At 64.2% G+C, this 41,322-nt stretch carries 53 protein-coding genes and 7 pseudogenes; 39 read left to right on the top strand and 21 right to left on the bottom strand.

Features of this window, described 5'->3' with window-relative positions; translation table 11 throughout:
* The coding region (locus tag ACIP1U_RS31480; protein ID WP_400323495.1) for an FAD-dependent oxidoreductase at positions 1–324 on the top strand (324 nt) is incomplete at its 5' end.
* 96 nt (positions 325–420) lie between these two features.
* Positions 421–690 (top strand): annotated as a pseudogene (locus ACIP1U_RS31475) (methyltransferase domain-containing protein); the annotation flags it as partial.
* Here the strand turns inward: ACIP1U_RS31475 and ACIP1U_RS31470 are convergent.
* Positions 686–859: pseudogene (locus tag ACIP1U_RS31470) on the bottom strand (SDR family NAD(P)-dependent oxidoreductase); the annotation flags it as partial. The pseudogenes ACIP1U_RS31475 and ACIP1U_RS31470 overlap by 5 nt on opposite strands.
* 88 nt (positions 860–947) lie before the next feature.
* Positions 948–1,373: pseudogene (locus ACIP1U_RS31465) on the bottom strand (TolC family protein); the annotation flags it as partial.
* Between the two features lie 128 nt (positions 1,374–1,501).
* Between ACIP1U_RS31465 and ACIP1U_RS31460 the strand changes: the two are divergent.
* The 3 pseudogenes from ACIP1U_RS31460 to ACIP1U_RS31450 all read left to right on the top strand — a co-directional run.
* Positions 1,502–1,929 (top strand): annotated as a pseudogene (locus ACIP1U_RS31460) (TolC family protein); the annotation flags it as partial.
* 11 nt (positions 1,930–1,940) lie between these two features.
* Positions 1,941–3,055, top strand: a pseudogene (locus ACIP1U_RS31455) (efflux RND transporter periplasmic adaptor subunit).
* A 118-nt stretch (positions 3,056–3,173) separates the two neighbouring features.
* Positions 3,174–4,236, top strand: a pseudogene (locus tag ACIP1U_RS31450) (efflux RND transporter permease subunit); the annotation flags it as partial.
* Positions 4,237–4,268: 32 nt separating this feature from the next.
* On the opposite strand, the gene ACIP1U_RS31445 reads toward ACIP1U_RS31450, so the two are convergent.
* Entirely contained in the window at positions 4,269–5,147 is an 879-nt protein-coding gene (locus tag ACIP1U_RS31445) for a LysR family transcriptional regulator (protein WP_400323492.1), read from the bottom strand.
* A gap of 244 nt (positions 5,148–5,391) precedes the next feature.
* Between ACIP1U_RS31445 and ACIP1U_RS31440 the strand changes: the two genes are divergently transcribed.
* Positions 5,392–6,387, top strand: coding sequence for a tripartite tricarboxylate transporter substrate binding protein (locus ACIP1U_RS31440; protein WP_400323489.1), 996 nt, complete (start codon positions 5,392–5,394; stop codon positions 6,385–6,387).
* Here the strand turns inward: ACIP1U_RS31440 and ACIP1U_RS31435 are convergent.
* The 10 genes from ACIP1U_RS31435 to ACIP1U_RS31390 form a co-directional block, all read right to left on the bottom strand.
* Positions 6,384–7,640, bottom strand: coding sequence for an adenylate/guanylate cyclase domain-containing protein (locus tag ACIP1U_RS31435; protein WP_400323486.1), 1,257 nt, complete (start codon positions 7,638–7,640; stop codon positions 6,384–6,386). The two genes, ACIP1U_RS31440 and ACIP1U_RS31435, sit on opposite strands and share 4 nt — an antisense overlap.
* Positions 7,641–7,817: 177 nt before the next feature.
* On the bottom strand, positions 7,818–8,738 hold the full coding sequence (locus ACIP1U_RS31430) for a dioxygenase (protein ID WP_400323484.1): 921 nt from the start codon (positions 8,736–8,738) through the stop codon (positions 7,818–7,820).
* Between the two features lie 59 nt (positions 8,739–8,797).
* Positions 8,798–9,751 carry a PDR/VanB family oxidoreductase gene (locus tag ACIP1U_RS31425; protein ID WP_400323481.1) on the bottom strand — a complete coding sequence of 318 codons (954 nt, stop codon included), beginning with the start codon at positions 9,749–9,751 and terminating at the stop codon, positions 8,798–8,800.
* A gap of 48 nt (positions 9,752–9,799) precedes the next feature.
* Positions 9,800–10,540: an SDR family NAD(P)-dependent oxidoreductase gene (locus ACIP1U_RS31420; RefSeq protein WP_400323478.1), complete on the bottom strand. Its 741-nt coding sequence runs from the start codon at positions 10,538–10,540 to the stop codon at positions 9,800–9,802.
* A gap of 8 nt (positions 10,541–10,548) precedes the next feature.
* On the bottom strand, positions 10,549–11,049 hold the full coding sequence (locus ACIP1U_RS31415) for an aromatic-ring-hydroxylating dioxygenase subunit beta (protein WP_400323476.1): 501 nt from the start codon (positions 11,047–11,049) through the stop codon (positions 10,549–10,551).
* Positions 11,042–12,340 (bottom strand): Rieske 2Fe-2S domain-containing protein, encoded by a 1,299-nt coding sequence (locus ACIP1U_RS31410; RefSeq protein ID WP_400323473.1) that lies wholly within the window; start codon positions 12,338–12,340, stop codon positions 11,042–11,044. Before ACIP1U_RS31410 ends, ACIP1U_RS31415 begins: the two co-directional genes overlap by 8 nt.
* Positions 12,341–12,357: 17 nt before the next feature.
* Positions 12,358–13,509: an amidase gene (locus tag ACIP1U_RS31405; RefSeq protein ID WP_400323470.1), complete on the bottom strand. Its 1,152-nt coding sequence runs from the start codon at positions 13,507–13,509 to the stop codon at positions 12,358–12,360.
* Positions 13,506–14,048: a nuclear transport factor 2 family protein gene (locus tag ACIP1U_RS31400; RefSeq protein ID WP_400323467.1), complete on the bottom strand. Its 543-nt coding sequence runs from the start codon at positions 14,046–14,048 to the stop codon at positions 13,506–13,508. The genes ACIP1U_RS31405 and ACIP1U_RS31400 overlap by 4 nt, the downstream gene beginning before the upstream one ends.
* A gap of 3 nt (positions 14,049–14,051) precedes the next feature.
* A complete protein-coding gene (locus ACIP1U_RS31395) occupies positions 14,052–14,420 on the bottom strand; it encodes a hypothetical protein (RefSeq protein ID WP_209762072.1) in 369 nt (122 codons plus the stop codon).
* A gap of 47 nt (positions 14,421–14,467) precedes the next feature.
* Complete coding sequence (locus ACIP1U_RS31390) at positions 14,468–15,658, bottom strand: acyl-CoA dehydrogenase family protein (RefSeq protein ID WP_400323464.1); 1,191 nt, start codon at positions 15,656–15,658, stop codon at positions 14,468–14,470.
* Positions 15,659–15,912: 254 nt separating this feature from the next.
* On the opposite strand from ACIP1U_RS31390, the gene ACIP1U_RS31385 reads away from it, so the two are divergent.
* A complete protein-coding gene (locus ACIP1U_RS31385; RefSeq protein ID WP_400323461.1) occupies positions 15,913–17,433 on the top strand; it encodes an ATP-binding protein in 1,521 nt (506 codons plus the stop codon).
* Here the strand turns inward: ACIP1U_RS31385 and ACIP1U_RS31380 are convergent.
* Entirely contained in the window at positions 17,430–18,065 is a 636-nt protein-coding gene (locus tag ACIP1U_RS31380) for a response regulator transcription factor (protein ID WP_400323458.1), read from the bottom strand. The genes ACIP1U_RS31385 and ACIP1U_RS31380 overlap by 4 nt on opposite strands.
* 243 nt (positions 18,066–18,308) lie before the next feature.
* On the opposite strand from ACIP1U_RS31380, the gene hpaC reads away from it, so the two are divergent.
* The 3 genes from hpaC to ACIP1U_RS31365 all read left to right on the top strand — a co-directional run bounded on the left by hpaC (position 18,309) and on the right by ACIP1U_RS31365 (position 20,401).
* Complete coding sequence (gene hpaC / locus ACIP1U_RS31375) at positions 18,309–18,806, top strand: 4-hydroxyphenylacetate 3-monooxygenase, reductase component (protein WP_400323455.1); 498 nt, start codon at positions 18,309–18,311, stop codon at positions 18,804–18,806.
* A 46-nt stretch (positions 18,807–18,852) separates the two neighbouring features.
* The gene (locus ACIP1U_RS31370) at positions 18,853–19,212 is read left to right on the top strand and encodes a 4-oxalocrotonate tautomerase family protein (RefSeq protein WP_400323452.1); all 360 of its coding nucleotides are present in this window, start codon (positions 18,853–18,855) and stop codon (positions 19,210–19,212) included.
* A 271-nt stretch (positions 19,213–19,483) separates the two neighbouring features.
* Positions 19,484–20,401 carry a Bug family tripartite tricarboxylate transporter substrate binding protein gene (locus ACIP1U_RS31365; RefSeq protein ID WP_400323500.1) on the top strand — a complete coding sequence of 306 codons (918 nt, stop codon included), beginning with the start codon at positions 19,484–19,486 and terminating at the stop codon, positions 20,399–20,401.
* 240 nt (positions 20,402–20,641) lie between these two features.
* On the opposite strand, the gene ACIP1U_RS31360 is transcribed toward ACIP1U_RS31365, so the two are convergent.
* Positions 20,642–21,835: a M20 aminoacylase family protein gene (locus tag ACIP1U_RS31360; protein ID WP_400323449.1), complete on the bottom strand. Its 1,194-nt coding sequence runs from the start codon at positions 21,833–21,835 to the stop codon at positions 20,642–20,644.
* A 48-nt stretch (positions 21,836–21,883) separates the two neighbouring features.
* A complete protein-coding gene (locus ACIP1U_RS31355; RefSeq protein WP_400323446.1) occupies positions 21,884–22,888 on the bottom strand; it encodes a tripartite tricarboxylate transporter substrate binding protein in 1,005 nt (334 codons plus the stop codon).
* 141 nt (positions 22,889–23,029) lie between these two features.
* On the opposite strand from ACIP1U_RS31355, the gene ACIP1U_RS31350 reads away from it, so the two are divergent.
* Entirely contained in the window at positions 23,030–23,929 is a 900-nt protein-coding gene (locus ACIP1U_RS31350; protein WP_400323443.1) for a LysR family transcriptional regulator, read from the top strand.
* A 128-nt stretch (positions 23,930–24,057) separates the two neighbouring features.
* Here the strand turns inward: ACIP1U_RS31350 and ACIP1U_RS31345 are convergent, their stop codons facing one another.
* Positions 24,058–24,333: a hypothetical protein gene (locus tag ACIP1U_RS31345; protein WP_400323440.1), complete on the bottom strand. Its 276-nt coding sequence runs from the start codon at positions 24,331–24,333 to the stop codon at positions 24,058–24,060.
* A 244-nt stretch (positions 24,334–24,577) separates the two neighbouring features.
* Between ACIP1U_RS31345 and ACIP1U_RS31340 the strand changes: the two are divergent.
* A pseudogene (locus ACIP1U_RS31340) lies at positions 24,578–25,636 on the top strand (Tn3 family transposase); the annotation flags it as partial.
* Positions 25,633–25,968, top strand: a complete 336-nt coding sequence (gene tnpC / locus ACIP1U_RS31335; protein WP_400323437.1) for a Tn3 family transposase post-transcriptional regulator TnpC — start codon at positions 25,633–25,635, stop codon at positions 25,966–25,968. The pseudogene ACIP1U_RS31340 and the gene tnpC, both read left to right, overlap by 4 nt.
* A 351-nt stretch (positions 25,969–26,319) precedes the next feature.
* On the opposite strand, the gene ACIP1U_RS31330 is transcribed toward tnpC, so the two are convergent.
* Both ACIP1U_RS31330 and ACIP1U_RS31325 read right to left on the bottom strand, forming a co-directional pair.
* A complete protein-coding gene (locus ACIP1U_RS31330; protein ID WP_400323434.1) occupies positions 26,320–26,538 on the bottom strand; it encodes a hypothetical protein in 219 nt (72 codons plus the stop codon).
* A gap of 211 nt (positions 26,539–26,749) precedes the next feature.
* Entirely contained in the window at positions 26,750–27,532 is a 783-nt protein-coding gene (locus tag ACIP1U_RS31325; protein WP_400323432.1) for a TorF family putative porin, read from the bottom strand.
* Positions 27,533–27,698: 166 nt separating this feature from the next.
* Between ACIP1U_RS31325 and ACIP1U_RS31320 the strand changes: the two genes are divergently transcribed.
* The 4 genes from ACIP1U_RS31320 to ACIP1U_RS31305 are packed head-to-tail and all read left to right on the top strand — an operon-like array spanning position 27,699 to position 29,556.
* Positions 27,699–27,974: a hypothetical protein gene (locus ACIP1U_RS31320; protein WP_400323498.1), complete on the top strand. Its 276-nt coding sequence runs from the start codon at positions 27,699–27,701 to the stop codon at positions 27,972–27,974.
* Positions 27,952–28,860: a hypothetical protein gene (locus ACIP1U_RS31315; protein ID WP_400323429.1), complete on the top strand. Its 909-nt coding sequence runs from the start codon at positions 27,952–27,954 to the stop codon at positions 28,858–28,860. Before ACIP1U_RS31320 ends, ACIP1U_RS31315 begins: the two co-directional genes overlap by 23 nt.
* Complete coding sequence (locus ACIP1U_RS31310) at positions 28,844–29,299, top strand: hypothetical protein (RefSeq protein WP_400323426.1); 456 nt, start codon at positions 28,844–28,846, stop codon at positions 29,297–29,299. Before ACIP1U_RS31315 ends, ACIP1U_RS31310 begins: the two co-directional genes overlap by 17 nt.
* Entirely contained in the window at positions 29,296–29,556 is a 261-nt protein-coding gene (locus tag ACIP1U_RS31305) for a hypothetical protein (RefSeq protein WP_400323423.1), read from the top strand. Before ACIP1U_RS31310 ends, ACIP1U_RS31305 begins: the two co-directional genes overlap by 4 nt.
* Before the next feature lie 521 nt (positions 29,557–30,077).
* Here the strand turns inward: ACIP1U_RS31305 and ACIP1U_RS31300 are convergent.
* Complete coding sequence (locus ACIP1U_RS31300; protein ID WP_400323421.1) at positions 30,078–30,404, bottom strand: DUF3693 domain-containing protein; 327 nt, start codon at positions 30,402–30,404, stop codon at positions 30,078–30,080.
* Between the two features lie 239 nt (positions 30,405–30,643).
* Here ACIP1U_RS31300 and ACIP1U_RS31295 point away from each other — a divergent pair, with 239 nt between their 5' ends.
* From ACIP1U_RS31295 to ACIP1U_RS31190, 22 genes are all read left to right on the top strand, one after another.
* Positions 30,644–30,853, top strand: coding sequence for a hypothetical protein (locus ACIP1U_RS31295; protein ID WP_400323418.1), 210 nt, complete (start codon positions 30,644–30,646; stop codon positions 30,851–30,853).
* A gap of 2 nt (positions 30,854–30,855) precedes the next feature.
* Complete coding sequence (locus tag ACIP1U_RS31290) at positions 30,856–30,978, top strand: hypothetical protein (RefSeq protein WP_400323415.1); 123 nt, start codon at positions 30,856–30,858, stop codon at positions 30,976–30,978.
* Between the two features lie 72 nt (positions 30,979–31,050).
* A complete protein-coding gene (locus tag ACIP1U_RS31285; protein WP_400323412.1) occupies positions 31,051–31,218 on the top strand; it encodes a hypothetical protein in 168 nt (55 codons plus the stop codon).
* Positions 31,219–31,257: 39 nt separating this feature from the next.
* Complete coding sequence (locus ACIP1U_RS31280) at positions 31,258–32,985, top strand: replication endonuclease (protein ID WP_400323409.1); 1,728 nt, start codon at positions 31,258–31,260, stop codon at positions 32,983–32,985.
* A gap of 10 nt (positions 32,986–32,995) precedes the next feature.
* Positions 32,996–33,130 (top strand): hypothetical protein, encoded by a 135-nt coding sequence (locus tag ACIP1U_RS31275; protein WP_400323407.1) that lies wholly within the window; start codon positions 32,996–32,998, stop codon positions 33,128–33,130.
* Positions 33,127–33,396, top strand: a complete 270-nt coding sequence (locus ACIP1U_RS31270; protein WP_400323404.1) for a hypothetical protein — start codon at positions 33,127–33,129, stop codon at positions 33,394–33,396. Before ACIP1U_RS31275 ends, ACIP1U_RS31270 begins: the two co-directional genes overlap by 4 nt.
* Before the next feature lies 1 nt (position 33,397).
* Positions 33,398–33,664, top strand: a complete 267-nt coding sequence (locus tag ACIP1U_RS31265) for a hypothetical protein (RefSeq protein WP_400323402.1) — start codon at positions 33,398–33,400, stop codon at positions 33,662–33,664.
* Positions 33,655–34,149, top strand: a complete 495-nt coding sequence (locus ACIP1U_RS31260; RefSeq protein ID WP_400323398.1) for a hypothetical protein — start codon at positions 33,655–33,657, stop codon at positions 34,147–34,149. The genes ACIP1U_RS31265 and ACIP1U_RS31260 overlap by 10 nt, the downstream gene beginning before the upstream one ends.
* A complete protein-coding gene (locus tag ACIP1U_RS31255; protein ID WP_400323395.1) occupies positions 34,146–34,784 on the top strand; it encodes a hypothetical protein in 639 nt (212 codons plus the stop codon). Before ACIP1U_RS31260 ends, ACIP1U_RS31255 begins: the two co-directional genes overlap by 4 nt.
* Positions 34,785–35,126: 342 nt before the next feature.
* Positions 35,127–35,951: a major capsid protein P2 gene (locus tag ACIP1U_RS31250; RefSeq protein ID WP_400323392.1), complete on the top strand. Its 825-nt coding sequence runs from the start codon at positions 35,127–35,129 to the stop codon at positions 35,949–35,951.
* A gap of 10 nt (positions 35,952–35,961) precedes the next feature.
* Positions 35,962–36,267 (top strand): hypothetical protein, encoded by a 306-nt coding sequence (locus ACIP1U_RS31245; RefSeq protein WP_400323390.1) that lies wholly within the window; start codon positions 35,962–35,964, stop codon positions 36,265–36,267.
* Positions 36,264–36,575, top strand: a complete 312-nt coding sequence (locus ACIP1U_RS31240; RefSeq protein ID WP_400323387.1) for a hypothetical protein — start codon at positions 36,264–36,266, stop codon at positions 36,573–36,575. The genes ACIP1U_RS31245 and ACIP1U_RS31240 overlap by 4 nt, the downstream gene beginning before the upstream one ends.
* A 2-nt stretch (positions 36,576–36,577) precedes the next feature.
* Entirely contained in the window at positions 36,578–37,012 is a 435-nt protein-coding gene (locus tag ACIP1U_RS31235; RefSeq protein ID WP_400323384.1) for a hypothetical protein, read from the top strand.
* Complete coding sequence (locus ACIP1U_RS31230) at positions 36,993–37,493, top strand: hypothetical protein (RefSeq protein ID WP_400323381.1); 501 nt, start codon at positions 36,993–36,995, stop codon at positions 37,491–37,493. Before ACIP1U_RS31235 ends, ACIP1U_RS31230 begins: the two co-directional genes overlap by 20 nt.
* 3 nt (positions 37,494–37,496) lie before the next feature.
* Complete coding sequence (locus tag ACIP1U_RS31225) at positions 37,497–38,261, top strand: hypothetical protein (protein WP_400323378.1); 765 nt, start codon at positions 37,497–37,499, stop codon at positions 38,259–38,261.
* On the top strand, positions 38,261–38,896 hold the full coding sequence (locus ACIP1U_RS31220; protein WP_400323375.1) for a glycoside hydrolase family 104 protein: 636 nt from the start codon (positions 38,261–38,263) through the stop codon (positions 38,894–38,896). The genes ACIP1U_RS31225 and ACIP1U_RS31220 overlap by 1 nt, the downstream gene beginning before the upstream one ends.
* A gap of 55 nt (positions 38,897–38,951) precedes the next feature.
* Positions 38,952–39,386, top strand: coding sequence for a hypothetical protein (locus ACIP1U_RS31215; protein ID WP_400323372.1), 435 nt, complete (start codon positions 38,952–38,954; stop codon positions 39,384–39,386).
* A 1-nt stretch (position 39,387) separates the two neighbouring features.
* Positions 39,388–39,837 (top strand): hypothetical protein, encoded by a 450-nt coding sequence (locus tag ACIP1U_RS31210; RefSeq protein WP_400323369.1) that lies wholly within the window; start codon positions 39,388–39,390, stop codon positions 39,835–39,837.
* Entirely contained in the window at positions 39,834–40,001 is a 168-nt protein-coding gene (locus tag ACIP1U_RS31205; RefSeq protein ID WP_354682656.1) for a hypothetical protein, read from the top strand. Before ACIP1U_RS31210 ends, ACIP1U_RS31205 begins: the two co-directional genes overlap by 4 nt.
* Entirely contained in the window at positions 40,001–40,138 is a 138-nt protein-coding gene (locus tag ACIP1U_RS31200) for a hypothetical protein (protein ID WP_400323366.1), read from the top strand. Before ACIP1U_RS31205 ends, ACIP1U_RS31200 begins: the two co-directional genes overlap by 1 nt.
* The gene (locus ACIP1U_RS31195) at positions 40,135–40,311 is read left to right on the top strand and encodes a hypothetical protein (protein ID WP_400323363.1); all 177 of its coding nucleotides are present in this window, start codon (positions 40,135–40,137) and stop codon (positions 40,309–40,311) included. Before ACIP1U_RS31200 ends, ACIP1U_RS31195 begins: the two co-directional genes overlap by 4 nt.
* A gap of 146 nt (positions 40,312–40,457) precedes the next feature.
* The gene (locus ACIP1U_RS31190; protein WP_400323360.1) at positions 40,458–40,733 is read left to right on the top strand and encodes a hypothetical protein; all 276 of its coding nucleotides are present in this window, start codon (positions 40,458–40,460) and stop codon (positions 40,731–40,733) included.
* Here the strand turns inward: ACIP1U_RS31190 and ACIP1U_RS31185 are convergent.
* On the bottom strand, positions 40,730–41,089 hold the full coding sequence (locus ACIP1U_RS31185) for a hypothetical protein (protein ID WP_400323357.1): 360 nt from the start codon (positions 41,087–41,089) through the stop codon (positions 40,730–40,732). The two genes, ACIP1U_RS31190 and ACIP1U_RS31185, sit on opposite strands and share 4 nt — an antisense overlap.
* Between the last annotated feature and the right edge of the window lie 233 nt (positions 41,090–41,322).

Below are 41,322 nucleotides of genomic sequence, written 5' to 3'. Positions count from 1 at the left end.
GTCGATGGCCGCATCGTCGAGATCGCCCATCACAAGGGCCATATCACCACCGTCAATCTCGATACCCGCCGCAATGTCGCGGTCGACGTCCTGTTCGCCCATCCGCGCAACAAGCCGTCCGCAAGCCTGCATGAATCACTGGGCCTCGCCACGGTCGATACGCCCACTGGCATCGTCCTCAAAGTCGACGAGCGCCGCCAAACCAGCATCCCCGGCATCTACGCCGCTGGCGACCTCGCCACGCCCTTCTTGCCCTCGGTCACCCAGGCATCATCGCAGGGCGCGATGGCGGGTATCTTCGCCCAGCAGTCGATGGTTGTTTGAGAGCACAGATTCCTTTCTCCCGTTGCGTCGTCGCCTTCGAAAAGGTCGGCGTAGATTGGCGCGGTGAAGGACGGATCGTCGAGTCAAGGAGATGACATGGCAGAGCAAAGTGCCGATCAGGTCGGTGACTGGAATGGTCAAAGCGGGGAGCGCTGGGTCGCCAACCAGGCCCGGCTCGACGCTATGGTGGCGGTGTTCGGCCAGGCCGCGATAGAAGCCGCCGCGCCCGCGACGGGTGAGCGCGTGCTGGACATCGGCTGCGGCGCGGGCGCGTCGAGTCTGGCTCTCGCAGCCCGCGTCGGCGCAGGGGGCCAAGTGCTGGGCGTGGACATATCCGAACCGCTGATCGGCCGAGCGCGCGCGCTTCATCGCGAACATCCATCTCGACCAACTCAACACCGGGCAGCGGCCGCACTTTAGCGAGGTTGCGTATCGTGCCGAATACGCGGAAGCCCCGGGACGCAAACTTCGCAGCGGTGGCGCGGCCGATGCCCGAAGACACACCGGTAATCACGACGACTTGGGAATTGGACATGGCAGCTTCTTTCTGAATGGATAAACGGAAAATCGGGTACCTCGACGTGGCGCACCGCACTGAAAGCGCAGCCACATTCGCGGAGAGACTATTTGCCTGCAACGGCGATCGATTCGTCAGGCTGCCAGCCACCGCCCAGCGCCTTGAATGCCGCGACGGCAGCGCGTGCCGATTCCGTTTGCGCCTGGGCGTGCGCGTCTGACGCACGCAGCAGGTTTTCATCGGCCTGCAGGACTTCGATCAGACTGACGACGCCTTTCTGGTAGGCAGAAAATGAAGCGTCGCGCGCGCCGCCGAGGGAATCCACGCCTTGTGTGAGAACGGCCGCCTGCTCCTCGCGTTTGACCAGTGCGGAGAAGGCGTTTTCCACGTCTTCCGCGGCGCGTAGCACGGCGAGCCGGTACGCAGCCAGCATTTCAGCCTCTTCTCCCTTGGCCTGATCGATCTGGGCGTTGATGCGGCCGAAGTCGAACAGGCGCCAGCGAAGGCCGAGCACGCCGGCAAATTGGTTCGCGCGTCGATTCCCCCGCTCGAAGTCGGCCTCGATGCGGCAATGAACGCGCTCGACGTGATGCTCGGCGCGCTGCCGGGCACGTACCGGGCGGAGCGCTTCAGGTCCGGCAGACCGAAGGTTCGCTCGCCCAGGCAGCGCTTGCCGAATACCAGGCGTCCAAGGCCGGTGCGATCGCTACGCGGCTGGCTGTAGCTGCACAGACCGCCGATATCTACATCACCATCCGTGGTCTGCAGGCGCGCCTGAAGGTGGCCCGTCACCAGGTGCAGACGCAAGGAGAATTGCTCTCCACCATCAACCTGCTTTACGGCAAGGGGCTGGCGGCCGAGCGCTTGCGCAAGACCGCGACATCCCGGCCGCTCCGCAGATTGCGACCAGCGGATCGCCAGGTGAATTGCTGAGGCGCCGACCCGACCTCATCGTCGCAGAGCGCCGCCTGGCGGCTTCCAACGCGCGCATCGGTGCCGCCATTGCCGAGTACTACCCGAAGTTCTCGCTCAGCGGCCTGATCGGCAGCGCTACATCGGTGGGCGCCGGAAGCCTGTTCGGCAGTGGTGTGGGGCCTTCATGCTTTCGCGCCGCTTTGTTACCTCTACCGTTATTTGTGCGTTGTCGCTCGCATTGAGCGCTTGCGGCGAAAAGGCCCCTGCCGATCCGCGCACCGAGGCACCCTTGGTCCGCGCCGCGCTCGTGCAGCCGGTCGGCTCCGTATCGCGTGCATTCACCGGGGTCGTCGCTGCCAGGGTCCAGAGCGACATCGGCTTCCGCGTGCCCGGCAAGTGCTGGAACGGCTCGTGGACGCGGGACAAACCGTCAAGCGCGGGCAGCCGCTCATGCGCATCGATCCCGTCGATTTGAAGCTCACCGCGCATGCGCAGCAGGAAGCCGTGACGGCTGCGCGGGCACGCGCGAAACAAGCGGCGGAAGACGAAGCCCGCTACCGCGATCTGCGCGGAACGGGAGCAATTTCCGCCTCCGCTTACGACCAGGCAAAGGCTGCGGCCGACGCGGCACGCGCCCAACTCAGCGCGGCAGAAGCGCAGGCGGACGTTGCACGAAACGCCAGCCGCTACGCCGAGCTGGTTGCCGACGGCGACGGGGTTGTAATGGAAACGCTGGCCGAGCCGGGGCAGGTCGTCAACGCGGGGCAGGCCGTCGTAAGGCTGGCCCATTCTGGCCGCCGCGAAGCAGTTGTCCAACTTCCGGAAACGCTGCGGCCGACGATCGGATCTGTCGCGATGGCCACGCTTTTCGGCGGGGACACCACGGGCGTGCCTGCCAAGCTGCGACAACTGTCGGATGCTGCGGATCGGCTGACCCGCACCTTCGAAGCACGCTATGTGCTAGAGGGCGAACTGGCCAACGCGCCGCTGGGCGCCACCGTGACAATCCAGATCGCAGATCGGCTTGTCACCGCGCAAGGCGATCTGCAGGTGCCGCTGGGCGCAGTGTTCGATGCCGGTAAGGGCACGGGCGTGTGGGTCATCCAGGGGGATCCGGCCAAGGTGTCGTGGCGTTCCGTCACCATCGTGCATCTCGGCGACGAAGCCGCCCGCGTTGCGGGTCAAGTCAAACAAGGGGACCGGATTGTTTCGCTTGGCGCGCAACTTCTGCGTGAAGGACAGCAAGTCCGTGTGGCGGGCCAAGTCGGCAGCACTGATATCGCGGGAGCACGCCTGTGAGCCAAGGTCGCTTCAATCTATCGGCACTCGCTGCACTGGAGCGTGCTGTTACCTTGTTCCTGATCTGCCTGATCTCACTGGCGGGACTCCTTTCCTTCTTTAAGCTGGGCCGCGCGGGCTGGCCAAACAGAAGGAAGCCAGGATCGTAACGGCTTACGTTGGCCAGGGTGCGCCGCGCTTTTATCTGGCGATGGGGCCGGAATTGCCCGATCCGTCGTTCGAAGATCGTGATCCGCACCGATAGCCAGGAAGAGCGTGACGCGTTGAAGCAGCGCCTGCGCAAGGCCATCGCCGACGGCCTTGCCCCCGAGGCGCGCGTGCGGGTCACCCAGCTCGTGTTCGGTCCGTATTCGCCGTTCCCTGTTGCCTACCGCGTGACCGGCCCGGATGCGGAAACGTTGCGCCGCATCGCGGCCGATGTCCAGCAAGTCATGGACGCGAGCCCGATGATGCGCACGGTCAACAGCGACTGGGGGATGCGCGTACCGACGCTGCACTTCACCTTGCAGCAGGACCGCCTGCAGGCCGTGGGACTGACCTCCAGCGCGGTCGCACAACAACTGCAATTCCTGCTCAACGGCATTCCGGTGACAGCCGTGCGCGAGGACATCCGCACCGTGCAGGTGACCGCGCGCTCGGCCGGCGAGGTTCGACTCGACCCCGCCAATATCGCGGACTTCACGCTGGCAGGCACCAACGGACAACGCATTCCGCTCTCACAGGTGGGCAATATCGATGTGCGCATGGAAGAGCCCATCATCCGCCGGCGCGACCGCATGCCGACCATCACGGTGCGCGGCGATATTGCCGATGGGCTGCACCCGCCCGACGTGTCGACAGCCATCAGCAAGCAGCTTCAACCAATCATCGAGAAACTACCCAGCGGATACCGCATCGAGCAAGCAGGGTCCATCGAAGAATCGGGCAAGGCGACGAAAGCTATGCTGCCGTTGTTCCCGATCATGCTAGCGGTGACCCTGCTCATCCTCATGTTTCAGGTGCGATCGATTCCGGCGATGGTGATGGTGTTCCTGACCAGTCCGCTCGGCCTGATTGGTGTGGTTCCAACGCTGATTCTGCTTGGGCAGCCGTTCGGCATCAACGCGCTGGTCGGCCTGATTGCGCTTTCGGGCATCCTGATGCGCAACACGCTGATCCTGATCGGGCAAATTCAACACAACTTCGGCGGGGTGGGGTCATTTTTACATCGGCGCTAACACCCATGCGTTGCGACCCAGTCCAAGGTGCGTGCCAAGAATGGCGATGTGTCGCCCTCGCGGTAGCTCATGATGACTGGTGAGACGAAGCCCGGAGCATCGATGCCAAGATACTGCACATCGTCGCGATGCAGCCGCTGAATTGACGCAGGCACCAACGTTATGCCAACGCCCGCTGCCACCAATCCTAGAGCGGTCTGCAATTCATTGGCTTCCTGTGCCACGCACAACTCCAAGCCTTGTGTGCGGAACAGCGACAGGAGGTGGTCGGCATAGCTGGGCCGGGGGCGGGCCGGATAGATGATGAAAGGATGCGACGCCAGCAGTTTCGGCGTCAGCGCCTCGTGCCCGGACGGCACGCTGGCAGGCATCACGGCCACCAGCGGTTCGACCATCACCACTTGCTGGCGGATGGCCGGATCCTTCAGTGCGATGCGGCCGAAACCTAGGTCGATGCGGCCGGATTTGAGCGCCTCGACCTGCTCGACGGTAATCATTTCGGCCAGCCCAACCTCTACCTGCTGCTCGGACTCGCGCAATTCCCGGATCAGATTTGGCAACACCCCGTAGAGGACCGAGGGCACGAAACCAATACCGAACCATCGCTTTTCCTGGCGCCCAATGCGCCGCGCGCTTTCGATGGTTTCTTCCAGGCGCTGGGTCAATTGCGTTGTCTGCTCAAGTAGAAACCGGCCCGCTTCAGTGAGCCGCAGGCCGCGGCCGACCCGGTCGAACAGCGGAACGCCTACCTCATCCTCGAGCTGCCGGATCTGTCGGGAAAGGGGCGGTTGGGCCATATGCAGCCGCTCGGCCGCGCGCGTGACGTTGAGTTCCTCGGCCACAACGTGGAAATAACGGAGGTGTCTAAGTTCCATGCCATACCTAGGGGGTATCTATTGAGACATCATCGGTCTTGGACACCATGGACGTCAAGATTCATACTCCCTCAACGATCCTCCACTGAAACAAAAGGTATGACAGTGACGATTGATTCGATCGAATCCGGTTCCCGTACATGAAGACTCATGCGACTCCGCTGGCTAAGCATCCGTCGTCGATCCGCTGAACGGGCGACCTGCCACAAATAACCGCAAGATGCGGGAACCCATAGGGGAGACCATGAAGACGTTGTTCCGGCGGCTGGCCTGCACCGGCCGCGCAGGCGCGCTTGCCCTGGCAGCGAGCCTTTTGTTCGCAGCGCCGGTGGCGCAGGCGGCCTATCCCGACCACCCGATCCGCTGGATCGTGCCGTTTCCCGCTGGCGGTGCGATGGACAACATCGCGCGCACGCTGGGCGAAGAGATGTCCCGCACACTGGGCCAGCCGGTGGTGGTCGAGAACCGGCCCGGCGCCGGCGGCAATATCGGCGCCGAACTGGTGGCGCGCGCGCCGGCCGACGGCTACACGCTGATCATCGTCGCCAACGGCATGGCGGTGAACCCGACGCTATACGGAAAGCTCTCGTACGACCCGGTCAAGGATTTCGCCCCGGTGTCGCTGCTGGCCGTGGTGCCCAATGTGCTGGTCGCCAACAAGTCGCGCCGGCAGGAAACTACCGTCAAGGACGTGATCGCCCATGCCAAGGCGTCCCCTGGCAAGTACACTTATGCCTCAGCCGGCAATGGCACCTCGATTCACCTGGCAGCCGAGCTTTTTACCTCAATGGCTGGTGTCGACATGCTGCACATCCCATACAAGGGCAGTGGTCCGGCCATGACCGACCTGCTGGGCGGCCAGGTGGACTATATGTTCGACAGCATCACCTCGGCCAAACCGCAGATCGAGTCGGGCAAGCTGACTCCCATCGCAGTCACCACCGCCAGGCGATCCAGCGCGTTGCCCAATGTGCCAACCGTGGCCGAAGCCGGACTGCCGGGCTATGAGCTGTCGCCATGGTTTGCCGCCTTTGTACCAGCAAAGGCACCACAGTCCGTTATCGACACGCTGAATCGCGCGATGCTGGAGGCATTGCGCAAGCCGGCGGTTCAGCAGCGCCTGGCTCAGATTGGGGCGGAACCGATTGGGAGCACGCCTGCTGTGCTGCGCGACCACTTGGTCAAGGAGACCGAGAAGTGGGGCGCGCTGATCCGCCAGCGCGGTATACGCGCCGACTAAAAGACTTGTGCTATTGGGATGGTGGAACCACTTCGGCCAGTCAGGAACCACGTATGAAGTGTGCCTAAGCCTTTCGCCTCAATGGCTCCCCGCTCTTCCACAAGGAACTGTCTTCCAAGCAAGCGCCGCGTGGCATCCGTCAATTGCACGCGCCCGGCGACACCATGAGATTCCATCCGGCTGGCAGTGTTAACCGCATCACCCCATAAATCGTAGATGAACTTCCGTTTGCCAATAACGCCAGCGACCACTGGGCCGCTATTCAGTCCGATCCGCATCTGCAATTCGAAGCCCCTGCGCTGATTGAATAACTCGAGCGCCTCGATCATATCCAGGGCCATATGCGCAGCTCGAATCGCGTGATCCTCTGCTGGCTTCGGCAGCCCGGCGGCAGCCATATATGCGTCCCCGATTGTCTTGATCTTTTCGAGACCCCGGTCGTCCGCAATCGTATCGAATTCGGCGAAGACTTCGTTGAGGATTGTCACCAACTGCTCAGGACTCATGCCAGCCGAGAACCGGCTAAATGCGACAATGTCCGCAAACAAGACCGTGACTGCAGGAAAGCTGTCCGCGATAATTTCCGGAATGGTGTTGGCGATCAAGTCTGCACGTGTCTTCAGCCGCTCCGCGATGGGATAAGGCAGAAGATTGAGCAGCAACCGTTCGGACAGTTTCTGCTCGGAGACGATTCTGTCGTAAAGCTCCTGGAGTTCGTCGCGCTGACGACGGATCAGCTCCCCGCTTGCACGCAGTTCTTCATTCTTGCTGGCTATCGCTTCCTCGGCGCGCTTCTTTTCAGTGATATTGCGGCCTTCCGGAAGCAGGAATACCACGTTGCCGTCCGAATCCTTGATGGGTAATAGTGAGAAATCAACGATGATGGTTTCCTCGCCCATTGACTGACCGTAGACCTCAAAGTCGCACCGGACGAACTCCCCCTGGCTTGCACGGAGGATCAATTCGCGCAGCATTTTCCGTGTCCCGCCCGATATGTCCCACCATCGAGCTTCCCAGAACGGCTTTCCGCGAATGTCGTCCATGCATATGCCCACTGCCTCCAGAGCTGCCCGGTTTATTTCAAGCATGTTGCCGTGCACATCCAGCAGGCCGACGAACTGGTACATCGCGTCCAGCATGATGCGCGCCAGCTTCTCCTGCTTGGCGCCGAAGTCATCACTCGCAGAAAGCGTTACATCACGCACGCGAAGCCCTTCAGAGTTGGCGGACACTCGACGCTTGGTGATAGTCATGCTTCACCTCTCAACCTGCCAACGCGTGCGCTGCAGAGCACAGGCACCTAAATGCAGTTCAGTACCGTTATAGGCGCCGGACTCGCGAGCTGATAAGGTCTGTCGCTCGCGGTGCGGCACAGCGAGCGACTACGAGAGCAAAGCGGCTACCGCAATAAGCTTCGCCGCTGCAGGGCCTTAGCCACGTTCGGTCTCATACCGACTGGCGGGAAGCGCCTCGCGTTCGTTCGCCGCATCCTGCAAGCGGAAGTCGAACCGGATCCGGGTGAATGGGGCGGTGATTTCGAGCGATTCGTACCCTGCCGCGCTTTTAACCTGCTCAAGCTCCACAATGAGCCCGTCACGCGTGGCAAAGGCGAAATCGTCGTCCAGGTAGGTGTCACCCGGAATGTTGACCTGTGTGGTCAGCGCACGCTTGCCCTCACCGGAAACGAGGAAGTGGATATGCGCGGGGCGGTTGCCGTGACGGCCCAGCAGATCGAAGAGCTCGGATACCGGGCTGTTGGGCGGAATCGCATAACCGGGCGGCAGGAAGCTGCGAAACCGGTAGCGGCCGAGTTCGTCGGTCTCGATGCGGCGGCGCAGGTTGTAATCCGACTGGGACGGGTCGAAGTGCGAGTAGCGACCGAATTCATTGCAGTGCCAGACGTCGATCACGGCGTGCGGCACCGGCCGGCCGTCGATGCCAAGCACCTGGCCTTCCATGACGAACGGTGTGCCCTTGTTCTCGTTGCCGGCGTCGAGACGAACCTCGTTGCGCGACAGCGGGGCGCCGGGCACATAGAGCGGGCCTTCGATGGCGCGCGACGTGCCGGAGGCGCGTGCGGCAGCCAGATCGGCCTCATCCTCACGGATATCGAGCAGGCGGTCGAAGCCGAGACCGGCGGTGATGAGGCCGATCATGTCGGCCTGGCCCAGACGGGTCAGCCATTTGACGGCGGCCCAGAATTCATCCGGATTGACGTCGAATTCGTCGATGGTGCGGAACAGGTCGCCGACGATGCGTGCGGTGATGGCGCGCACGCGCTCGTTGCCGTCCTTGCCGATGCGGCGGCTGTTCACCAGTTCAAGAAGCTGTGCGGCATTCATTTCAGCCATGATGGAGTCTCCTTTTGTTTGGGGTATTGATGGTTGGAAGCGGCCGCAAGGCCGCCGTGCTACAGATCCAGAACGATCCGGGCCGTGCGCGAGCGCGACACGCAGGCACAGATCTGCTTGTTGGACGCCTTCTCCTTTTTGGAGAGGCAGTTGTCGCGGTGATCCGGCTCGCCCGCGAGCACGGGCACCACGCACGTGCCGCAAATGCCTTCGCGGCATTCGGTGTCGATATCGCAACCAGCGGCCTGCAGGGCATCGACGAGCGAAATGCCTTCCGGGACGACAATGACCTTTCCACTCTGCGCCAGTTCGGCCTCGAAGGCTCCGGCCGGCAGACTCGCCGCCTCGGGATCGGCCTGGAAGTGCTCCAGGTGAACCGCATCTGGCCCAATGCTCCGCTCGCCCTCCTCGACGACGCGGCGCATGAAGGCAGCAGGTCCGCAGGTATAGGCGAGCGCGCCCGGCGCTGCATTCGCCATGCAGCCGGCAAGCACTTGCCCTACATCATCGCGCTCCTTGGCCATGTGGAACGTCACCTTGCCCTCGAACGCTTCGGACTCCAGGAGATGGACAAAGGCGGCATGCCCCCGCGAGCGCACAAAGTAGTGCAGGTGGTACGGCTGGCCGAGCCGGTTCAGACGGTACGCCATGCTCAGCAGCGGCGTGATGCCGATGCCGGCGGCGAACAGCAGGTACTCGCTGGCCCCCGCTTCGAGGCTGAACAGGTTGCGCGGGGCACTGATAGACAATTCCGCGCCTTCCTGCACGCTCTCGTGCAGCGCGGCGGAGCCTCCGCGCGAGGCGTCCTCGCGCTTCACCGCGATCAGGTAGCCTGACGTATCGTCGGGCGGGCTGCACAGGGAATACTGGCGTGTGACGCCGGTCGGCCCGAGCACGTCGACGTGAGCCCCCGGCTCATAGGGCTCAAGCGCTGCGCCATCGCAGGGCACCAGGCGGAATGAGCGGATTCCGACTGCCTCTTCCACAACCTTTTCGACTCTGACTTTGTACATGACTACCCTTCCAGACTAACTACCTTGAACCAGTTTTCGCGCGCAAGATCAGCGCATCAGGAGGCCGCCGTTCGCGTCCCAGTTGGCTCCCGTGACCGCGCCCGCGGAGTCGGCGGCCAGCAGCAGCACGACATCCGCCACATATTCGGGCGACCCAAGCCGCTGGACGGGGATCGACCGGCGAATCGCGTCGAGCCGATCGGCCGGCACGGTTTCATGCACGACCGGCAGGTCCAGCGGACCGGGCGAGACGCAGTTCACGGTCACCCCATGCGCAGCGAGTTCGCGCGCGAAGACTTTGGTCAGGACCGCGACACCGCCCTTTGCCGCGGCGTAGTGCGCGCCAGTGGCGGTGCCGCCGCTCTGGCCGGCAAGCGAGCCGATATTGACGATGCGGCCGAAGCCCCGCTGCGCAAAATGCGCGCCGAACACCTGCGAGCCGACGAAGGTGCCGCGCAGGTTGATGGCCACCACCTGGTCGAACTCTTCGGGGCTGATATCCATCAGCGCCGAAACCTTGGACCTGCCAGCGTTGTTGACCAGCACGTCGGTGCCAGCCCAGCGCTCCTGCAATGTCGCCAGGGCTGACTCGAACGCGCTCTTGTCGGTCACGTCGAGGGCAAGGCCGATGGCCGATTCGCCGGAGCGGTCCAGCGAATCGGCGACGGCGCATGCCGCACGGAGGTCGAGGTCGCCAAGCGCCACCCGGTAACCGGCGGCGTGCATGCGGCGCGCGATGACTTCGCCGAGGCCGCGCGCGGCGCCGGTGATCAGGGCAACTCGTTTCATGACGCCTCCTACAGCAGGAATCCGAGAGCGTTCAGGCTGTCGGCGGAGTTGATCAGACGCACCACCTTCTGTTCCAGGCGGATGCCTTCCGGCGTGAAGCGCAGGCGGTGTGTCAGGTCTGCCGCGAAAAGCGTGTGGATCTCGCGCTTGTACGCAACCAGGACCTGCGCCGAGCTGACCTCGACGACGTCAGCCGAACGCGATACCTCGGTGAAGCGCGAGACGGTGCGCACGGTACGGGCGGCATCGACGGCCGACACGGAGTTGCCGGAGGTCAGGCGCTCGATGCGCATGGCACGCATGCGCGCGTCGTCGTAGGCGTAGTTCAGCGTGGCCTCGAAGTCGGTGGTGTCCGGGTCGATCGGCACCACGTAGTGGCCGGTGTCGCTCCACAGTCCGGCCCACTGCTGATAGTTCTTGCGGTCGAGCAGTTCCGCCTCGCGCCAGATGAACTCGGCGGCAAGCTGCAGCGAGGGCGAGACCACGGACAGTTCGTTCGGCTTATTCATCGCTCATCATCCTTTTCCACATGCGGTAGGCTTCGCGCATGCCCCCTTCGTCGGTGGCGTGCGAGATCTTGTCGCCGTTGTCGGCGACGATTTCGCGGTTCAGGCCGCGGTTGACCAGGATCGGCACGTCCTTGCCGGCGTACGAGCCGCGCTGCACGCGCTCCCAGGCTTCGGCGTCGTCAGGGCTGCCGAAGCCGAAGGGGCCCTGGAAGTGCTCGTGGATGCGCAGCCGCTCGCGGTTGGCGATCTCGGGGCCGCCGTCCATGCCCAGGGCAATGTGGCGAATCTCGGTTTCCGTCGCCGATACCGGATGCAGCACGCGGAAGAAGGCCATCGACATCGCGACGTTGGGAAACAAGTTCAGGTTGAAGCCCGCGCCATGCAGCGCACGGACGATGCGGCGCACCTGCTCGGGCGGCATCTCTTTTGAGAGCGCCTCGGTCACGTGCGCGAAGCGTTCCTGCAACGGCTCCGTGCCGTCGTCCTGGTCGAGGTCGACGTGCCCGGGCACCATCACCATCACGCTGTGGCCGTTGCCCAGCGCGTGGGTGACCGCCTTTTCGTCGGTCATGAAGGACAGCATCTCGGACGTCTCTTCATCCACCGACGACATCCACGACTTGTGGACGATCGGGAAGTGGTAGCCGTCGGTGGTGTTCTCGAGCTGGATCTTCCAGTTGCCCCGGAAGCGGAATTTGTGTTCGCCCTGCGTCTTGATGGGATAGCCCGCGCCTTGCTTCATGAACAGGTCGATCCAGCGCTTTGCCTCGCCGAGGAAGTCGCCGAGCGGTTCCACATCCTGGTTGAAGCTGGCGAATATCATGCCGGCGTAGCTGTCCACGCGCAGCGAGCGCAGCGGCAGTTCTGTCTTGTCGAGGATGTCCTCGTAGCCGTCGGGGTAGGGCAGGGCGCGCAGCTTGCCGTCCAGGCCGTAGGACCAGCTATGGTACGGGCAGGTGAAACCGGTGGCGTTGCCTTTCGACTTCTCGCACACCGTGGCGCCGCGATGGCGGCAGCGATTCTCGAGCACGCGGATGGCGCCGGTCTTGTCGCGCACGACAATGACGGGCTGGCGCCCAATCTTCGTGGTCTTGAAGTCGCCGGGGTTGCGGATCTCGCTCTCGTGCGCGACCCAGATCCAGGTCTTGTAGAAAATGCGCTCTTGCTCGAGCTCGAACAGGCCGGGATCGTAGTACATCGAACCGTCCACGCGGTCCGCCTGCACCAGTTGCTCAGGCTTTGCCGCGAAGGTCAGCGGCTGGTAGCTATCGTGGGTATCGTGGGAACACATGCTAGTTCTCCGTGGGTTCAGTGGGAGGCACCATCGGCAGCGACGGCGCGCTCGATCCGGGTTGCGATGGCGCAGACCGTCTCGTCGTCACGCTTGCGTCCGACGATCTGGAGCCCCGCCCTGATGGTGACGCCGGGGACGCCGGGCAGCGGCACGGGCAGGGTGAGTGCGGGATGGCCACTCAGGTTGAAGGGCCGCACCAGCGAGGTCAGGCCGAGGATCGGCGCCCCTTCGCGGACTGCGGCAAGGGTCGGGGGCAATCCGGGAAGCGTGGGCAGCACGATGGCGTCGACTTCGTCGAGCACGGTGTCGACCTGCGCCATGAATGCATGGCGCACGACTTCGGCCTGCAGCAGATCGTCGCGCCCGACGTGGCAGGCGGCCAGCAGGCGTTGCTCGACATCGGGCTGCAATGCACCCGAGCCGGTCAGGTGGCCGAAGGCCGCCCAGGTCTCGGCACTGATGATCTGCATGCCGGCCTCATAGGCGGCCCCCATGCCGTCGAGTCGGACACGTTGCGCGGAGATGCCTGACTTGCGTAGCGCACTGGCGACGGCTTCGAGAATCGCGGGGTCCGCCTGCACATCGTCCAGCAGGCCGATGCGGAAGCACCGCCCGGAACCGTGCGCCTGCAATGCGTCGAAGCCCGGCGCAATCACCGCCATCGCGGCGACGATGCCCCCGACGTCATCCGCGAAGGGGCCAACGCAATCGAGCGAGGACTCGGCCGGATGCGCGCCCCGGCGGCTGACGCGGCCAAAGGTCGGCTTCAGGCCAACGACCCCGCAACAGGCTGCGGGCATGCGGATGGATCCGCCGGTATCGGTGCCCAGCGCGATGCGCACTTCGCCGGCGGCTACCGCGGCGGCGGAGCCGCTGGAAGAACCACCCGGAATGCGATCGGGAGCCTGGGGGTTGACCGGTGTGCCGGCGAAGTCGTTGATGCCCGAGATACCGAAGGCGAGTTCGTGCATCGTGGTCTTGCCGACGATGGACCAGCCGGCATCGAGAAGCCGGGACACCACTTCCGCGTGCTCGGCAGCGGGCGGCGCATCGCGCAGCGCCCGGCTGCCCGCGGCCGTGGGGTAGCCCGCGATGTCGATGGAATCCTTGATGGCGATGGCGGGACCGGAGCCCCCCAGGCGGATGCGTGAGACGAAGGCGGTCATTGCGACGTCTCCTTGCGCGCTAGCGCGATCTCCAGGCACGACAACCGCTCCGTCTGGAAATGCCTGATGCGGGCGGTTCCGTCAGTGTCGACCGCGAATTCGACGGCCAGGCGTGCCGAAATCAGTGCGGTCTTCCCGCCGGCATGGACCGATAGCTGCTGCATGATCCAGTGGCCGCGCACAACGCCCGCTTCCGCGGCCATCGCTTCGCTGGTGAGGAAGTGCACGTTGCGCAGGAAATGCGGCGAGGGCGGAAGGTAGCCGCGCAGGAAGTCGCCGATGGCGGCCGGTCCGACGTGCCGGCCGAACCCCGTGGCGTATTCGGCGCCGACGCCTTCCCATATGGCGTCGCCGGTGAACAGGGCTTCCAGTTCTACGTCACGTGCATCGCTCGGCGCCGGCACGTCGCACAACGACATATAGCGGGACAGCGTGCGCCGCGCCGCGTTCTGGGCTTCGAGCGCGGCAAGCCGGGTTGCCAGGAGACTCGCGGCGGCGCCGGTCTCGCCGGACTGCGCGATGCACTGCGCTTGCGTCATGGCTCAGGCCGCCTCGGCGGGGATTTCGAGCGCGCGACCCACGCGCGCCTCGATCTTGGCGTAGCGCCACAGGCTATGCTCGCCGACCGGCGTGGTGCGGAACAGGTTGCAGGCGGCGACGACGGTTGCATAGTCCACGACGTCGGCCATGATGTAGACGGTCCATGGCGACGTCGTGGAGGGGCCGACCATCAGGCGGTCATCGTCGATGGCGCCGAGGATCGTGACGCCGGGCAGTGCCGCCATGGATTTCATCATGGCGCTGAATCCCTTCCACACTTCGATGCCCTGGCCCGTTGGCAAGTCGAAGAAGTTCTGGGTGATGCCGATGCAGAAGAGGACGCGCAGGGGAGTTTGGGCAGGTTGCGACATGGGGACTCCGGGTGGTTCTGGGGTGGAAGGAGGGACGATGTCGCGGGTCAGATGTACCCCGGCATGGGGGGCACGCCCAGGCATACGGCGCCGGCGGCGTCGTACAGTCCTTCGCCAAGGAACGCGTGCTGGGTCACGACCATCGCGTCGCGCAGGTAGCGCTGCAGCGGGTGCCCGTCGTAGATCGCGGCCGTGCCCGCGAGCAGGTAGGCTGCCTGCACAGCGGATGCGCCCGCGCGCGTGGCCTGCACTGCCGCAAGGCGCACCAGGCTGGTTTGTTCGGCAGAGACGGCGTCGCCCTTCAGGATCGAATCCCAGGCCGCCTCGGTGGTCTCGTAGAAGAAGCCGCGCGCTGACCGCAGCTCGGCTTCCGCCTTGGCCACGGAGATGCGCAGGTATGGGCGGTCGGCCATCTTCGGCGCGCCGGTAATGCCGGTGCGGCCGCCGGCCATCCGCGACACCTCATCCAGCGCCGCGCGGGCGACGCCAAGATTGACCACCGCCAGTACCTGCGCCGCGTAGGCGAGGGAGGGGTAGCGGTAGAGCGGTTCGTCGACGGAAGGCGTGCCGCCGCGCACGAAGGTCCACGCGTCGGAGACGAATACGTCCCTGACGCGAAGATCATGACTGCCGGTGCCGCGCAGCCCGATCACTTCCCAGTTCTCGACGATCTCCACATCCTCGGGCATCAGCACGGCCGTGCGCGGCTTGCCGCCGTCGCCGACGCCGATGCCCACGCCGAGAATGTCGGCGCCCTTGCAGCCGCTCGCGAACTTCCACAGCCCGTTGACGCGCCAGCCGCCATCGACCTTCTCGGCTGGCTGGATGGGAAACAGGCCACCGGCGAACGCGATGTCCGGCCCATTTGCGTAGAGGCGGGCGAGGGTGTCGCGGGGCAGCGCTGCAAGGTAGACCGCGGCCGAGCCGAAGCTCGCGACCCATCCGGCGGAGCCGTCGGCCTCGGAGATCGTCTCGATCAGCCTGAGGAATTCAGACGGCGACCTTGCATCGCCGCCGAAGCACCGCGGCGTGGCGGCACGATAGACACCGAGCTGCTTCAGGCGGGATACCATATCCCGCGGCACGTGCCGCTTCGCGTCGAATTCATCCCGGCGGGCGCGGACCTCGTCCAGTACGCGGGCGAGCAGGTCCGGGCGCGGCCCGGCATCGGTGGCCTGGGGCGCAGCGATGCCGAGGTGTTGGTTGAGGAGGCTTTCCGACACGGCGGAATGCAACATGGTTGTCTCCTGTGGATGGTGTGGGCCGGCTCGGGAACCGGCTCTGACGGTGTGGACCGTTGAAACCAGTCTAGCGACGGCCCAGGGGGCCAAACAATTGGAGCGGGGCGTGCATTGCCGCACGGTTTCCCGGGGCCGGATAAAGGAAATACCTATACGGGTCCGGGCTGTCCCGGCGGTACGCTTCGGGATGGATCTATTCACGAGCGCGGCCGTGGCCTCCGGGCGAGCTTCCGCGCGCAGGAACCACCAACATGTACTCATTCGGCAAAGACGACTTCTATCGCATGGTCGAGGCGCTGACCCTGCGCGTGATCCTCCATGACGTGGAGACGAAATCCATACTCTGGGCGAACCGCGCGGCGCGCGAGACACTAGGCTTTACGCTGGAAGAGTTTCCGGCGCTTAAGGCACCCGACATGACCAGCAGCGCGGCGAAGTACAGGCGCGAGGTGGGGCTCAAATGGCTGGATGACGCGGCCCGGACGGGCCAGAGCGTGATCGAATGGTGTTACCGGGCAAAGAACGGCAACGAGATCCTGTCGGAGGCCATCGCCACGCGTGTGTCGCTGGAGTCCCGTGACGTGCTGATCGTGCAGTTCCGGGACATCTCGGCGGAGGAGGCCCTCAAGCGCGAGCTGCGGCGCTCGAAAAGCCGGCTCAGGGAGTTCATGCATGACCTGGCCGAAGGCGTCGTGGTGGTGGATCGCGGCGGGTGCGTGGTGTACGTCAGCGAATCCGGGTGCCGGATCCTCGGGCGTGCCGAGGAAGACGTGCTCGGGGCGACGTTTGACACCTTCTGCGAAGTTCCCCTGATGCCTTTACTGCGCGACAACGTGCCGCCGGATGCGACCACCCGGGGCTCCTTTTCCACGCGGTACCGCGTGCGGACCGCGGCGGGAGAGCTGCAGTGGCATCAGGCGGCCATGCGCTACGTAGAGATCGAGGACGATGTCAGCGGCTACCTGCTGCTGTTTCGCGACGTCACGGCGCAGGTCGAGGCCGAATCCCTGGAGCGGGAGCGGGAGCGGGAGATCGAATACCTCGCCCGCTACAACGCGATGGGGGAAATGGCGATGACGATCGCGCACGAGCTGAGCCAGCCCCTCGCGGCAACGCGCAATTTCATCGAGGGCGCGTCGATGCGCCTCGCAAAGAACCATGCCGATCCGCATCCGATCCGCTTCGGGCTCGAGGCGGCGGCCCGCCAGGTGGAGCATGCGTCGCTGATCATCAAGAGCATCCGCGAGTATGTCGTCAAGCTCGAACAGGCCGAAGTGCTGGCCAACCTGAACGACATCGTCAACGACAGCGCGTATTTCATCTCCCTCAAGTGCGAGGAAGCGGATGTGCGGCTCGAACTGGCGCTATCCGCGGACCCGTTGCCGATCAGTTGCGAGAAGGTCCTGATCGGTCAGGTGATCCTCAATATCGCGTTCAACGCCATCGAGGAGATGGCGACGCTCCCCAGCGATCGCCGCACGCTGCGCATCGAAACCTGCGCCGCCGCAGACAAGGCGATCCTCTCGGTGCACGACCAGGGGCGCGGGCTGCCGCATGCCAACAGCCAGCGGATCTTTGACGGATTCTTCTCCGGCAAGCCGGGCGGCAACGGAATCGGGCTCGCGCTCTGCAAGAGCATCGTATCGCGGCATCGCGGCGACATCTGGGCGCAGAATCGCGTGCCCTACGGCACGTCGTTTGCCTTTTCCGTGCCGTTGTGCGCGAGCCCTGCCTACCGCAGACGCCGTGCCGCAGACCGCCGCGCCAGCTAGCCCGGCGTGCCGCCCGAACCCGACGCCCAGACCTCCATCACCTCACGCACCAGCGTGGCCGTGCTCACCACGCCGAGTTTCTCGCGGATCTTGGTGCGATGGACGTCGACGGTCTTCACGCTGATGTGCAGTTCGTCCGCAATGACCTTGCTCGCCTTCCCGTCCAGCACGCGGCGCAGGATTTCCTGTTCGCGCGCGGTGAGTTTGTCCAGTTTCGCGCGGATCTTCTTGCGTTGCTCGGCGCAGTCGTGCAACTGGATCGCCCGCTTCAGGGCGCCCTGGATCTTCTCGAGCATCTGCTGCGGGTTGTAGGGCTTTTCGACGAAGTCGATCGCGCCGTGCTGCAGCGCCTTCACCGACATCGGAATGTCCCCGTGCGCCGAGACGAAGATGATCGGCAGCGTTGCACCTTGCGCGTTGAGGATTTCCTGTAGCTGGAATCCGCCGGTCTCGGGCATGCGGACGTCCAGCACCAGGCACGCAGGACGCTTGGGATCGTAGGCGGCCAGGAAGTCCCGCGCACCGGCAAAGCACTCGGCCTGGACCGACACCGTTTCGAGGAGCCATGCCAGGGAAGTGCGGAGTTCTTTGTCATCGTCGACGATGTAGACGATAGCCGAGGAAGCAGTCATTTCGGGGGCGCTTTCGTGTATGACGTACCGCACCAACGGGGCGGCGGGTGCACATCTGAGTGGGCTGCCCGGCCGGGTGCTTGAAGTGTCAAGGGTACACCAAGCCCGCTGATTACCAGGATAAAGAAAACACGTAGATGGCCTCTCACTAGCCTGCCAATCCGGGTGGTTCGCATGAATAGCGGCCGCGGCGGTCATTGCCCTACGCTTTCAGCAAAGCCGATAACGTAGCGAGGCCACCCGATGAATGCCGTCAATCAAACAGAATTCCGCCAGGCCATGGCGCACCTGCCCGCCGGGGTCAACATCATCACGACACAGGGCTCGGCAGGTCGATGCGGCATTACTGCCAGCGCCGTGTGCTCGGTGACCGACTCGCCGCCGACCATCCTCGTCTGCGTGAACCGGGCCAGTGCCTCGCACGCTGTCTTCCAGCGCAATGGCCGCCTTTGCGTCAATGTGTTGAATAGCGAACAGGAAGAGCTTGCCCGGCATTTTGCCGGCATGACGCAGGTGCCGATGGAAGATCGTTTTGCCTGGGACATCTGGGACGAAGGCGATGCCGACCAGCCGGCCCTGCGCGATGCCATTGTCAAGCTGCAAGGCAGCATCAGCGATTGCAAGGAGGTGGGTTCCCACTCGGTCATCTTCGTCACGCTCGATCGTGTCACCGTCAGCCAGCAAGGTGGGAGCCTGGTTTACTTCAACCGCGATTTTCACTGCGTACAGCGCGCGAGATAGCGCCTGCCGCTTGTGCCGAAGCGCACCGCCGGGGCACGTTCTTGCAATGCCGTTCCATCGTCGCCACGTTGGGCGGCATCACTTTGGCGCGGGCCTAAGGGATTTACCTATGCGCCCTGCCAGAACCCTCTATGCGGGCGCAAATGCGACCCAATATCGCGCACCCGCGGTACGTCATACGCTGCGCTGGGAATTTCACCAAAGGAGAGAGGCAATGCCGGTTGTGCAGATTTACCTAATCGAAGGCCGATCGCAGGAGCAGAAGGAGGCGTTCATCACCGATGTCACGGATGCCGCAGTCAGTTCGCTTGGCGTGGACCGCTCCTCGGTCAGGGTGATGTTCCTCGACGTGCCGAAGACCGACTACGCCATCGGCGGCCAGACCGCGAAGACGCTCGGCCGGTAGGCCGCCAGTCAATCAAGCAAGAAACGCGACACCGGGCCGTCTGCATATCGCAGGCGGCGTGACAAAGGCGCACGCCCACCACGGTTGTCGCGGCCACTATCCACAAAGGAGACAAGTCATGCGACCAGATAGCGATCTCACGATCGATGCCATGCCCGCCCATGCCGCGCCGCTGCCGGAGGAAAGATTCCGCGAAGCGGACGCCATGGCCGGCGAACGCGTGGTCGGCAAGATCTACCGCCGGCTGCTCGCCCTCATCGTTCCGCTGCTGATGCCGCTCGCGGGCCTCGCCGCTGATGGACGACCCATGGAATGGGTTGTCGGCTACGCCGCTGGCGGAGGCTCCGACGTTGTCGCCCGCATGCTGGCCGAAGCGATGGGCAAGGCGCTCGACCGCACCATCGTCGTCGTCAACAAGCCGGGGGCCGGCTCCAACATCGCAGCCGACTACGTGGCCAAGAGCAAGGACATCGGCAACGTCGTGATGACCGCCGATTCGGCGATGTTGGCCGCCAACCCATCGCTCTACAGCAAGCTCACCTACAGCGCGGAGAAAGACTTCGCGCCGGTCGGATCGATCGCTCGCTTTCCGCTGGTTCTAGTGGTGGCGCCGAACGTGCCGGCGACGAACCTGAAGGAGTTTCTCGCCTGGGCCAAACGCAACTCGGAGGGCGTGACCTACGCCTCGCCGGGAGCAGGCAGCCCGCACCATTTGGTGACCGAACTGTTTCGCCAGCAAACAGGACTGAAGCTTACGCATGTGCCGTACCGCGGCGCGGCGCCGGCGCTGCTGGACCTGATCGGCGGCCGGGTGCCGTTCATGTTCGTCGACACCTCGAGTGGAGGCGCCTACATCACGTCGGGCAAGGTCAAGCCGATCGGCGTGGCCAGTGCCTCACGGCTCAAGACGATGGGCGAGATTCCGACCTTGAGCGAGCAGGGCATGGCCGGCTTCGAGGCCTATGCGTGGCAGGCGCTGGTGGTGCCGACGGCCACGCCGCGGGAGGCAGTCACCGCCCTCAACAAGGCGTTGGTCGAGGCGCTCGGCACGACGGCCATCAAAGCGCGCATGCAGGCACTCGGCATCGAGCCCACGCCGAGCACGCCGGCCGAACTCGCCACGTATGCGCGCAGCGAGCGTGAGCGGTGGGGACGCGTGATCCGCGATGCCGGAATCAAGCTGGATTGATTCGCACGCGAGCAAGGAGACCTTGGAAAGATCTACCGCCGGTTGATCGGCTTCCTGTTCGTCCTCTTCGTGTTCTCATTCCTGGACCGCATCAATATCGGCTTCGTGGGACTGACGATGGGGCGCGACCTCGGCCCCTCGGGCCGAGCCAGACACTGTTGGGGTGGGTCGAACAAGAGCAAGTCGAGAGCGGCGAGCGCGAAGGTGTGACAGCGGACCCACGCCGATGCGCAAGCCCAATTACAGGAGGAAACGCTGGGCGAGTAACACCCAGTATGCCGCCCCGATCGGAAGATTCCGGTCGTTGAAGTCATAGTTGGGGTTGTGCACCATGCAGGCGCCGTGGCCGCCATTGGCCTCGTCGTCCGAACCGTCGCCGTTGCCGATCAGCAGGTAGCTTCCTGGCACCTGTTCGAGCATGAAGGCGAAGTCCTCGCTGCCGGGCAGCGCCGGCCCTTGCAGCACGACCTCTTCCGGCCCCAGCAGCTCGAGCGCCGTCTGACGCGCGAATTCGGTCTCGTCCCGGGTGTTGACCAGCACTGCATACCCTTGCCGGTAGTCGATCTCGGCCCGTACGCCATAGCTTTCCGCCTGGGCCTGCACGAGGGCCTTGATGCGCCGCTCGAGGGTAGTACGCACGTCCCGGTCCAGCGCCCGCACGCTGATCTCCAGCGTGGCCTCCTGCGGAATCACGTTGTTGGCGCGGCCCGCATGCATGGCGCCCACGGTCACCACTGCCATCTGCAGCGGATCGACGTTGCGCGAGACCACGGTCTGCAACGCCAGCACGATGCCGGCCGCCGCCACCAGCGGATCGGCCGCGCGGTGGGGCATGGCGCCGTGGCCGCCCACACCCTTGAGGGTCACGGTGACGTAGTCCGACGATGCCATGGTGGCGCCGTCGCGCAGCACCAGCCGTCCCTGCGCCATACCCGGCATATTGTGCATGGCGAAGACGGCGTCGCAGGGGTATTTCTGGAACAGCCCTTCCTCGATCATGCGCAAGGCACCGCCCAGGCCTTCCTCGGCCGGCTGGAAGATCAGGTTAAGCGTGCCGGAGAAGTCCGCCTCCTGCGCCAGGTATTCGGCGGCGCACAGCAGCATGGCGGTGTGGCCGTCATGTCCGCAGGCATGCATCACGCCGGCGTGGCTGCTGGCGTAGGCGACCCCGGTCGCTTCGTCGATCGGCAGAGCGTCCATGTCGGCCCGCAGGCCGAGCCGGCGCTTGCCATTGCCGCGCCGCAGGCGGCCGACCACGCCAGTGCTGCCCAGGCCGCGCTCGACTTCATAACCCCATTGCGAGAGGTGTTCGGCGACGACGTCGCTGGTGCGATGCTCCTGGAAGCCGAGTTCCGGGTGCTGATGGATGTCGCGCCGCAGCGCGACGAACTTGCTCGCGCGACGGCGCAGCGAGTCCAGAATGACATGTTGCATGGGGGGCTTTTCCTTCCTTGTGCGATGACGTTGTCTCGTGGCGCCGCTTTATTGCGGCTGCAGTCCGATGGACTTGGCCAGGCTGCGGTAGCGCGCGGTTTCGCCCTCATAGAAGCGGGCGGCCTCCTGCAGCGTCATCGGCGCGGCCACGATCTGCATCTGGGCTTCCAGTCCGGCGCGCACGGCAGGGTCCTTGATCACATCGCCGAGCGCTTGGCTCAAGCGCTGGACCACGTCCGGCGGCGTTCCCTTCCTGACCATGAAGCCGGTCCAGATGGTGAAGGCGAAGTTCTTCAGCAACTTGCCTTCGCTGATGGTAGGCACATTCGGCAGCAGCGCGGGGCGGGTGGCGCCGGCAGTGGCCAGCAGCTTCAGCCGCCCCTGCTGCGCCATGGCGCCGAGCGCGGCGTTGAACGGCACGATGGCGAAGTCGAGCTGGCCGCCGCCGATGTCCTGCACCAGCGGCGCTGCGCCCTTGTAGGGAACGTGGGTCATGCTGGTCCCGGTGAGCTGCTGCATATGCTCGACCAGAATGTGGTACAGCGAGCCGACGCCGACGCTGCCGTAGGAAAGTGGCTTGTCCTTTCGGCTGCGCGCCAGCGCGATCAGTTCGTCGGAGGAGTTCGCTTCCAGGTCCTTGCGCGCGATTAGCGCAAGCACCGCCGTGGAGATCGGCTGAACCAGCTGGAAGTCTTCCGCCTGCAGCTTGACCGCGGCATTCGCCAGTGGGGAAAGAATCACTTCATTGGGCGAGCCCTGGAACAGGTAATAGCCGTCGCCCGGAGCAGCCAACACCTTCTGCGCGGCGATGGCGCCGCTGACGCCGCCCAGGTTTTCCACCAGCACCGTCTGGCCGAGCTGCTTGCCGATGGGATGGCTCAACACCCGGGCAATCGCATCGGAAGCGCCGCCGGCCGGGTAGGGAACCATCAGTACCACCGGCTTGGCCGGAAAGGGCGTGGCGGCGCCGGCAGTGCCCGCGTAAATGGGAGCGGCCACCAAGCCCGAAAGCAAGGCGGCGAGCAGCCGGACCACGCGTTTTGTGAGGTGCATCATTGTCTCCTGATATGGGTGCCGGGTCTGTTCTGCCCCCGCGGGCGCGCCCGGCTGACAGCCATGTTAGGAAGGCGGTGCGCGGATGTCCAATGCATCATTTTTCTCATTATCATTACAAGATTGCATACGAGGACGGCGATGAACCTGATTCAGCTCAAGCACCTGATCGCGCTGGCGGAGACCGGCTCCTTCAGCCAGGCCGCAGCACGGCTGCACCTCACGCAGCCGGCGCTCAGCCGGAGCATCCAGGCGCTGGAAGCGGAGTTGGGGATGCCGCTGGTGGACCGCATCGGCAAGCGCAACGAGCTGACGCCTTTCGGGCAGCTGGCGCTGGAGCGGGCGCGGCGCATCGCCTTCGAAGCCGGCGAGTTGAGGCAGAGCGCGCGGGACCTGCAGGCGGGGGAGGCCGGCACCCTGCGCATCGGCCTCGGCTCGGGCCCGGGCGCCATGCTGATGACGCCTTTCCTGGTCCATATGGCGCGGCACCATCCCAAGGTCAGGCTCACTATTTCGCGCGGGGCCACCAATCTGCAACTGCAGCTGCTGCGCGGCCGTGCCCTGGATGGCATGGTGATCGACCTGCGCTCCCTGGTGCCGGGCCCTGACCTGCGCGTGGAGCGGCTGCCGGACCTGCGGGCCGGCTTCGTTTGCCGCAGCGGCCACCCCTTGTGCAAGCTGCGCCGCGTGCGCTTCGACGATCTGCTGGCCTACCCGATAGCTTCCAGCCCTTTGTCGGACGAGGTGGCGCGAATCCTGATCGCCCACTTCGGGCCGCGCGCGCACCCGGACCAGCTTGTCACGCTGCGTTGCGAGGAAATCGCCAGCCTGGTGGAAGCGGCCCGAGTGACCGATGCCGTGTTCCTCGGCATCTTTGCCGCTGCGCGCGAACACATCTCAAGCGGGGAACTGGTGGAATTGGCCCTGATGCCACCCCTGCATACCAGCGCGCAGTTTGCGCTGATCACCCTGCAGGGGCGGACGGCGGCGCCCGCCATGGACACGCTGCGGGCCTTCATGGAAGAGAGGATGCGCGAGTAGCGGCGGTGGCGGCGGCGCGCTTGCCCAGGCGTTGGCGGCGAAGCCTTCATGCACCACAACCATGACCTCGGCGAGCGACCGGCTGTCTACCAGCAGCCACGCGAAAGGCGGTGCGGCATGCGATGAGACTAGACTGGGGGATCGCCAAAGGCCTTCCGCGCAAGCGCCTTCTCGAAATCCACTGTCCACGACGTGCCGCTTCCGGCTTGGAAGTCGTGGCGGATCCCAGTGGCCTTGGCTTCAACAGCCACCACTCGAGGTATTTGGCCGGGCCCACCCCCAGGAGGGTTCCCCTCATCCGCTACTACGACGAAGTCCTCTGGGATCCACTCGTACTTCTGGCAGGCCGCTTCGAAATCCTCCTGCTCATCGAGAGGCAGCTCATCGAACAACTTTCGAGCCATGGTCACCTCCAATAGTTTCGATGTGCCGACGGCGCCGCCACGAGCTGGATGGGCGCCCAGACAGCTATGGAAGCAAATGTGCCGCATCTGCGCGAGCCACACAAACAGAAGAGCGCAATCTTGACCTGGCTCTTGCGCAGGCACAGGCCAAAAACGAGGCGCAGCAAGGCATCGTGTGTCATTTCCGGCTTTATCCCGGCATGCTGATCGTCTCAAATCGGCCGAGGCCGTGTGGAAATGTCTCGAGCACCGCAAGACCGATTGGCTCGCCGACGAGGTCGACCTGTCGTTCGCGTCAGAGCGCTGGCGCAAGCTGGTGCGTCGCTCGCCTACCTTGGGCAAGCCGACGAATCGGCGCTACCTGGAGGTGTGCCTGTTTTCCCATCTCGCCGGCGATCTGCGCTGCGGCGACGTTTGTATCGAAGGATCGGGTAACTTTGCCGACCTTCGCCAGCAATTGATGCCGTGGGAAGAATGTCAGGCGATGCTGCAGGATTATTGCGACCGGATCGGTCTTGCATCCGATGCGCAAGGCTTCGTCAACGACCTCAAGAAGCTGCTGACGGAGACGGCCGAACAGGTCGACAGTGAATTCCCCCAGCATGCCGGCGACGTGACGGATCTGCGCTTCTACAAGGCGGAGAAGGGCACCCGCTACAAGCACATCGACCGTCTGTTCAGCGATGTCATCGATTGGAAGCTGATCCGCAATCACTGGAAAGATCTGATGCAGGTGGCGATTTCGATCCAGGCCGGCCGCTTCATGTCGCCGATGCTGCTGCGCAAGCTGAGCCATGAGGGCCGGCACAACCGGCTGTTTGCGGCAGCGCGTGAACTCGGTCGCGTGCTGCGCACGGTCTACCTGCTGCGCTGGATCTCGCAGAAGGACATGCGGCAGGAAGTGACGGCGACCACCAACAAGATCGAGTCGTACCACGCCTTCACCAAATGGCTCGACTTCGGCGGCGACGTCATTACCGAGAACGATCTGAACGAGCAGCAAAAGCGCGTGCGTTATATCGATCTGGTGGCCTCGGCCGTGATTCTGCAGAACACGGTCGACATGATGCGGATCCTGCAAGAACTCCACGCCGCCGGCGAACCGGTGTCCGCGGCCGATGCCGCCTTCATGAGCCCCTATGGCACCACCGGCGTCAAGCGGTTCGTCAACTACCACCTCGATTTGAAGCGGCCGCCGGAACCGTGGCTCAAGGAATCCTTGTTCCGCCAGGCCTTGAAGCGCGCCCGCGCGGACGCCGGCAATGGCAAACGCAGCGAGAACAAACCGGGAGCAACAATATGAACGATTCCGACGAAACGGTCGAAACGGCCTACGGTCGCCTGGACCGGGCAGCGTTGCGGCAAGCGCAGGACACGTACGACACAGCGATCCTACTACGCATGGTGGACGAGCTTGATGCCCTGCTGGCCGATGCCCGCGCCGAGGATGGACTGCGCGATATGCTGCTGCGTCTGCATGGGATGGCGCATACGGTCATCAACGGCGCCGGGATGACGGTCGCAACAGGCGAGGAAAGTTGCCGGAATTGGCGTTCGACACACAGGCCGAAGTGCTGCGACTCGTCACGATGCTGCAAGGCTGGCTCCGTCAGATCGAGCCGCTGGAGCAGCTGACGCCGCGCAATTGATCGCATAAGGGGTCACTTCAGAATTCGGACAATATTGCACGCCAAGCGACTGCCAGGGGCGGTCGTGCTCGTTGACCGTCCTGGCGGAGAAAGTACCTCAGCCAACCGGAAATCCGTGCGGAAGCCTTATCTGGTAAAGGTCCGACGGCATTCTCAGCAAGTCCTTCATGGTCGACGCAATTCCCGCATCATCGGTTTGGCCCGACAAATTGCGCCATTGGGAAACGACTGGTTATCGTAATAGTCTGCGTCCCCAGCCAGCTCACCGCTCGGCTGGAAAACCTTGCCAGGCGCCAATCTCCCGGCGTCGGCGTGCAATATTCTCCGAATTCTGAAGTCACCCCTCCATGGCCGCTTCACGGTCCGTACGGGACACCTCCACGTGCAGGGTGGTCTCGCCGTGGCGGTAGTCCACGTTCACCACATAGACTCGGGCAAGGCTGCCGATCGCCCTGTGCATGGACTGCCGCAGCGCGAAGACTTCAGTAGACGCCACCGCAAGACGAAGGCGGATCCATCGCGACGCCGGTTGTGGGACCGCCTGCAGCACGGTCACAGTGCCTTCGCCACTGCGTAAGGCGGAGCGTCGGGGAACGCTGTCAACGACCAGGCTTGACTGTCGCATGATTCGATGGACCCTCGCAGTAGCGGGTCGCGTGTTGGAGATGGGTCTATGCTAGCCAGCGCCGTCTAAATTTGATGCAAGGATATGAGGCTGACGCATTAAATCGGCATAAAAACCGGCGGCGCCGGCAACGTCCTGATACTCAGAATGTCTTCGTCAGCGAAGCCCACGCAATGCCGCGCCCCATGTAGCGGCCCTTGGCATTGGTGTACACGGCCTTGTCGGCGTTGGTATCGATATAGGCCACCGCCAGTGCAAAACCCTTGCCCAGGTCCTTCGTCAGGCCGATCTTCCAGTCCACATACGAGGCGTTGGCAACCTGCACCTTCTGGTAGCCCACATGCGTATTCAGCGTCAGGCCCCAGAAATTCAACGGAACATTGGCCGACAGGTCGATGTACCAGCTGTGCTTGCTGTCAGCGAAGCCGAAAAGATTGGTCGGCGCATAGGAGTACTTCAGCGTCACCGGACCATAGCCCAGACCCGCATACACCTCGGTGGTGTAGGGGCGCGTGTAGTTTGCCGGATAGTCGCCCGGGTAGTAGTACTGCAGTACGCCGATGTCGTAGCTCCAGTCTCCGCCGCTGAACGTGTTCTTGTAGCCGCCGTAGAAATCCATCTCAATCGGCGCCGACACCTCGGGGTTGCTGTCCCCCAGCCAGCTGATGCTCGAGTTCCAGTTGCCGAGATAGAAGCCACTCGCATGGCTGTAGTCGAACCCGCCCTGGATTGCGGGCCGCCGGTTGGTCTGCATCAGGCCGCGGTAGCGATATTCGGTGGCCACCGAGACGTTGGCGGTGAACGTATGTGCGGACGGTTCGGTGTCAGGCTGGGATTGCGCCACGGCGGGCATGGCGGTGAACAGGAGGACAGAAGGTACGGAGCACGCAAGCAATGCGGCCGCGGCATGGCACAGGACAGTCATTTGTTCTTGTGACGAAGTTGAAGGGATCCCGTTGCAGGGAGCCTCGCCACGATATGGCCTGACGCGTAAAAAAGGTATCAAAAGTCTCAGCGCTCGCGTGCAATTCCGGTAAAGACACCCGGCGTTTCAGCGTTACGCGGCAAACCGGTAGCCCAACCCCACTTCCATCAGCAGGTGGGCAGGCTGTGCCGGGTCCGATTCAAGCTGGGGTAGGGAGGTCTCCGTGACCGACGCCAACGGCAACGTCAACGGCAAGACTTACGACGGCGCCGGCAACGTCATGGCGGAGCTGCATGCCGATGGTGGCGTGGTGACCTATCGCTACAACGCGTTCGGCAACAAGACGGCAATGCTCGACGCCATGGGCTGGCTCACGCGCTATACGTACGACGCGGCGAACCGCCTGTTGACCACCGTCCATGCTGGTAGTCACCTACATTGACGGCAACTACAACCTGCAGAGCGCGGGCTGGAAGAGCCTGTACGAGCAGTACGTGTACGATCAGGCCGGCCGCCTTCTCATGCAGGTCAACGGCGCCGGTGAGACCACGCGCTATTCGTACGACGTGCGTGGCAACCTGCAGTCGACCACGCAGCCGATAGGCCAGGTCACGCGTGCCGCGTACGATGCGCTGAACCGCAAGATCGCCGAGGTGGACCCGACCAGCATGGCGGCCACCTGGACCTACGATTACTTCGGCAAGGTCACGCGGCACACCGATATCGGTGGCGCGGTGTACAGCTACGCCTACGACAACGCTAAGCAACTGATCGCGCAGAGCAATACGCTCGGCCAGTCGCTGGCGTGGGGCTACGATGCGGCGGGACAGGTAACCACGATCAGCGATTACGCCATCGGCCAGACCACGACCTATGCGTATGACCTGGCCGGCAACCGCGTGCGCGAGAAGACGGTGCAGGGTGGCGCGGTGTACCAGGACAACTTCCTGGCCTATGACGCGCTGAACCGCCTGCGCGACGTGGCGGACGGCCACGTCCACATCTCGTTCCAGTACGACGCGGTGGGCAACCGTACCTACATCGAGCAGCATTCGGTGGACGGCACCAACCGTTCGGATGCGGCCCGCTTCTTCAAGTACGACTCGATGAACCGCCAGATCATCGTGGACGGCGTCGATGCGTACGGCAACCTCGGTGCGCAGGGTCACGCCATCACGTACGACAAGAACGGAAATCGGCTGACCGACACGTACTACGGCAACAAGGTGAGCACGGCCGGCGGCGAGACAATCATCATCGGCTACCAGGAATCCGGCGAGGCCATCATACGATGGCGCCGGCCGCGTGACGATGAGCGGCTCGCGTAACCTGCCGCAGGACTACGTCAACAAGCTTAACGAGGGCGCGGCGCAGGACCAGACCAACGGCATGGAGTTGCGCGCGAACCAGTACGACGCGAACGGTCGCCTGGTGCATCAGCGCACGTTCAAGAGCGATGGTGCGTTGAAGTCCGATGTGCACTACGACAGCTACGATGCCGCTGGCAACGTGTTGCAGTACACGCACTCGGACTACGCGGGTGGCTACACAAACAAGTACAACTACAGCCTGCTGCGCTTCGAGGGCTACAAGCAAGGGACGATCTCGGGTACCAGCGACAAGATGAACCCGGGCTCGACCACGAGCAGCTACGACGTCAACGGCAACCTGATCTCGGTCACGGATTCGACCAGGCCGGCCAACAATCGCACGTTCGTGAAGGACGCGGCGGGCCATGTGCTGCTAGTCAACCAGGGGGCAACGTGAACCGCCAACTGGTGGTGAACGGCGAGGTCATCGGCCAGCACGGCGTGGGCATCAACCCGGTGACGCCGCTGGACGGGCAGGGTAATCCGAACTTCTCGTACGGCGCGGACTATGACTTCGGCTACCAGGCGATCGTGGCGAACTACCCGAACGCGGCGCCCGGGCGAGATGCTCGCGGGCGGCCCCGTCATCATCGTTGCACACCTCGGCCAGGAAGGCCTCCAGTTCATCGTCCGACAGCAGGTCAAGTGGCTTGAGTGGCAGCATGGTGGGAACTTGAAGGTAACTTAAAGGGAACACCAGCGGAACAGTCCCGGGCGCGAGGGGAACATAAAAGGAACACTGGGGGAACTGTTGGGGAACATCGCCAGCCCGGTCCAACCGGACGGGGATACGCTCTTCAGCGGCGTTGGCGGGGCGGTTAAGGGGCTTAGCCAGCTCCAATGCTCGCGCAAATCCCGGTCCTAGCGTCTCTACACACCATACGCACCTCGTTCGAGAAGCGCTGAAACCCGCGCCAGCCTTGGCTTAGCGGTCGAATCCATGCCTTGACGATGGGCTGTTGCGTAACACACGAGCCCCCGCGAACGCGCATGAAACCTGGGATTGCCATATTGCGTTCGGAACGTCTCGAGTGTATCTGCGGCAAGAGGTGCTCTGTAGACCGATTGATAGCGCGGTGTGTGACAAGTCGCTACCGGCGGGGTAGCCAGTCGCTTGAATATTTTCCAAGCCATTTAACATAATATACAAACCTCTCCGGAAAAAGCTCTGCGGGCTAGGCTAGACGCGGGGTCAGGCCCATCCGGACGTGCTCGCAGAGCGCATCAAAATTTAGCGAAAAGCGGTCGGCGACAGACGCCCACATCTGCCGCAATTCAGGGCTCTTCGCCCGTTCAGCGTGTGCAGCAGTAGCCACTGCGGCAGGATCGATATCCAACACGCGCGCCACCTTCACCGCCGTTTCGTCATCAAAGCCGCCATGTCCATTGCGATAGCGGCTGACGGAAGCGCGAGTGATGCCAAGTTCCTTCGCAATCGCGTAATCGGAGGCGCCGCCAAGCTTGGCGCGCACTGCCTCAAGAAATTCAAGAGTCGTTTTCATCACTACCCCTAGTGGTCTACCCGGTCTGAAGGGTAGTCATATGTCCCGCAACATGCAACGTTTGAACGTGCGGAACGTTACGAAGTGTTTGACAGTTACGCGGCCTCTAACTATATTCCGATCCAGACGCGCCGCCGCCTGGAACCTACCCGCCAGGGCCGGCTTAGCTAGCTGGCAGGTGGCGCGCTCTCCCGCTTCGGGAGCTTCCGCAACAGGGTAGGGGATAGAGGGGTGGTCACATGTCGTTACAAATTTCCGATGAGCAACGCGTCCAATGGCGCGCAGACCTGCTGAGAGAACTAGCCGCACGGGACAAGGGGCTAGCCATGCGGCGGAAAGCGGGCGGCGAGACAACTTGGCTGATGGCCTATTGCGCGGTTCGCCACCTGGACGGTGTGGCGATCCCGCTCTCGCTGCAAGTGCTGGGCGGTCTGATGGGGGAGTGGTAACCATGAAGCCCGCCCGCATCCACCGCACCGCCTTGGGCGGATTCACCATCGACGGCCCGTACTACACGCGCCGCTCGCGCATGGCCGATCTGGCCGACCGATTCTTTCACTGGCTGGGAGCCTGATATGTGTTTTCCGCTGATGTGCTGGTTCGCGGGCTATATCGCATGGGCGGCCTTCATGGAGGCCAACGGGCTATGAGCAAATCGACCGCCGCCGCCGAGGCGCTGGCCGCGTGCCGCGCCGCGCTGTCCCAGCCCAACCGCAACAGCCAGGTGCCGGACTGGCGCCTGTGCGGAAAGCGCGTGGTCATGGTGCCGTGGATCAATGGCACCTTCCGCGCCGTCACAATGCGCGTGTGGTAACGCGTCATGTGGGGATACCTCAGCGCCGCGAGTAGTGCTGTGCCCGCGCTTCCGGAAATGCTGGAAGCGCGGGCCCGCGTGCCGATGCGCTGGTACAACCGCGCGGCCAAGGCCGCCGACAAGGCCGGGCGCGACAGCGCGCAGCGCGCCGGGTATCCGCACCTGTTTGACCTGGGCGCCGCCGCTGGCGCCGTTGCCGCCTTCCTCGCGGAGCACGCGCCGGAAAGCATGCCGGTGCGGCCTGATGCCTCCGACTACGAAATCTGCATGAAGGCGCGCAAGATCGCCGCCGATGTGCTGCTGAAAACCACCGGCCTGGACACCGCCGAAGCGCTGGTTGTCTGCGAAGCCGAGTGCGCGCGCCAGGGCGTCGCGCTGCCGGACTTTCCCGAGGACGCCGACAAGGTAGCGCGCGTGCGCTGCGAACTGTGGTGGCGCCGCCGTCTGCGCACCAAGCATATCCGCGCGCTCGAGCACTCGAATATTCGGCTGCACTACGTGCACTACCGGAGCGACCCGTACGCCAGCAATGACGCTGTGCGCCGCCGCGTCGCGCAGAACCGCCGCAACGCCGCCACGCTGGCCGCCACATCGCTGGAGAACGAGCACGGCCAACGATTCACGCTGGCCGAACTGGCCGAACGTTCCGTCGCCAACAAGGCGCTGCGCCGCGGCGAATTGATGACGCGCCTCAAGGGCGCCGAGGAACTGGCCGACGAAGCCGGGTTCGCGGGCGTGATGTTCACCATCACGTGTCCGAGCCGCTTCCATGCCGTGAAGCAGGCCGGCCACAAGTGGCACCCCAACGCGAAATATGAGGGCGAAAGCCCGCGCGAGGCGCAAGCCTATCTGCGCCGCGTGTGGGCGCGCATCCGTGCCGAACTGGCACGCCTAGGCATTACCTACTTCGGCATGCGCGTCGCGGAGCCGCATCACGATGGCTGCCCGCACTGGCATGGCCTGCTGTTCTCCGATCGCGTGAACGATGTTTGCCGGGTGATCCGCGCGCACGCGCTGCGCGACACGCCAGGCGAGGCCGGCGCCGACCGCCGCCGCTGCCGCTTCGAGCGCATCGACCGCGCCAAGGGCAGCGCCGTGGGCTACATCGCCAAGTACATCGCCAAGAACATCGACGGCCATGCCGTGGGCGACCACAAGACCGCAGAGGGCTACACCGTGCAGGCTGACTTCCTGGGCGATGACGTGATTACGCCGAGCCAGCGCGTGGAAGCGTGGGCGGCCACGTGGGGAATTCGCCAGTTTCAAGCGTTCGGCGGGGCGCCGGTGGGCGTCTGGCGCGAACTGCGCCGCGTGAAAGAGGCAGATCTGCCTGCCGAGCAGGACGCGCCGGTCATCGTGGCCGCCTGGAAGGCCGCGCAGTGCACCGAGGACAAGCCGGCAAGCTGGGCCGACTACGCGCGCGCCATGGGCGGCGTGGCCGGCGAAAAGCGCCGCGTGTCGATCAAGTACACCGAACGTATGGAGCCGGGCCGTTACGGCCTGACGCTGCGCAAGCTGCCGCATGGCGTGCAGGCGCCGCAGTGGTATCGCATGGCGTCGGGTGAGCTGACCTGCGACGCGCTGTTCGTTCCAGCGACGCGCTACCAATGGCGGAAGGTCGAGCGCAGCGGCGAAGCCGCGAGCACTCGGACTCGTGTCAATAACTGTACGCGCCCCAGCGGCGCGGCGAGCGCCGGCCAGAAGCGGCCGGCATGGATGGATGGCCTGTACGGGCCGGAAACTGCGCCCGAGGGGGCGTCAACGTAGAGGGGAAACCGTGGAAGACCAAACGTTTTATGACCGCGCCGACAAGGCGCTGAAGCTGTACGGGCTGATCCTGCCCGCCGATATCCGCCAGTTGCTGCGCGACATGGCCGGCGCCATCGACAAACTGCAGGAGAAGCAGCAATGAGCATCCTGACCGAAATGCAGTCGCTGATGGCCGCCGTGGAAAGCCTCAAGCCCCATGTGCGCGACACCGGTGACACCACGTACGGTGTCGTGCTCCACCAGGCAGGAATGGTGATGGGCATGGCCGATGCCGCGCTGTCGCCACCGACCGAGCCGACCGCCGCCATGCAGGCCGCTGGCGAAATCGCCGCGGCGAACCTGCCCGCCGACACCACCACCGAAGCGGCGGTGGCGGCAATCCTGAACGCCGCGCTGGGAGCCGTCTGACATGAGCGATTGCACCTGCCCGATTTGCCGCCAGCGCGCGCGCTGGGGCGTGTCCAAGGGTGGCGCCGGGCGGGTGTATCTCACCTGCACCGCGCCGGGCTGCGGCGTGCAGATTTTCGCCCGGTCGGATGACGCCGACGAAGCCATACGGGAACAGTTCATTGCGACCGGGGCGCCAACGAACGAACGTAACGTTACGGGCGAGCCGCCCGAACGTAACGAACAGGCCGCGCCGCTGGCGCAAGGGGAGCTTTCCGTATGGGGATGATCGATCCGGGAGTACTCGACACCCTGCGGCGCAAGGCGCTGGCGGCGGAGACGGTCGAGGCGTCCGATTTGCCGCTGCTGCCAGGCGAAACGCCGCCGCCCGAACCCATCGACCCGGCGCAGGAGGTGGAAGGGCTGATCAATATCGTGGTGACGGTGGGCGCGGTGGCGTGGCCCTACCTGCCGGCTGTCTACACGCCGGAAGCGATCAAGGGGCTGTCCAAGGCCATCGTGCCAGTGGCGCAGAAGTACGGGATAGAGCTGGGCGGCGTGTCGTCGCCAGAACTGGCGCTGTTGCTGGTGGCCGGGCCGCTGGCGGTGGCGCACGTGGCCGTACACAAGGCATGGAAGGCGCAACAGGAAGCGGAGCGCGTCGTGGAGAACGGCGCGCCGCCGCCAGCGGTGGCGCCTCAACGTAACGACCGTTCGCACCTGGGCGGCAATTTCGAGGACACAGGCGGGCGGCTTCGCCCGGTGGGGGCATGATGGCAGGCAGTCAAAACACGGCAAGAATCATCGGCGTGATCGGCGCCAGCGGCAGCGGCAAAAGCCGCTGGCTCAAGGGCACCTTGGCGAAGGGCGATCCGGCCAAGCTGCTGATTTGGGATCCGCTCAACGAGTACGACCATGGCCGGATCGTGACCGATCTGCGCGAACTGGTCGAAACGCTGGCCGCGCTGGAACCCGCCGACCCGTTCAAGCTGACCTATCGGCCCGGGCCGGACATGGCAACGTACAGCAAGAAGTTCGAAGCCTTCTGTGCGCTCGCGTTCGAAGTGCCTGACGTGTGCTGCGTGATCGAGGAACTAGCGGACGTGACCAGCCCGAGCTATGCGCCGCCTGCGTGGTCGCGCCTATCGCGGCAGGGCCGGCACAAGGGCATGACGATCTTCGCCGCCAGCCAGCGGCCCACGCTGATGGACAAGACGTTCCTGGGCAACTGCACCATGATTCATTGCAGCCGGTTGAACGACGAGAACGATGTCAAGACCATGAGCCGATACCTGGGCGTCAGCCAGGAACAGGTGCGGGCGATGGTGGCTGACAAGGCGGCGGGGCGCTTCGATTTCATCGAACGCGACATGCAGACCGGAAAAACCGTCGCCGGGCACCTAACGTAACGAACGGCGCGGCCTTGCATAGTGGTCGCGCGTTGCTCAATCTGACAGCACGCGGGGCGAATTCCCGCACCTGCTTTCAACGCATTTTCGGGAGAACCCTCATGAGCGTGAAGGAAATCGGTAAGGCGGTCGTGATGACCGCTGTGTCGCTGGTCATCATCAATCAAGCCAAGCGCTTCCTGCCGTCGTCGGTGCGCGATCTGCTGGGCTGATGCCATGAACGGTATCAAGGACGCGATCAAGACCACGGCCATTGTGCTGGCGGTTATCTACGTGGCTCGCCGGGTGCCGGTGGCCGATCAAATCGTTGCGACCGCGCTGGTCGGCTAAGGACAAACGAACATGGCAATTCTGCAAGAGCTTCCCCCGTTCCTGAACGTGGTGGCAACCGGCGTCGCAACGCTGCAAATCCCGCGCTATGCCAACACGCTGAACAAGATTGTGCTGGCGCTGGGCGGCACCGCGCTGACCAAGGCCATGATCGAAGATATCAAGGTCAAGATCGGCGCGCGCACGGTGTACAACGTCAGCGGCGCCAAGCTGGACGCGATCAACAAGTACAAGGGCATCTACGACGATGCCAACTTCCTCACCATCGATTTCACCGAGCGCGACGCGCCCAGCATCGACGGCAAGGAAATCGGCGGCTTCGACCTGACCGCGTGGCAGGACAACGTCAATCTGGAAATCAAGATTGCCGGTGCCACTGCGCCCACGCTCAAGGGCTACATGCTGCTGACGCCGCCGCAAGGCAAGGGCGCCGGCGAGCTGATCCACAAGCTGCTGTACTTCCCGGCCTCCACCGCAGTGGCCGGGAAGTTCCCGGTCAACTTCTCGGCCAAGGGCGCACTGATCAAGCGCGTGCATTTCTTCTACGCCGGCACCGACTGGACCGCGACCACGGACGGCAACGTCAACCGCGTCGAGGTCAAGAAGAACGGCCTGGTCGTGTGGGATGCCACCAGCCGTGTGCAGCGCTTCCTGGAACAGGAAAACCGCAAGGTGCCGCAGTCCAAGCACTATTGCGTGGACTTCATCCACGATAACAACCAGTCCGGCGCGCTGATCACCGCCGACGCGGCCGCGCTGGAGTTCAACGCGTATCTGACGGCCGCCGATGGCCTGGACGTGTATGTCGAGGTGATCGACCTGCCGTTCAACCTGTAAGGGGCGCGCCATGGGTGAATGGGACGCGGTGCAGCCGCAAAGCTACTTCTCCGATCCGATGGTGAGCACGGCGGGCGGCGCCAGCGATCTGAACCCGCTGGCGCAAACCGCTGCGGACGTGCTGCGCCTGGGCGTGTCGCGTCTGATCGACGTGCAGACCATCCGGGCGCTGCAAGGCACCAACACCGCCGCCGTGCTCAACAGCGACGGCATGACGGTGACCACGGCACCGCGCGGCGCCACCCCGGCGCTCGCGCTGGGCGGCATGCTGCCGCTGGTGCTGGCCGGTGCTGTCATCTGGATGCTGAGCAAATGAACGGCGCAGCCAATGCGGCCATGTATTCCAACCCGTACACGGCCGCCATCATGGGCGTGTCGAACGTGTTGGGGAGCACGCTGGGCGGCCCGGAAGGGCCGAAGTCGGCGGATTCCGGTCGTGGCATGTATGACCAGCATTTCGACGGCTCCGGCTGGGTGGTCGCAACGGGTGGCAGCGAGGCGCGAGCCTTGCCGACCATCACCAGCGCCGTACAGGCGACAGCAGACAACGCGCTGTCTCTGTTCAATAACCCGATGGTGCTGATTGCTGGCGTCGTGGTGGCGCTGGCGATCTTCCGGCGATAGTCATGGCCGAAACGCGCATCGAGATTCGCCCGGAACAGTGGACCGACCAGCACGCCGCAGAAGTGCGCGCGGCGTTTGCTGGCAAGGCGAAGTACGACACCAGCGGGGGACTGATGGACCCAGTAGAGGGTGTGCGCGGCGGCGTGTTCTGCCGCGTCTTCCGTGATGGCGAACCGGTGCTCTGGTATGTGCTGGTGGCGCTGACGCATGACCATACGACCGAGGCAGAGATTGCGCTGGCGCATGGCCGCGCGGACGTCGATCTGGTGGCGGAAGTGCTGCCGCTGATCGAGCATCAATGCAGGCACTTTGATGCCGTGACGGTGACGACGCGGCGCAAGGGGCTGATTAAGAAATTGCAGGCAGCAGGCTATGGCATGGATGCCGTGACGCTGCGCAAGCGAAACAAGGTGAACCATGCGCAAGTCGAGCAATAGCAGCAGCACGGCGGCAACCACGAACAATGTGGACCGCCGCACGGTCAACGATGGCGGCATTTCGGTATCGGGCGACGGCAATGCCGTAACGGCCAACCTGAGCTACACCGATGCCGGTTCCATTGCCGGCGCGTTCGACTTCGCCAAGACCAGCAGCCAAAACGCCTACCGGAGCACGGCCGATGCGCTGGGCTTTGCGGGCGGCGCGCTGGAATCGGCCATTGATATCGGAAAGAACGGGCTGGAACTGAGCGCCGAGCAGCAGCGCATCAACGCCGATGGGTTTTTGGAAGGCTTCGGCAAGCTCCTGGACTTCGCGCGCGATACCAGCGCCACGGCCAAAGCCGTGAATGAAAACGCCACGGCGAACGTGGCGGCGGCGTACAGCAATGTGCAGGAAATCGGCACCGGGCAAAAGTTCCTTGTGGCCGGCGCGCTGGCTATCGCCGGCATCGTAGCTGTCAGCAAATTGAAGGGGTAAAGCGTGCCGATCATTGCAGCCGTACAAGGCTATGACCTGAATATCGGGGTAGGGCAGGCGCAGGCCATCGACGTGGCCGGCGACCGCGTGCAATTCGTGTCGGCAATCGATCCGTTCGCAGTGATCGAGGTTCGGCCGAACTTCAGCCAGGGCAATATCGTGCTGAAGCCGGGCCAGGGCTACCGCTTTGCGGAGCAGGTCACGCGCTGGGTTGTCTACAACAAGGGCAGCGTGCCGCTGACCGGCAACCTGCTGATCGGGACCGGGGATTTCTTCGACCAGCGCATTAGCGGCACGGTCGATGTGATCGACGGTGGCAAGGCGCGCACGCTGGGAAACACCGCGTTCTATGCCTACAACAGCGTCGCGGTTGCGGCGGGGCAGTACTGCACGCTGCAACTGTGGAATCCGGTCGGATCGGGAAAGAACCTCGTAGTCGAGGGCTTGATTGTGACCGCAAGTGCGGCGGTCACGTCGCGGATCTGGTGGCAGACGGCGGCATTGGCAAGCGCCAGCATCTACGCGCCGCAAGCCAAGCTGCTGGGCGGCGCGGGATCGGCGGGACAGCTCAAGACCGCCATCCCGACGAGTTCGGCATTCATCGCTGCGCAGGGGCTGACGAACATGAGCGTCGCGGCGGGCGTGCAATCGCCGCTGGACTTCACCGAACCGCTGATCTTGCGGCCGGGCTATGGGCTGTGTGTGGATAGCAACGTGACCGCGCAACAGATCGGCGCCACGTTCGAGTATTTCGAGGAAATCGGCTGATGACCCGCTACGAGTTCGCGCTGCTGGCTCTGGCCGCCGTGGGCTACGTGGTGTGGCGAGACTGGCAGCGCAGCGAAGAGCCGGGCGCGCAGTCGCCGGACTTCATTGACCAGGCTGAAAACCTGTTTTACGACGCCACCGAAGGCGCGATCTTCGGGGGCACTGAGGAAACCGACATGGGACAAGCCGCGAACAACCGCGCCGCCTTCCTGATGATGATCCGCACCGCAGAAGGCACGGCGGGCGCCAACGGATATCGCACGCTGTTTGGCGGCGGGCTGTTTGAGTCCTTCGCGGACCATCCGCGCCAGGTGGTGACGGCACTGTCCAACGGCAAGCCGATTAGCAGCAGCGCGGCGGGCGCATACCAGTTTCTGCGGCGCACGTGGGACACGCTGGCGGCCCGGCTGGGCCTGCCAGACTTCGGCCCGGCCAGCCAGGACGCGGCGGCGTTGGAACTGATCCGCGAGGCGGGCGCGCTGGGCGACGTGGATGCCGGGCGCTTCGCGCTGGCGGTGCGCAAGGTGCGCAAGATTTGGGCGAGCATGCCCGGCGCCGGCTACGGCCAGCCGGAGGTGGCGCTGAACCGATTGCAGGCCGCATACGAGGCGGCGGGAGGTGTGGTGTATGGCTAAGGCAGCGGCAGGGGGCGGTGGCCCGGATTTGCTTCTGATTGCGGCGGTGGGCGCAATGGCGTTCCTCGCGCTGCGTTCGCGTGCGGCGTCGGCGGCTACGGGCGTGCCGGCCGGCACGGCGGCGCAGCTTCGGCCCGACTACAAGGCCCAGCGCGACATTGCATACACGCAGGCAGGGGTGGGGCTGGTGGGATCGATCCTAGGCGGTCTGCGCGGCCTGGGCGGCGGCGGCGGGGCTTCTGGCACTGGCGGCGGCTTTTCGCTGGGCAACATCTTTGGAACTGGCTCGCCGGATGCGCTGTACAGCGGCGGCGGCACGGCAGACGTGGGCGGAATTTTCGGTGGCAGCGGCTTCGCCGTGTCGAACTTCAACAACGGCTACGGCAACTTCGAGGAATCCATGTCAGGGCTGACCGACCGGGAAATCGGCGGCCTCAATGGCGCCTATGGCTTTGGTTCGCTGGTGCAGTATCCGGGATTCGGTGGCTGACATGAATGACACCACCGCAAAGCTGCTGCTGGCTGCTGGCGCCATCGCCGCAATTGTCTTCGTCGTAAAAAAAAACGGCGGGCTGGGCGCTGCGGTTGCGGGTGCAGCGGGCAATCTCGGCCAGGCGCTGGGCGGTGCGGTGGTGGAGGGCGGTAAAGGTATCGTGTTTGGCATCGGGGACGCCTTGGGCGTGCCGCGTACCGACATGACGGAGTGCGAGCGGGCAATCGCGGAGGGCCGCACGCTAGACGCGTCTTTCGCGTGCCCGGCAGGCACGTTCCTGTCCTCGTTGGGGGATGGACTGCGAACCGACTACCCGATCTACGGCGATCCGGCGCCGCTGTCCGACTGGATGGGCACCATTGCCAGCCGGCCAATCAATCCATGGGTCGTGACCGAGAATGCGGGCGGTGCGGCTTTCGTGTACCCGCGTATCAGGAGAGCACAGTGAAATTTCTGCAACGTCTGCGCGAGCCGTCCACCTGGGCGGGCTTCGCTGGTCTCGCGGTGGCGATGGGCGCCAACCCGGACAAAGCCAATCTGACGGCGCAAGCCATCGCCGCCGTGCTGGCGGCTGTGGCGGTGTTCCTGCCGGAAAAGGGCAAGGCCGAGTAATGGGCGCGACGGAAGCGGTAGCAATCGCCTGTGGCGTCGTGAACCTGCTGGGCGTGCCGCTGTTCGGCTTCCGCTACGTGGTTCGGCTGGAAACGCGCCTTGCGCGAATTGAGGCCAAGCTGGGAATTGGGGAATGAGCGTGAAGGCCATCATTCCTACGCCGGCTGAGATTGGCCGGGAAACGCTGATCGTGATCGGCGGCGTGATCTGCGCCGCAATCATCCTTTCGCGCTTCCCGGGCCTCAAGTCGTGGATTGCGGATCAAGGGACGGTCACGCTGAAAGACCAGCAGGGCCGGGTATTGTGGTGACAACAGGAGAGAGCATGGCAACCAGGAAACGCAAGACGCCGCCGCGCAAGGCCAACGGCCAGTTCCGCAAGCGCAAGAAGCGATGACAAAAGCCCCGGACCTCCGGGGCTTTTTCGTTACACTCCCGGAAAACAACGGGAGGGGTTATGCGAACGATTTTGGCGGGGGTACTGGCGCTGGTGCTTGCGGGCTGTGGGCTGCGATACACCGCAAGCGAAGAGCAGATGCAGCAGGTTGCGCGCGGTGCGGCTGAGCTGATGAAGAAAGACCCGTACAGCGGTGTAGTGACGGCGGCAGGGACTGGCGCACATGTAGCGCTGTCGATGGCATTGAGCCAGCCAGAGCCAGAAGCGCAAGGCTTTTGCGTGAAGACGCTGACTGGGTGCAGGGCTACGATGGACTATGGCAAGCCAAACGACTAGGCCTGCATCTGGCCGGGTTCCGGCAGCGGCGTGACGCTGGCCGGCCGGGCCGGCGCCGGCTTCGGTTGCGCGCGCCGTGGCCGGAACTGGATGACCTCGCCGCTGACAATCCCCAACTTTGGCAGCAGATGCGCATAGCCCATCTGGCGGGCCATTTCGTCGCGTTCGAGCTTGTCGAGCCGCAGGACATGCACGGCCCACCAGGGCGCCGGGCGCTTGCCGGACTGCCAGGCGCGCGCGGTGGCTGGGGTAACCCGCAGATGCCGGGCGAGATATTCGGGAGGGATGCTGCGCGCCCAATGGGCGAATTCGGAGGGGATTGCGTATTGTTGTTGTCGCATGGAGGGACCCGTCATAAAAAAAGCCCCACGGTGCCGGGGTGGCGGTCGTGGGGCTTGAATTGTGGGCGCGCTTAAAAAATCGTGCAGGAAACTGCCGGAAAGCCGCGCCGGTATTGGGTTGCAGAGCTACGGAGAGGATTTAACATAATATACATTATGCGAAGGAACGGTAGGTTTACGACTGTTGCGCTTTGAAGCCTTGAAATCCCGCTTCTGGCGCAACAGCCAGGATGGTCTATGGTATAGAT

This window comes from Cupriavidus sp. NPDC089707 (assembly GCF_044748965.1).
Classification (GTDB): Bacteria; Pseudomonadota; Gammaproteobacteria; order Burkholderiales; family Burkholderiaceae; genus Cupriavidus.
This window is presented reverse-complemented; position numbering and strand designations above follow the sequence as displayed.

Coding starts and splice junctions, on each gene's coding strand:
- ACIP1U_RS31445 (WP_400323492.1), bottom strand. CDS start 5,147: ATGGAACTTAGACACCTCCGTTATTTCCACGTTGTGGCCGAGGAACTC.
- ACIP1U_RS31440 (WP_400323489.1), top strand. CDS start 5,392: ATGAAGACGTTGTTCCGGCGGCTGGCCTGCACCGGCCGCGCAGGCGCG.
- ACIP1U_RS31435 (WP_400323486.1), bottom strand. CDS start 7,640: ATGACTATCACCAAGCGTCGAGTGTCCGCCAACTCTGAAGGGCTTCGC.
- ACIP1U_RS31430 (WP_400323484.1), bottom strand. CDS start 8,738: ATGGCTGAAATGAATGCCGCACAGCTTCTTGAACTGGTGAACAGCCGC.
- ACIP1U_RS31425 (WP_400323481.1), bottom strand. CDS start 9,751: ATGTACAAAGTCAGAGTCGAAAAGGTTGTGGAAGAGGCAGTCGGAATC.
- ACIP1U_RS31420 (WP_400323478.1), bottom strand. CDS start 10,540: ATGAAACGAGTTGCCCTGATCACCGGCGCCGCGCGCGGCCTCGGCGAA.
- ACIP1U_RS31415 (WP_400323476.1), bottom strand. CDS start 11,049: ATGAATAAGCCGAACGAACTGTCCGTGGTCTCGCCCTCGCTGCAGCTT.
- ACIP1U_RS31410 (WP_400323473.1), bottom strand. CDS start 12,340: ATGTGTTCCCACGATACCCACGATAGCTACCAGCCGCTGACCTTCGCG.
- ACIP1U_RS31405 (WP_400323470.1), bottom strand. CDS start 13,509: ATGACCGCCTTCGTCTCACGCATCCGCCTGGGGGGCTCCGGTCCCGCC.
- ACIP1U_RS31400 (WP_400323467.1), bottom strand. CDS start 14,048: ATGACGCAAGCGCAGTGCATCGCGCAGTCCGGCGAGACCGGCGCCGCC.
- ACIP1U_RS31395 (WP_209762072.1), bottom strand. CDS start 14,420: ATGTCGCAACCTGCCCAAACTCCCCTGCGCGTCCTCTTCTGCATCGGC.
- ACIP1U_RS31390 (WP_400323464.1), bottom strand. CDS start 15,658: ATGTTGCATTCCGCCGTGTCGGAAAGCCTCCTCAACCAACACCTCGGC.
- ACIP1U_RS31385 (WP_400323461.1), top strand. CDS start 15,913: ATGTACTCATTCGGCAAAGACGACTTCTATCGCATGGTCGAGGCGCTG.
- ACIP1U_RS31380 (WP_400323458.1), bottom strand. CDS start 18,065: ATGACTGCTTCCTCGGCTATCGTCTACATCGTCGACGATGACAAAGAA.
- hpaC (WP_400323455.1), top strand. CDS start 18,309: ATGAATGCCGTCAATCAAACAGAATTCCGCCAGGCCATGGCGCACCTG.
- ACIP1U_RS31370 (WP_400323452.1), top strand. CDS start 18,853: ATGCCGTTCCATCGTCGCCACGTTGGGCGGCATCACTTTGGCGCGGGC.
- ACIP1U_RS31365 (WP_400323500.1), top strand. CDS start 19,484: ATGCCGCTCGCGGGCCTCGCCGCTGATGGACGACCCATGGAATGGGTT.
- ACIP1U_RS31360 (WP_400323449.1), bottom strand. CDS start 21,835: ATGCAACATGTCATTCTGGACTCGCTGCGCCGTCGCGCGAGCAAGTTC.
- ACIP1U_RS31355 (WP_400323446.1), bottom strand. CDS start 22,888: ATGCACCTCACAAAACGCGTGGTCCGGCTGCTCGCCGCCTTGCTTTCG.
- ACIP1U_RS31350 (WP_400323443.1), top strand. CDS start 23,030: ATGAACCTGATTCAGCTCAAGCACCTGATCGCGCTGGCGGAGACCGGC.
- ACIP1U_RS31345 (WP_400323440.1), bottom strand. CDS start 24,333: ATGGCTCGAAAGTTGTTCGATGAGCTGCCTCTCGATGAGCAGGAGGAT.
- tnpC (WP_400323437.1), top strand. CDS start 25,633: ATGAACGATTCCGACGAAACGGTCGAAACGGCCTACGGTCGCCTGGAC.
- ACIP1U_RS31325 (WP_400323432.1), bottom strand. CDS start 27,532: ATGACTGTCCTGTGCCATGCCGCGGCCGCATTGCTTGCGTGCTCCGTA.
- ACIP1U_RS31315 (WP_400323429.1), top strand. CDS start 27,952: ATGCTGGTAGTCACCTACATTGACGGCAACTACAACCTGCAGAGCGCG.
- ACIP1U_RS31310 (WP_400323426.1), top strand. CDS start 28,844: ATGAGCGGCTCGCGTAACCTGCCGCAGGACTACGTCAACAAGCTTAAC.
- ACIP1U_RS31300 (WP_400323421.1), bottom strand. CDS start 30,404: ATGAAAACGACTCTTGAATTTCTTGAGGCAGTGCGCGCCAAGCTTGGC.
- ACIP1U_RS31295 (WP_400323418.1), top strand. CDS start 30,644: ATGTCGTTACAAATTTCCGATGAGCAACGCGTCCAATGGCGCGCAGAC.
- ACIP1U_RS31290 (WP_400323415.1), top strand. CDS start 30,856: ATGAAGCCCGCCCGCATCCACCGCACCGCCTTGGGCGGATTCACCATC.
- ACIP1U_RS31285 (WP_400323412.1), top strand. CDS start 31,051: ATGAGCAAATCGACCGCCGCCGCCGAGGCGCTGGCCGCGTGCCGCGCC.
- ACIP1U_RS31270 (WP_400323404.1), top strand. CDS start 33,127: ATGAGCATCCTGACCGAAATGCAGTCGCTGATGGCCGCCGTGGAAAGC.
- ACIP1U_RS31265 (WP_400323402.1), top strand. CDS start 33,398: ATGAGCGATTGCACCTGCCCGATTTGCCGCCAGCGCGCGCGCTGGGGC.
- ACIP1U_RS31260 (WP_400323398.1), top strand. CDS start 33,655: ATGGGGATGATCGATCCGGGAGTACTCGACACCCTGCGGCGCAAGGCG.
- ACIP1U_RS31255 (WP_400323395.1), top strand. CDS start 34,146: ATGATGGCAGGCAGTCAAAACACGGCAAGAATCATCGGCGTGATCGGC.
- ACIP1U_RS31250 (WP_400323392.1), top strand. CDS start 35,127: ATGGCAATTCTGCAAGAGCTTCCCCCGTTCCTGAACGTGGTGGCAACC.
- ACIP1U_RS31245 (WP_400323390.1), top strand. CDS start 35,962: ATGGGTGAATGGGACGCGGTGCAGCCGCAAAGCTACTTCTCCGATCCG.
- ACIP1U_RS31240 (WP_400323387.1), top strand. CDS start 36,264: ATGAACGGCGCAGCCAATGCGGCCATGTATTCCAACCCGTACACGGCC.
- ACIP1U_RS31235 (WP_400323384.1), top strand. CDS start 36,578: ATGGCCGAAACGCGCATCGAGATTCGCCCGGAACAGTGGACCGACCAG.
- ACIP1U_RS31230 (WP_400323381.1), top strand. CDS start 36,993: ATGCGCAAGTCGAGCAATAGCAGCAGCACGGCGGCAACCACGAACAAT.
- ACIP1U_RS31220 (WP_400323375.1), top strand. CDS start 38,261: ATGACCCGCTACGAGTTCGCGCTGCTGGCTCTGGCCGCCGTGGGCTAC.
- ACIP1U_RS31215 (WP_400323372.1), top strand. CDS start 38,952: ATGGCGTTCCTCGCGCTGCGTTCGCGTGCGGCGTCGGCGGCTACGGGC.
- ACIP1U_RS31210 (WP_400323369.1), top strand. CDS start 39,388: ATGAATGACACCACCGCAAAGCTGCTGCTGGCTGCTGGCGCCATCGCC.
- ACIP1U_RS31200 (WP_400323366.1), top strand. CDS start 40,001: ATGGGCGCGACGGAAGCGGTAGCAATCGCCTGTGGCGTCGTGAACCTG.
- ACIP1U_RS31195 (WP_400323363.1), top strand. CDS start 40,135: ATGAGCGTGAAGGCCATCATTCCTACGCCGGCTGAGATTGGCCGGGAA.
- ACIP1U_RS31190 (WP_400323360.1), top strand. CDS start 40,458: ATGCGAACGATTTTGGCGGGGGTACTGGCGCTGGTGCTTGCGGGCTGT.
- ACIP1U_RS31185 (WP_400323357.1), bottom strand. CDS start 41,089: ATGACGGGTCCCTCCATGCGACAACAACAATACGCAATCCCCTCCGAA.